The following is a 53823-nucleotide window of genomic DNA, read 5'->3' on the forward strand; positions in this document are numbered from 1 at the left end:
GTTGATGCCCGGCAGCTTGCGCAGCCGCAGCATGCTGAGCGCCATCAGCGCGCCGGTGTTGCCGCAGGAGACCGCACCGCCTGCCTCGCCGTTCTTGACCGCCTCCAGCGCGGACCACATCGAGGTGCCCTTGCCGTTGCGCATCACCTGCGAGGGCTTGTCCTCCATCGTCACCACATCGCGGACATCGCGAATTTCGACGCGGCCCTTAAGGGCGCGCTTTTTGGCGACAAGAGGTTGCAGCTGCTCGGCGGGGCCGTGCAGGATGAACCCGATATCCGGGTTTTTCTGTGCCGACATGTCAATGCCGGCCACTACAACAGCAGGGCCGGCGTCTCCGCCCATGGCGTCAACAGAAATGATGATGCGGCCGGCTTCTGCCTGATTTTTCGCGGGTTTACCCGTCATGCGAAAGCCTGCCTGGCATCAGGATCCGGTCCGTGGCTTACGCCGCGTCCTCGTCGATCTCGATTTCGTCAGCTGCCGCGACGATTTCCTTGTCGTCGTAATGGCCGCAGGACGGGCACACGTGGTGCGGGCGCTTCAGCTCGCCGCAGTTGCCGCATTCGTTCGGGTTCGCAGCAACCAGTGCATCGTGCGCGCGGCGGTTGTTGCGGCGCGATTTGGATACTTTGTTCTGTTGGACGGCCATGTCTCAACCTTTGTCTGTTTGGGCCTTGGGGCCATCCCCGCGGCGCGATTGCATTCGTGTTCGATCGGTGTGACGTGCGTTTAGGCGGCTGCCTAAGCATTGTCCAACCAAAAATTCCGATGAGCGCGCGAAAATACTGCGAATCTCCGGCGGCGCAAGGTGTTTTTTAGGGCAGCGCCGCGCCCGGCGCCAGAAACAATTTCCGCATGTGCGAAAAAACTGCCTCTAGTCCTCATCTTTGAGCTGCCCGCGCAGCGCGGCAAGCCCGGCAAAGGGTTTGGCGTCCTCGTCCCGCATCGGCGCCACGCCGTCTTCGGCATAGACCGCCTCGCCCAGTTCGGCGCCGTCCTTGCGCGGGTAGGGCGGGATGTGCAGCGCCAGCGCCTCGGCCATCACCTGGCCCGGGTCGATATGGCTGCCCAGCGGCTCGATGCTGTCGTCGTCGGGCATTTCCACCTCGGCGCCTTCCGGCGTTTCGTAGCGGGCGGTATAGGTGAGGTTCACCTTTTCCTCGATCCGGCTTGTCACCGGTTCCAGCGTGACCACGCAGTCCTGCACCACGGTCGCGCCCAGGGCGCCGGTCAGCTGCCAGTCGCGCTTGCCCAGGGCCTTGATCTCTCCGGTGAAGCGGACCTTGCGCAGGGCATTCACCCCCAGCTCTGCGGCCAGGGCGGCCAGCTCCTCCTTGCCCGGGATGATTTCAAAGGCGGTCGGGGTGTTCTGCGGCAGGTCCGCCACCCGCAAAGCGGTGCTCTCAGACATGTTGGGGACTTTCGTTTCTTGAACCGGAAGCGGTCATTAGGTAATCGGGTTGAAAGACGTATTCAAGCCGCGCTGTGCGGCGAGGCTCGGGGGGCCCTCATGTTTCCAAAGGCGTTTCATTACAAGTCCGTTCTGCGCGGCGCGGTATTTGCGGCGGCCGGGCTGGCGCTGGCGGCCTGCGCGTCGGTCTACCGCAAGCATGGCTACGTGCCCACACCGGGCCAGCTGGCCGAGGTGGTGCCGGGGATCGATACAAGGGATTCGGTGGCCGAAACCATCGGGGTGCCGTCCTCGACCGGAGTGCTGAACGAAAGCGGCTACTATTATGTCGCGACCCGCTTCCGCCACTATGGCGCTGCCGCGCCGAAACCGGTGGCGCGGGACCTGGTGGCGATCAGCTTTGACGCGCAGGGCGTGGTGGAGGGCATCCGCCGCTACAGCCTGGAAGACGGCAAGGTGGTGCCGCTGGAACGCCGGGTGACCAGTTCCGGGGTGGAAGACAGCACCTTCCTGCGCCAGCTGCTGGGCAACCTGGGCAACTTCGGCCCCGGCCAGCTTCTGAATTCCGAGTAACCCGGTTTCACGGCTGTGCTGCCGCTTCTGCGCCCGGACATGCGCGCCGCGCCAGCGCGGGCCTGCAGCAAAGGGCAGCCATGGCAGAGCCGGATCTATTGCTGAGCAGAGGCCAGTACCGCGCCCGGCTGGCCGCCGGTGCGGCGGATGTGGCGGCGGCGCAGGCCCTGCGGACGCTGTGTTTCCGCACCCCTGGCACCGACTGCGACGCCTTTGACAGCCGCTGCGCCCATGTCCTGGTCGAGCACGCGGCGAGCGGCACCCTGGTCTGCTGTTTCCGGCTGCTGGTGCTGCCGAACGGCGGCGGGCTGGAGCACAGCTATGCGGCGCAATTCTATGAGCTGCCGGGCCTTCGCGGCTTTGCCGGCCCGATGGCGGAGCTGGGCCGCTTTTGCATCCATCCGGACTGGCACGACCCGGACATCCTGCGGCTCGCCTGGGGGGCAATGACGGGCCTGGTCGACGGGCAGGGGGTGCAGATGCTGTTCGGCTGCGCCTCCTTCGCGGGCACCTCTGCCGCGCCGTATCTGGACACGTTTGCGCTGCTGCGGCAGCGGCACCTGGCGCCGGCGCAGTGGCGGGTGGGGGAGAAGGCGTCCGAGGTGGTCCGCTATGCGGCTGAGCTGCAGCAGGTGCCGGATTTGAGGCGGGCGCTGCAGGCAATGCCGCCCCTGCTGCGGACCTATCTGGCGATGGGCGGCTGGGTCAGCGACCATGCGGTGGTGGACCGGCAGATGAACACGCTGCATGTGTTCACCGGTCTGGAGACCGGCGCGATCCCGGAGGCCCGCAAGCGGCTGCTGCGCGCGGTGGCCGGGGGATTTTGAGTATTTTTGGAAAGATGAACGGGGAGCGTTGACGCGATTTTGCCGCCGGGGTAGCTGGCTGGCATGGCACGTATTCCTCTTTTGCAGATGTCCGGCATTTCCCTCACCTTTGGGGGCGATCCGGTTTTTTCGAACCTCGATCTGGTGGTGCAGCCCGGCGACCGGGTGGCGCTGGTGGGCCGCAACGGCTCGGGAAAATCCACGCTGATGAAGGTGATGGCGGGGATTGTTGAAGCCGATCAGGGTGACATCGTGGTGCCGCCGGGCAAGTCGGTTGGCTACATGGAGCAGGACCCGAAGATGGAGGGTTTTGCTACCTTAGGCGATTTTGCCGCCAGCGAGCTGGACCCCGGCGAAATGTACAAGGTGGAGCGCGCGGGCGAAGGGCTGAAGTTTGATCCGGCAAGGCCCGTGGAAACCGCCTCCGGCGGGGAGCGCCGCCGCGCCGCGCTGGCCAAGCTGATGGCCGAAGCGCCGGACCTGATGCTGCTGGACGAGCCCACGAACCACTTGGATATCGAGGCGATCACCTGGCTGGAGAACGAACTCAAAGGCACCCGCGCGGCTTTTGTGCTGATTTCGCACGACCGGGCGTTTCTGCGGGCGCTGACCCGCGCCACCCAGTGGGTGGACCGCGGCGAGGTGCGGCGCCAGGAGAAGGGGTTTGAGGATTTCGAGGCCTGGCGCGACAAGGTCTGGGAAGACGAGGACATGCAGCGCCACAAGCTGAACCGGCTGATCAAGTCGGAAAGCCGCTGGGCGGTCGAAGGCATCTCGGCCCGGCGCAAGCGCAACATGGGCCGGGTGCGGGCACTGCAGGATCTGAAGGCGGAGCGCGCCGGCCAGATCAAGCGGCAGGGGGCGGCGGAGATGGCGCTGGAGGCCGGCCCCAAGTCCGGCCGCAAGGTGATCGAGGCCGAGGGGCTGAGCAAGGCGTTTGGCGGCAAGCAGATTGTCAGGGACTTCTCGCTGAAGGTGCAGCGCGGCGACCGGGTGGCTTTTGTCGGCCCGAATGGCGCGGGGAAGACCACTCTGCTGAAGATGCTTTTGGGCATGGAAGAGCCGGATGCAGGCAAGGTGCAGCTGGGCACCAATCTGGAAATCGCGCTGTTCGACCAGACCCGCGATCAGCTGGACGGCGATTCGACCCTGTGGGAGAACCTGACCGCCGATCCCTTGCTGGGGATATCCGGCAAGGCGGATCAGGTGATGGTGCGCGGCCAGCCCAAGCACGTTGTGGGCTACCTCAAGGAATTCCTGTTCGACGAGCGTCAGGCGCGGGCGCCCGTGCGGTCGCTGTCGGGCGGCGAGAAGGCGCGGCTGTTGCTGGCGCGGCTGATGGCGCGGTCCTCAAACCTTCTGGTGCTGGACGAGCCGACCAACGACCTGGATGTGGAAACGCTGGACCTGCTGCAGGAGCTTTTGGACAATTACGACGGCACCGTGCTGCTGGTGAGCCACGACCGGGATTTCCTGGACCGGGTGGCGACCACCACAATTGCGATGGAAGGCGACGGCAAGGCCACGGCCTATGCCGGCGGCTGGAGCGATTACATCGCGCAGCGCGGGCCGCTGGAGGTTGCGGAGCGGCCTGAGAAGGTGAAGCCTGCGAAGTCCAAGCCGAAGCAGGAGGCCCAGCCCAAGGACGGCCTCAGCTTCAAGGAAAAGCACCGGCTGGAGGCGCTGCCCGGCGAGATCGAGCGGCTGGAGGCGGAAATCGGCAAGCTGCAGGAGCTGATGAGCGACCCGGAGCTGTTCACCCGCGAGCCGGTCAAGTTCAAGAAGGCCACCGAGGCGCTGGTGGAGCGGCAGGAGAAGCTGGCCGCCGCCGAAGAGGAATGGCTGCTGCTGGAGGAAAAAGCCGGGGGCTGAAGCGGCTTTTTCGATTAGGGCAGCGAGGCTGACCAAATGTTTCGCGCGCGAAACATTTGGTCAAAGTTTCTGCCGTAAAACTTTGGAATTCATTGGGAAATGTTAAGCGCAGGTTAAGGTGGCGGTCGCTGCTTTGACCGTTTGATTACCTGCGCTGAGGGCGCGCGGGATTGCCCGTGACGGTCTCACCTGCGGCGACGTCTTTGGTCACTACTGCCCCGGCTCCGACAATGGCGCCGTCGCCAATGGCGACGCCGGGCAGGATGATCGCACCGCCGCCGATCCAGACATCTGCACCAAGGGTAACGGGATAGGCGATCTCAAGGCCCTTGGCCCGCAAGACCCTGTCCTTGTGGTGCTGTGCGCAATAGATCTGCACATTTGGCCCCAGCATGGTGCCATTGCCGACGGTGACTGGGGCGGTGTCCAAAATGGTGCAGCCCGCGTTCATGTAGACATTATTGCCCAGGGTGATGTTGAGGCCATAGGCGCAGTGAAACGGCGCCTCGATCAAGCAATTTTCGCCGTGGGCGGCAAAGAGCTTGGCGAGCGGCGGGCTGAGCTGTTCCGCAGGATCAGGGGGCGCCCCATTGTGCTGGTGCACCGCTACCCGGGCCTGATGGCGCAACGCTGACAGTTCGCTGTCCCGGCAACAGTACCACTCACCCGCCTGCATTTTCTGCCGTTCTGACTTGGTCATGGGGGGCCTCCTTGCCGCGAGTGAAGGGTGGGCGGCAGGGATTGTCAATTGCCCGGGGAGCTCCCGCGCCCGCAGGGGCCATGGCTGCGCCAAGGCGCCTTTGTGCGGCCTTGGGCCGCGCACCGCTGGCGCGGTGTGAAGGGGATTGGCTGAGAAGCGCTTCAGGGGCAGGTTTGCCCTGAAGACGCGTTTTCGAGTGTGTGATCCGCTGCTTGCGCGTCAAGGGTGAACCGTGCTGCGCACGGCGGCTGTGCCGCCCTTGACCCGCAACCAGCGGCGGGGCGTCAGCGCATGCGCAGAGCGCCGTCGATGCGGATGACCTCGCCGTTGAGGTAGCCCATTTCGACGATGAAACCTGCGAGGCGGCCGTATTCGCGCGGATCGCCCAGGCGGGCGGGGTTGGGGACGTCTGCCGCCAGCTGCTGCTGCACTTCTTCCGGCAGGCCCGCCAGCATCGGGGTCATGAAGATGCCCGGCGCGATGGTCATCACCCGGATGCCGGAAGACGCCAGATCGCGCGCCATCGGCAGGCACATGCCGGCAACCCCACCCTTGGAGGCGGCATAGGCGGCCTGGCCCTTTTGCCCGTCAAAGGCTGCGATGGAGGCGGTGTTGATGATCACGCCGCGGGCGTTGTCATCATCGGGCGTGTTCTTGGCGATTTCCACGGCGGCGAGGCGGGCGACGTTGAAGGTGCCGACCAGGTTGATGTCGATGGTGCGCTTGTAGGCATCGAGCGGGTGCGCGCCCTCCTTGCCCACGGTCTTGGCGCCGATGGCGATGCCCGCGCAGTTCACGCAAGCGGTGATCTTGCCCATCTTTTCCGCCGCATGGGCGATGGCGGCAGAGACCGACTCTTCGCTGGTCACATCGGTCTGGGCGAAATGCCCGCCGATTTCTTCTGCCACCTGGGGGCCGCGCTCCGCATCGCGGTCGAGGATGGTGACCTGGGCGCCTTGTTCGGCGAAATAGCGCGCGGTGGCCTCACCCAGGCCGGATGCGCCGCCGGTGATCACGGCTGCGGTATCTGTAAGTTTCATGAGCGGGGCTCCTCCCGATTATCTGAACGTGCGTTCATATAATGGGTTTGCCCCAGGCCTGTCCAGCGGGACGGGGCGTCGCGGCCGCGGCAGCGCGGATGTCAGCCTGCCATCAGGCGCCGGTCGAGCCGTGCCAGCGGGCGCAGCAGGCGGCCGAGCGGCGGCCAGAGGCCCCAGGTGCCGCCCAGCCGGTGCAGTCTGGCGCCGGTGCCGAGCTTGAACCGGGCCAGGCCGGGAGCGTCCTCGGTATTGATGAGGCCCAGATCCAGGCGGCAGATGCCTTTTGAGGCAAGCCAGCTGGCGGCCTCCCACAGCAGGAGCGTATGGGCGCTGAGCTGTTTGCCGCGCCGGGTGGTGTGGGCGATGTGGTAGGTGGCGGTGCTGCCGTGGGTGAGGATCAGGATGGCGGCGGCGGGGTCCTTGCCCTCAAAGGCCTGAAAGAGTTTCGCCTGCCCCTTGTTTTCGCGCGCATAGGCGAGGGTGAGGCCAATGGGCCAGCTGCGGTAACCGCGCATCGTTTGCTGTTGCGCGTCGGCCTGAAACAGCCAGTGGCGCACGTCGTGCGGCAGGTTCTGGCGGGTGAGGCGGAGGGTCTGCGCCTCGCCGTGTTTCAGCCGGTTGCGCCATTTCTGATGCAGGGCGGCGCGGCGCTGGTCCGGATCGCCGGTCAGATCCCAAAGCGCAGCATGGGCTGGCGTGGCCAGCGGCACCGCGCCGAGGCGGGCGAGATGCGGCGCCGGGGCCTCTGGCGACAGGATCAGAGGGGTGCGGCCCAGGCCCTGGCCGCGCAGCGCGGCCATCAGCGGGGCGGGGTTGCCGAGGTCCGCCCGGTTCACCATCGCCAGCCGCAGCCCGCCGGGCAGGCGGCGCTGCAGCACCAGCGTGCCGTCCAGCACCAGCGGCGCCTGGCCGCAGGCCATCAGCGCGCGGGCAAACTCCGGCGATTGCTGGAGGGCGCGAAGCTGCGGGCGGGCGGTTGCCGCGGCGGGCAAGTCGGGATCGGGGGCGCTGTCGAACATGGCCCCATTAACGCGCTGGAAACCTAAATCAGGGTTAATGAACGCATGAAAAAGGCAACACAGATCATGGGGCAGACGGCGGCGGCCCCGCGGATGACCAAGGCAGCGGCGCTGCTGATTGCGATCGGCCTGTCGGTGCCGGTGTTTCTGGTAATGACGGTGGTGGAGGCGGTGGTGTTCTGAGGCGGCCGGCCGGGCTCCCGCGCCCGCAGGTGCATTGGCTATGCCGCTGTGCCTTTGTGCGGCCTTGGGCATGGCGCCGCTGCGCGGCGCGCTGCTGCGCAGCAAATAGATTGCTGAGAGGCGCTTAAGGTCAAACCTGCCCTTAAGCGCCAGTTCCAGCCTATTCCGGCCAGCTCCGCCTCAAGGGTAAACCGTGCTGCGCACGGCCGCTGGCGTGGCCCTTGACCCGGGGATGGACTCGGTGCTGATCTGTTGCGGATCGAAGCCAGGGAAGCGCCGCCGCGCCGCGCGGCAGCGCGGCGCCATGCCCAACCATGAAGCTCCATCTTTGATGCAGCTGGAATGGGCGGGAGATCCTGCGGCCATGAAAAAAGGGAGCGCGGAGGCTCCCTTTTCCCGTTTCAAGCCGAATGGTTCAGCCGTCCAGCCGCACCAGGGCGTGGCGTTTTTTGCCCGCGCTCAGCTTGATCGGCGAGGCCAGCGCGCCCGCGTCGATCATCAGGCCTGCGTCGGTCAGCGGCTGGTCGTCGATCTTGGCGCCATGCTCCGCAATCAGGCGTTTGGCATCCTTGCCGGATTTGGCGAGGCCGGATTTCACGATCAGCTGCACGATCGAAATGCCGTCGCCCAGATCGGCGGGCGACAGGGTCAGGGTGGGAAGGTCATCGCCGACACCGCCCTTCTCGAACACCTCGCGCGCGGTGGCTTCCGCCGCTGCTGCCGCTTCGGCGCCGTGGCACAGGGTGGTCACCTCATTGGCGAGGATCACCTTGGCGGCGTTGATCTCCGATCCTGCCAGCGCGCCCAGACGCTCGCATTCCGCCACCGGCAGCTCAGTATAGAGCTTGAGGAACCGGCCCACGTCCGCATCGGTGGTGTTGCGCCAGAACTGCCAGAACTCATAAGGCGACCGCATCTCCGCATTGAGCCAGATCGCGCCTTCGGCGGTCTTGCCCATCTTCTTGCCGTCCGAGGTGGTCAAGAGCGGCGAGGTGAGGCCATAGACCTCATGGTCGATCACCCGGCGGGTCAGGTCGATGCCGTTGACGATATTGCCCCACTGGTCCGAGCCGCCCATCTGCAGGATGCAGCCGTAGCGGCGGTTCAGCTCCATGAAGTCGTAGGCCTGAAGGATCATGTAGTTGAATTCGAGGAAGCTGAGCGACTGCTCGCGGTCGAGACGCGATTTCACGCTTTCGAACGACAGCATCCGGTTCACCGAGAAATGGCGGCCGATGTCGCGCAGGAATTCCAGGTAGTTCAGGCCGTCCAGCCATTCGGCGTTGTTCAGCATCAGCGCCTTGTTCGGCGCGTCGGTGTCATAGTCGATGTAGGCAGAGAACACCTTCTTGATGCCCGCGATATTGTCGTCGATCTGCGTCTCGGTCAGCAGCGGCCGTTCGTCGGCGCGGAAGGAGGGGTCGCCCACCTTGGTGGTGCCGCCGCCCATCAGGGTGATCGGCTGGTGGCCGGTTTTCTGGAACCAGCGCAGCATCATGATCTGGATCAGCGAGCCGACATGCAGCGACTTCGCGGTGGCGTCAAAGCCGATATAGGCCGGGCGCACACCTTGCAGCAGGGCTTCGTCCAGCCCTTGATAATCGGTGCAGTCCGCGAGGAACCCGCGTTCCATCATGACTGCGACGAAATCCGATTTCGGTGTGTAGGTCATAACATGCCTCGGTCTATGGTTTTGCCCCATGCCCTATAAATCGCATTGACGTGGGTTGGAACCTGTTTTCCCGGCAAAATATGCGCTGTAGTATGCGGCGCGAACGGGCGGGACGGCCCGGATCCTAGAAAGGGGCAGGGGCCATGAGCAAGGCCATTGGGAAAACGGGCGCGGTCAGGGCGCTTGGCGCGATGAGCGGCACCTCGCTGGACGGGGTGGATGCGGCGGTGGTGGTCACCGACGGCGCGCGCATTCACGGGTTTGGCGAGAGCAGTTACCGGGAGTATTCGGCAGAGGAGCGCAGCGTCCTGCGCGCGGGGCTGGGCAAATGGACCGGGCCGGAGGTGGAGGCCGCGGCAGAGGTTTGCGATGCGGCCCATGCGGCGGCGCTGGCGGAGTTCGCGGATGTGGAGATCGTCGGCTTTCACGGCCAGACCCTGGCCCATGCGCCGCGGCTGCGGGGGACCCTGCAGGTGGGCGACGGCGCGGCGCTGGCCGAACATCTGGGCAAGCCGGTGGTCTGGGATTTCCGCTCTGACGATGTGGCGATGGGCGGCGAGGGCGCGCCGCTGGCGCCGTTCTTTCACTTTGCCTGCGCGAAATACATCGGTGCGGAACGGCCCTTGTGCTTCCTGAACCTCGGCGGGGTCGGCAACCTGACTTATGTGGATCCGCGGTTCGAGAGGCCGGAAGAACCGGGCGCGCTCTTGGCGTTTGACACCGGTCCGGCCAATGCGCCGGTCAATGATCTGGTGCAGGAGCGCTTGGGCATTCCCTGGGACGCGGACGGCAAGGTGGCGCGCTCCGGCACCGTGGAAACCGGCGCGCTGGAGCTGTTTCTGGCTGAGCCCTATTTCGCAAGGATGCCGCCCAAGTCGCTGGACCGGAACGATTTTGCCGAGATGGTCGGGCTGGTCAAGGAGCTGAGCGATGCGGATGCGGCGGCGACCTTGGTCGCCATGTGCGCAGCCGCTGTGGCACAGGGCATGGAGCATTGCCCGGAATCGCCGGAGGTCGTGCTGGTCACCGGCGGCGGGCGCCGCAATCCGGTGCTGATGGAGATGCTGCGGGTGTCGCTCGATTGCCCGGTTAAGCCGGTGGAGGATGCTGGGCTCGACGGCGACATGCTGGAGGCGCAGGCCTTTGCCCATCTGGCGGTGCGTGTGGCGCGCGGCCTGCCGACTTCGGCACCCGGCACCACAGGGGTGAGTGCCTGTGTCGGCGGCGGGGTGGTCAGCGTGCCGGAGGCGTGAGCGCTGCGGCCGGGCGCAAGAATTTTCTGAAAATTCTTGCCAAATTTCTTCAGAAGAAATTTGCGCTTAGCCGCGCGGAATGTCGAAGCCCGGAGCGGCGAGCTCAAACCCCTCGAACTCGAACCCCGGCGACACCGTGCAGCTGACCAGCGTGTAGTCCCCGGTGCTGCGGGCGGCCTGCCAGTGGCCTTCCGGCACGATCAGCTGCGGCGCGCCCTTGGCCAGATCCGGGGTCAGCAGGTGGTCCTGCGCCGGGCCTTCGTCCGTTGCCGCCAGCGACAGCACCAGCGGCGCGCCGGCGTGGTAGAGCCAGATCTCAGCCGCATCGACGCGGTGCCAGTGGCTGGCCTCGCCGGTCTTCAAAAGGAAGTAAATACAGGTGCCTGCGGGGCGCCCTTCGTTCCCGGCCCGCCAGGTCTCTCTGTACCAGCCGCCCTCCGGGTGCTGCTGCAGGCCAAGGTGTTCGATGATCTGATCCGCGTCCATGCCTGCTCTCTCCGCTTTCATGCTGGTAAATCTCAATCCCGATCATATGTTTGGGCCATGACACTCAGGATCCCTTTTGACAACACCTACGCCGCTCTGCCAGGGCAGTTCCACTCCAAACTGCCTCCGCAGGCGGTGAAGGCGCCCCGGCTGGTGGCGTTCAACGAGGATCTGGCGCGGACCCTGGGGATCACGCCCGGAGATTCGGCGGAGATGGCGGAGATGTTCGGCGGCAACCGGGTGCCGGACGGCGCCGATCCGCTGGCGCAGCTCTATTCCGGGCATCAGTTCGGCACGTACAACCCGCAGCTGGGCGACGGGCGCGCGATCCTGCTGGGAGAGACCGTCGGCACCGACGGCAAGCGCCGCGACATCCAGCTGAAAGGGTCGGGGCGGACGCCCTATTCCCGGGGCGGCGACGGGCGCGCGTGGCTGGGGCCGGTCCTGCGCGAATATGTGGTGAGCGAGGCGATGCACGCGCTTGGCATTCCGACCACCCGGGCGCTGGCGGCGGCGGAGACCGGCGAGACCGTCTGGCGCGAGGGCGGCTTGCCCGGTGCGGTGCTGACGCGGGTGGCGGCAAGCCATCTGCGGGTCGGGACGTTCCAGGTGTTCGCCGCCCGCGGCGACAAGGCGAGCCTGCGGCAGCTGACGGACTATGCCGTTGCCCGCCATTACCCGGGGGCGGAGGGGCCGATGGGGCTGCTCAGCGCGGTACGCGATGCGCAGGCCGAGCTGATTGCGGCGTGGATGGCGGTGGGCTTCATCCACGGGGTGATGAACACCGACAATTTCTCGATCTCGGGGGAGACCATCGACTACGGGCCGTGCGCCTTCATGGATGTCTACCACCCGCACACGGTGTTCTCCTCGATCGACCGCGGGCGGCGCTATGCCTATGCCAACCAGCCCTCGATTGCGGTGTGGAACCTGGCGCAGCTGGCGACCGCGCTGATCCAGCAGCTGGACGACCCGCAGGACGGTGTCGCGCAAGCCACTGAAATCGTGCACGCGATGCCGGACCGCACGGAGGCAGCCTGGCTGGCCCGCTTCCGCGCCAAACTGGGGATCACCTCGGCCCGGGAGGGCGATCTGGAGCTGGTCACCGCCCTGTTGCAGCTGATGGCGGAAAACCAGTGCGATTTCACCAATACCTTCCGGGCTCTGGCAGAGGGCACGGCACGGGATCAGTTCACCGGTCCGGCGGCCTTTGACGCCTGGGCGGAGGGCTGGCAGGCGCGGCTGGAGGGGGAGCCGGACCCGCAAGCGGTGATGCGCCGCGCCAACCCGGCCTTCATCCCGCGCAACCACCGGATCGAGGACATGATCGCAGGCGCGGTGGCAGGGGATTACACCCTGTTCCACCGGCTGAACGATGTGCTGGCCCGCCCTTACGACGACCAGCCGGAGCACGCCGATCTGCAGCGCGCGCCGCTGCCCGAGGAAGTGGTGCAGGCGACCTTCTGCGGCACCTGAGCCCTTGTTCTTCTGGCTGGAAATATCCTCGGGGGTGAATTGAGCCGCAGGCTCAAGAGGGGGCAGACAGCCCCCTGCGCCCCCCCTGCGGCCGGATGCCGGTTGTGCTAGGGCCGCATTGTGCGCCACACTTTCGCAAAGCCCCGGAGAGAGAGCAGATGCCGAAGAAACCGCCGCCGGATACCCTGCGGATTGCCACCTACAACATCCAGAAATGCGTCGGCATGGACCTGCGCCGGCGGCCGGAGCGCACCTTGCAGGTGCTGTCCGGGCTGGGCGCCGATGTGGCGGTTCTGCAGGAGGCCGACAAGCGGCTGCCGCCGCGGCCTGCGGCGCTGCCGCATTTCCTGGTCGAGGAGACCGGCTGGCAGGCGGTGGACCTGGGCGGGGCGGGGTCACTGGGGTGGCATGGCAATGCGGTGCTGTTCCGCGACAGCGTGCGGCTGCGGGCCGAGGGCCATATCGCGCTGCCGGGGCTGGAGCCGCGCGGTGCGGTCTGGGCGCTGTTTGAAACAGAGGCGGGGCTGGTCCGGGTGATCGGTGCGCATCTGGGGCTGCCGGGGCGCGCCCGGCGCGGGCAGATGCATGCGCTGGCCCGGGCGGCGGAGGCGGATAACGCCGCAGTGGTGCTGGCCGGGGATTTCAACGAATGGTCGCGCTCGCCGGTGCTGGAGCATATCGCCCCGGCGCTGACCTTTCTGCCGCCGAAAGCCAGCTTTCCGGCGCTGCGGCCGCTGGGGGCGCTGGACCGGATCGCCCATTGCCGGCGGCTGGAGGCGGTTGCGCATGGGGTGCATGGCGCGCGGCCGGCGCATATCGCCTCCGACCATTTGCCGGTCTGGGCGGATTTGCGCGCGGTCTGACTGTCAGACTGGCTGATTGTCTCGGAAGGGGAGGTCTCCCGCGCCCGCAGGCGCTTCAGGCTGCGCCTGAAACCCCCTGGCGGCCTTGGGCCGGGCGCTGCTGCGCAGCGCAGAGTGTTTTCTGCTGAGAGGCGCTTAAGGGCAGGATTGCCCTTAAGCGCCATTTCAAGTGTGTGATGTGCTGATCCGCGTCAAGGATGAACAGCGCTGACGCGCTGCGGCTTTGCCGTCCTTGACCCAGATCAGCACGGGGATCGGTCAGCGCGCGCGCTGTTTCTGGCCGCGGCGCTGGGCGTTTGCGGGTGCTCCGCCCTGCGGTTTGCCCTGGCCGCTGCTGCTGCCGGCGCCGCCACGGCGGCGCTGGCCGCCGGGCTTGCTGCCGCCGCGGCGTCCACCGGGACGTCCGCCCGGTTTGCCGACGGGCGCTGCCGGGTCAGGCATCGCTTCCCAGGCGCGGCCGGAGGCGACGGGGATGGTGATCTTCATCACCTTCTGGATCGCCTTCAGCTCTTCCATCTCATCCGGAGAGCAGAACGCGATGGCGGAGCCATCCTTGCCCGCGCGCGCGGTGCGGCCGATGCGGTGCACATAAGCGTCGGGCACATTCGGCAGCTCGTAATTGTAGACGTGCTTGACGTCCGGGATATCCAGGCCGCGGGCGGCCACGTCGGTGGCAACCAGCACCTTGATGTCGCCGGATTTGAATGCGGCGAGGGCGCGTTCGCGCTGGCCCTGGCTTTTGTTGCCGTGGATCGCGGCGGCGGCAAAGCCTGCCTTGTCCAGCACCTTCATCAGCTTTTCCATGCCGTGTTTGGTGCGCCCGAACACCAGCGCGCGCTCGTGCTTGTGCTCTGCCAGCAATTCCTTCAGCAGGCTCAGCTTTTCGGCCTTGGCGATGAAGTGCACCGACTGGGTGACCTTGTCGGCAGCCTTGCCCGGAGGCGAGACTTCGATGCGGACCGGGCTTTGCAGGTAGGAGTTGGCGATCTCGTTCATCTGCTTGGGCATGGTGGCCGAGAACAGCATGGTCTGGCGTTCGGCGGGCAGCAGCGCCGCAATCTTGCGCAGGGTGTGGATGAAGCCGAGGTCCAGCATCTGGTCGGCCTCATCGAGCACCAGGAAGTCGCAGGAGCCAAGGTCGAGCGCGCCGCGGTCGAGGATGTCGATCAGGCGGCCCGGGGTGGCGACCAGGATGTCGGTGCCCTTGGCAATGCGGGAGATCTGCGGGTTGATGGAGACGCCGCCCACCACCAGGCCGACCTTCATCGGGGTGCCTTCGGTCAGGCCCTTCAGGGTGTCGGCGATCTGGTTGGCCAGCTCGCGGGTGGGGGCCAGCACCAGGCCGCGCACGGTATTGGCGGCGGGTTTACGGCCGTATTGCATCATCTGCGCGATCAGCGGCACGCCAAAAGCGGCGGTCTTGCCGGTGCCGGTCTGCGCCAGGCCCAGAACGTCCTTGCCGTTCAAGGCATGCGGAATGGCGCGGGCCTGGATCGGGGTGGGGTCATTGAGGCCCATGTCCTGGAGACGGGCAAAGAGCTTTTCAGGAAGCCCCATGGTCGAAAATTCAGTCACGTATCGTCCTTTCACGGCCCTGCGCTCAGCACGGGCCGGATCCGCTGCAGCACAGCGGTGTCTTGCGGGGCAGGGACCTCGGGCGCGCGCTGGCCGGATGCCAGGCCGCTGGCCTCTGCAATCCCCACGCGTGATTTTGGGAATGGCGGCATATCACTAGACCCCGGGTGTTCTGTCACGCACATGCGGTACGGCCGGTATTGGTCTCTGCTCACGCGGCAGGGAGGGATGCCTGTGAGCCAAATGGCTGTGGATAAGCGGTTTGTCAACTGTTGATGCGTGTGAAAAGCCGGTTTTCGGCGCAGGTTGCATCCGTTAAAGAGGAAGCCCAGAAAACCGCGAGGACGTAAATGGCAAAGACGATTATCGCCCGCTGCGAGCGCAAGGGCCTGCGCATGACCGGCCAGCGCCGGGTGATTGCCCAGGTGCTGCAGGACAGCGATGATCACCCGGACGTCGAGGAGCTGTACGCCCGCGCCAGCGCGATGGACGCCGGCATTTCGATCGCCACCGTGTACCGGACGGTGAAGCTATTTGAGGAGGCGGGCATTCTGGAGCGGCTGGAGTTCGGCGATGGCCGCGCGCGCTATGAGGATGCCGAGCGCGAGCATCACGACCATCTGATCGACATGAACACCGGTGAGGTAATCGAGTTCTGCGATCCGGAGATCGAGGAGCTGCAGGAGCGGATCGCCCGCAAGCTGGGCTATGAGCTGCGCGGCCACAAGCTGGAGCTTTACGGGGTGCCGCGCAAGACGGATTGAGGCGGCGCTGGCGGCCTGCGATGCATGTCGTATCACAAAAGGTGATATGTCTGCTAACGTCTTGTCATGCAGCGGCGCCGGAAACGGAGTTGCCGGGGCGCGGGCGCTGATGTTTTTTGTCCGGACGGTCCGGCACGCAGCCGGTCCGCAAGACAGGACGCGCCTTCATGAACAATCTGCACGGCATTCTTCTGGTCATTGCCTCGATGGCTTTCTTCACGCTTGAGGACATGTTCATCAAGCAGCTGTCGGGCACCTTGCCGGTCGGGCAGATCCTGATCTGCCTGGGGGTTGGCAGCGGGCTGGTCTTTGCGGTGATGGCGCGGATGCAGGGGCACAGCCTGTTTGCGCCGCGCTGCTGGCGGCTGCGGCCTGTCCTGCGGGCATCGACTGAGGCGGTGTCGGCGATGAGCTTTGCCTCGGCGCTGGCGCTGGTGGATATTTCGGTGGTGGCGGCGGTGTTTCAGGCAACGCCGCTGGTGATCACCATGGGGGCGGCGCTGTTTCTGGGCGAGCAGGTCGGCTGGCGGCGCTGGCTGGCGATCTGCGTCGGCTTTGCCGGGGTCTTGCTGATCATCCGGCCGGGGCTGGACAGTTTCGAGCCTGCGGCGCTGCTGGTTGTGATCGCGGTGCTGGGGGTTGCGATGCGGGACCTGATGACGCGGGTGATGGACAGTGCGGTGCCTTCCACCGTTGTCAGTTTTCAGGCGTTCCTGGCGGTGATCCCTGCGGGTCTGCTGCTGCTGGCCTTCACGCCCGGCGAAGTGCAGGCGATGGAGCAGAGCGAATACCTGATGATGGCAGGCGGGGTGCTGTTCGGGGTGTTGGGGTATTACGGGATTGTCACCGCGACGCGGGTGGGGGACGCCTCGGCGGTGACGCCGTTCCGCTATACCCGGCTGCTGTTCTCGATCCTGGCGGGCGTGCTGGTCTTTGGCGAGCGGCCCGATGCGCTGACCCTGGCGGGGGCTGCGCTGATTATCGGGTCGGGGCTTTACACCTTTGTGCGCGAGCAGCGGCTGGCACGGCGGGCGCGCCGTGCGGCAGCGGCTGCGGCCTGACGTCCCGGCTGGCAGAAATCCTCCGCCCTGTTGGCGCAAACAGCGGTTTGTTAGCCCTAACCTGCCGGATTTAGGCGTGTTAGCGATAACGAGTGTGGTTTACATTTCCGCCGCGGCTGGTATGACGCTGGCAGCAAAACGCGCCGCTTTCAGGCACCACACAAGGATGGACAGATGAGCACCATTATCGACATTCACGCCCGCGAGATCCTCGACAGCCGGGGCAACCCGACGGTTGAGGTCGACGTGATCCTGGAAGACGGCACCATGGGCCGTGCTGCCGTGCCCTCGGGCGCTTCGACCGGCGCCTATGAGGCGGTGGAGAAGCGCGACGGCGACAAGTCCCGCTACATGGGCAAAGGCGTGCTGGAAGCGGTTGCCGCCGTAAACGGCGAGATTGCCGAGGAACTGGTCGGCTTTGACGCCACCGAGCAGGTCGCCGTTGACCAGGCGATGATCGAGCTGGACGGCACCGAGAACAAGGGCCGCCTGGGCGCCGATGCGATCCTGGGCGTGTCGATGGCGGTGGCCAAGGCCGCGGCCGATTTCACCACCCAGCCGCTCTACCGCTATATCGGCGGCACCTCCGCCCGCGTGCTGCCGGTGCCGATGATGAACATCATCAACGGCGGTGAACATGCCGACAACCCGATCGACATCCAGGAATTCATGATCATGCCGGTGGCCGCGGACAACATCCGCGACGCGGTGCGCATGGGCTCGGAAGTGTTCCACACCCTGAAGAAAGAGCTGTCGGCGGCGGGTCTGTCGACCGGGATCGGCGACGAGGGCGGCTTTGCCCCGAACATCGCCTCTACCCGCGAAGCGCTGGATTTTGTGCTGAAGTCCATCGAGAAGGCCGGTTACAAGCCGGGCGAGGAAATCTACCTGGCGCTGGATTGCGCGGCGACCGAATATTACAAGGACGGCAAATACGTGCTGTCCGGCGAGGGCAAGACCCTGTCGTCGGAAGAGAACGTGGCCTATCTGGCGGCGCTGGTGAAGGACTACCCGATCATCTCGATCGAAGACGGCATGTCCGAGGATGACTGGGACGGCTGGAAGGCCCTGACCGACGAACTGGGCGGCAAGGTGCAGCTGGTCGGCGACGACCTGTTCGTGACCAACCCGGCGCGTCTGGCCGAGGGCATTGAGCGCGGCTGCGCCAACTCGATGCTGGTGAAGGTGAACCAGATCGGTTCCCTGACCGAGACCCTGAAAGCCGTCGATATGGCGCATCGCGCGCGCTACACCAACGTGATGTCACACCGCTCCGGCGAGACCGAGGATGCGACCATTGCCGATCTGGCGGTGGCCACCAACTGCGGCCAGATCAAGACCGGCTCGCTGGCGCGCTCTGACCGGCTGGCGAAGTACAACCAGCTGATCCGCATAGAGGAAGCGCTGGGCGAAGTGGCCGAATACGCGGGCCGCTCGATCCTGAAGTAAGAGCGTTCCGTTTGGACGCTGAAAAGCGCCTCGAACGTTTGTTCGGGGCGCTTTTTTATGGCAGGGAAGCCGAATGTGTTTGACGGCGGTCTTGCGCAAGGCTGGCTTTGGAACGCCGCAAGCGCCGCGGTGCCGAGGGCAGCGGGGGCGCCGAAGTCATGACGGGACATTAACACGCATCAAGGACCGCGTTGCCGGAAACAGGCATTCTGGACCCGCACCACCCTTAGCGCAGGAGCCTGATATGACCCCCGTTCGCCTCATTTTGCTTGCTCTGATAAATCTGCCGCTGCTGCTTGCAGCGTGTACTGAGCCCGGCGCTTATCCCGTCAGCGGTGAGGAGTGCGGGCCGGATGATCCGGTGCTGGAGCTTGATGCAGCCGATTGCCCGGCGGGGTCGGCAATCTGATCCGCTTGCCGCGGCAGCTGCCCGCGTCCGGGCCTGAACGGTACAAAGCCGGGAGGGGCGGAAACCCTTCAAAAGCGCGCGTTTTCTGGCTTTTACCTTCCGGAAGCTGCATGTGTGGCCCGGATCACAGACGCTCACGCAGGCGTTACGGTATGGTGATCCTGCGCAGCGCAAGGGCGGTGCGGGAAAGGGGAACAGGCCATGAGGACGCGAATTCTGCGCACAGTGGCGATCTGTGCAATTCTTTCGGCAATAATCGGGTGCAGCGGGCCGGGGACTTATCCGTTCACCGGGCAGACCGCCTCGGCGGACGATCCGGTCAAACGGGTGAACCTCGGCGCGGAATTGCGCTGAAACCGGATGCGCGGCCAGACGTCAGGCCGCGTCCGGAGATCTGGCGCCCTGGCGGGGGAGGGCGCCAGATCAAGTTCACTTAACCAGGTTCACTTAACACGGGGCAGTGTAATAGGTGCCGTCGCCGCGGGAATAGGCGCATTGCTTGGTCTGGTTGTTCTGGGCAACCATAGTGCCTGCCGCTGCGCCGCCGAGGGCAGCGATCAGGCGCCAGTCGTCGTCGGCCTTGAGCGCGTCAGCCGCGATCAGGCCGGCTGCGGCGCCGCCTGCCACTCCGGCAACGGTGCGCTGTTCCGGGGTCAGGTTGGTGCAGGCGCCCAGGCCCAGTACGGCGCTGCTTGCGAGAGCAGGAATCCAGCGGAAAGTCATATTCTTCCTCCATTTTCATTGGTCCGGCCGGCCAGTTTAAGGGCCGCAGGTGGCACTATAACTCCCGCGGCTTCCATATGGTTCCGCAGTGTTGCGTGATTTTCCGGCTGCGGCGCTAATCCGCCCGCAAGGGGCTGCGGCGGCAGGCTTTTGCCGCAGCCACGGGCGCACCGGAGGCAGGCGCGCCAAACGGCGGCCGGGTGCAGCGCTACAGGGTTTTCGTCATCAGGATGCAGTTCCTGCGCGGCTGGAAGCGGGTGCGCAGATAGAGCCTCTGGGCGGTCTCGTTTTCGCGGTCGACCTCCAGATGCAGGGCGCGCACGCCCGCTGCTGCCAGTGATTTCGGCAGCTCGGTCAGGACCTCGGTGGCGATGCCGCGGCCGCGCACGGCGGGGCGGATGTAGAGTTCATCGACAAACCCGTCCATGCCGCCGAACTCCACCGACCAGCCGAAGGTGATCACGATGTAGCCGATCGGCGCGCGGGTGGGGCCGATCAGGTAGACCGCGCCGTAAGGGTGGCCGTTCAGGAGCGGATCAATCCCGGCGCGGCGGTGCGTGTCGCTGCTCTCCAGCCCGGATTCGGCGTGGAAGGCGGCAACCAGCGCCAGCACCGTGTCGAGGTGTTCGGGCTTGGCGAGGTGCAGGGCGGCGCTCATAGGCGGGCCAGCCTTTCGGTCAGGAGTGTGAAAAAGCCGTCGGCGTCGGCATCGCCGATGAACAGGGCATTGGGTGTGCGGTCCGTGACGCCCCACCAGTCGGCCACCGTCATGCCGAGGGTCAGGCTGGAGGATGTTTCGATTTCGACGTTCACATGGCGGCCGGAGAACAGCTCAGGCTTGAGCAGCCAGGCGATGACGCAGGGGTCATGCAGCGGGCCGCCCTCGGAGCCGTATTTCTCCATGTCGAAGCGCTCGAAGAAGTCGAGCATCTCGGCGGTGAAGCGGCCAACGCGGGTATTGAGGGCGCGGATCGCCTCGACACGCGGTTTGGTGGCCAGCACCTTATGCGTCACATCCAGCGGCATCACGGTGATCGGGGCGCCGGATCTGAACACGATTTCAGCGGCTTCGGGGTCGGCGTAGATGTTGAATTCTGCCGCCGGGGTGATGTTTCCGACTTCGAAATAGGCGCCGCCCATCATCACGATTTCCTGCACCCGCTCGATGATGTCGGGGGCGGTGTTGAAGGCGGCGGCGATGTTGGTGAGCGGGCCCAGGGTGCACAGCGTGACGGTGCCCGGCTCCTGCGCGCGCAGGGTGGCGATGATGAAATCCACCCCGTGACCCTCTGCCAGCGGCATCTGCGGCTCCCACAGCTTTGGCCCGTCAAGGCCGGTCTGGCCGTGCACATGCTCAGCCGTGATCAGCGGCCGGGCAAGCGGCGCCTTGCTGCCTGCGTAGACGGGCACATCGGTGCGGCTCGCGGCCTCGCAGGTGATGCGGGCGTTCTTGCTGGTGAGTGGCAGCGGCACATTGCCGGCAACGCAGGTGATACCGAGCAAATCCAGATCCTCTGGACTGGCCAGCGCCAGCAGGATGGCGACCGCATCATCCTGGCCGGGATCTGTGTCGATGATGATTTTCCTGGCGCTCATTGCGGTCTCCGTAAATCGTGAGCCACGAGACTACGCGCAGTTCGGACGGGATTGAACCGCCGACTGGCGGGGCCGCGCAAATTTCCGGAGATTTCCCGCGACGGAAACGTGCGGTCCGCCCGGCGGCAGGGCGCCGGAATTTGAGTATTTATAGAAAGATGAAGCAGAAGGCGCGCGCTCAGGCGCGCTCGTCTGCCTTCACCGCGTCCCAAAGCGCATCCATTTCGGCCAAGTCGCTGTCTTCGGGGCGTTTGCCGCGGGCGGCGAGCTTGGCCTCGACGCCCTCGAACCGGCGGGTGAACTTGGCGTTGGCGGCGCGCAGGGCGGCTTCGGGCTCGACCCCCAGGTGGCGGCCCAGGTTGGCCATCACGAACAAAAGGTCGCCGAATTCCTCCTCGACCTCGGCGTGGGAGAGGGTGTCGCGGGCTTCCACCAGTTCGGCGCATTCTTCGGTGATCTTGGCGATGACATTGGCTGCTGACGGCCAGTCGAAACCGACACGGGCGGCGCGTTTCTGCAGCTTGTAGGCGCGCAGCAGGGCGGGCAGGCCGATGGCGACCCCGTCCAGCGTGCCTTTCTGCTCCTTGCCTGCGCGCTCCGCGGCCTTGATCGCTTCCCAGTCGAGGGTCTGCTGTTCGGCGGATTTATCGCGGCTTTCCTCCCCGAACACATGCGGGTGGCGGGAGACCATCTTGTCCGACATCGTCCGCACCACGTCCTGAAAGGTGAAGTGGCCGGCCTCCTCGGCCATCCGGGCGTGGAAGACGGACTGGAACAAGAGGTCGCCCAGTTCCCCCTTCAGCTCATCCCAGGCTTCGCGCTCAATCGCGTCGGCAACTTCATACGCTTCTTCAATGGTATAGGGGGCGATGCTGGCAAAATCCTGTTCGATGTCCCAGGGGCAGCCGGTTTGCGGATCACGGAGCCGCGCCATGATTTCCAGGAGGCGCTCGATGCCCGCGGACTGGTCGTGGATCAGGTCTGTTTCTTGCATTGCGGCTGCTCTTTTTCCGGTGTCAGATGCATCATCCCGAGTCTGGAGCAGGAGTCCACCCCAATGCCCGTTGTGAACCGTATTGCCGATTACGCCGAGGAGATGAAGGCCTGGCGGCGGTATCTGCACCAGATCCCGGAGCTGGCACTGGACCTGCCCAAGACGGCCGCCTTTGTGGCGGAGCGGCTGCGGGAGTTCGGGGTGGATGAACTGCACGAAGGCATCGCGCAGACCGGCATGGTGGCGATCATCAACGGGCAGGGGGAAGGACCAACGATAGGGCTGCGTGCTGACATGGACGCGCTGCCGATCCCGGAAGAGACCGGGGCGGACTACGCCTCAGGCCATGCGGGCAACATGCATGCCTGCGGCCATGACGGCCATACCGCGATGCTGATGGGGGCGGCGAAGTACCTGGCGGAGACGCGGAACTTCAGGGGCCGGGTGGCGCTGATCTTTCAGCCTGCGGAGGAAGCCATCGGCGGCGCCCGCATCATGGTCGAGGAAGGCATCATGGAGCGGTTCGATATCGGCGAGGTCTATGCGCTGCACAATGCGCCGGGCCTGCCGGAGGGGCATTTCCTGACCACGCCGGGGGCGCTGATGGCGGCAACGGATGAGTTCCGTATTCATATCAAGGGCGCGGGCGGCCATGCGGCGATGCCGCATGAGACCCGCGATCCGGTGATGGCGGCCTGCGGCATGGCGCAGGCGATCCAGACCATTGTCAGCCGCAACCATCACGCGCTGCAGGATCTGGTGGTCTCTGTCACCCAGATCCACACCGGCACCACCGACAACGTGGTGCCCGATACCGCCTATATCAACGGCACGGTGCGCAGCTTTGACCCTGCCGTGCAGAAGATGGTGATGCGGCGGATGAAGGAGATCGTTGCGGGGCAGGCGGCGAGCTATGGGGTGGAGGCGGAACTGGACTATGAAACCGGCTACCCGGCGACCTACAACGATGCGGAAAAGACTGCCTTTGCGGTGGAGGTCGCCAGGGAGATCTCCGGCGCGGGCAATGTCGAGGCCGAGGGCGGCCGCGAGATGGGGGCGGAGGATTTTGCCTATATGCTGCAGGTGCGCCCGGGCTCCTACCTGTTTCTGGGGCAGGGCGACAGTGCCGGGCTGCATCATCCGAAGTACGATTTCAACGATGACATCGCGCCGGTGGGGGCATCCTTCTTTGCCCGGCTGGTGGAGCGTGCGCAGCCGCTTGGCGGGTAAGGCCCGCCGCAGGTGACAGCGGCCGGCGCAGCCGGTATCTGATCAGAAACGGAAGCCGTATCAAAGGGACGCAGAGCCATGGCACTGGAAGACGCGAAACATATGATCGACCACGCCTTCACCCGCGAGGATCTTAAGGGGCTGAGTTTCGAGATCACCTTTGGCGGCGCCACGTCTTTCCTGCGCCGCAAGTATACCAAGGATCTGACCGGCGTGGACATTGCCGTCACCGGCGTGCCCTTTGACCAGGCGGTGACCAACCGGCCCGGCACGCGGCTGGGGCCGCGGGCGATCCGCGAGGCCTCTGCCCTGCAAAGCCCGGATGAGCCCTATGGCTGGCCGCATAAGCCGCTGAGCACGCTGGCGATTGCGGATTACGGCGATCTGGCCTTTGACCATGCCAATGTGCCGGAATTCCCGGCAGCGCTGACGGAGCATATCCGGGGCATTCTGGCCGCGGATACGTCCTCGGTCGTGCTGGGCGGCGATCACTATATCAGCTTTCCGGTCCTGAAGGCCTATGCCGAGAAGTACGGCCCGATCTCGCTGTTGCAGTTCGACGCCCACACCGACACCTGGCCGGATGACAACATGGAGCGGGTGGATCATGGCACCATGTTCTATAAGGCCGTGAAAACGGGGATTGTGGATCCCAAAACCTCGGTTCAGGTGGGGATCCGCACCACCAATGAGGACACGCTGGGCGTCAATATCATCGACGCCCCCACCGTGCATGAAATCGGCCCGGTGGAGACCGCGCGGCGGATCAAGGAGATCCTGGGGGACAGGCCAACTTATCTGACCTTTGACATCGACTGCCTGGACCCCGCCTATGCGCCCGGCACCGGCACGCCGGTCTGGGGCGGGTTGAGCTCGGCGCAGGTGGCGCGCATCCTGCGCGGGATTGCCGGCATCAATATCAAGGGCGGTGACGTGGTGGAGGTCTCTCCCCCCTTTGACACAACCGGTGCAACTGCTATTGCCGGGGCACATGTGGCGACGGAGATCATCTGCCTTCTGGGCTGGAACATGAGAGACAATGACTGACTTCAATCAACCGATCAGCGGAAATGACCTGGCCCGGTTCTCGGGACCGAACACCTTTATGCGGCTGCCGCAGGCCACCTCGCTGGACGGCTTGGATGTTGCGGTTCTGGGGGTTCCGATGGATATCGGCACCTCCTGGCGGTCCGGAACCCGGTTCGGCCCCAAGCAGATCCGCGCCGAAAGCGCGATGCTGCGGCCCTATAACATGGCCACCGGCGCGGCGCCGTTCGACAGTCTGAACATAGCCGATATAGGCGATCTGGCGATCAACACCTTCTCGCTGCCGGATTCGCTCAGAATCATCCAGGACAGCTATGAGGCGATCCTGTCGGGCGCGGTGATCCCGGTGGCGATGGGCGGCGATCATTCGATCACGCTGCCGATCCTGCGCGCCATTGCCAAGAAATACGGTCCCGTGGCGCTGGTGCATGTGGATGCCCATGCCGATGTGAACGACGAGATGTTCGGCGAGCGCGAGACCCATGGCACCGTGTTCCGCCGCGCCTATGAGGAAGGGCTGATTGTTCCGGACAAGACCTATCAGATCGGTATCCGCGGCACCGGCTATGCCGCCACCGATTTTTCCGAGGCGCAGAGCTGGGGCTTCCAGCATTTCCCGGCGCAGGAATTGTGGAACCGGCCGCTGCACCAGATGGGTGCGGAAATTCGCCGCGATATCGGCAATAGGCCGGTCTATGTGAGCTATGATATTGATAGCCTTGACCCGGCCTATGCGCCGGGCACCGGCACGCCGGAAATCGGCGGGCTGACAACGCCGCAGGCGCTGGAACTGATCCGGGCGCTGAAGGGGGTCAATATCGTCGGCTGCGACATGGTAGAGGTGTCGCCGCCTTACGATCCCTCTGGCAACACCGCTTTGGTGGCCGCAAACCTGCTCTATGAGCTGTTGTGCGTGCTGCCGGGCGTGGCAACGAGATAAGCGGTCCGGCCTCACGGAACAGGCCGGGGGAGGGCCGCGCAGGGAGGAGGCAAGGCTTGACCTTGAAACCGCATTGAGGCGGCTGATGCTGCTGGGCTGGCTGCTGCTGGCCGCCGTTGTCGCCGGGCTGGGGTTCATCCGCCTGGCGCCAAGCGATCCGCTGGACTGGAACACCCAGCCGGAGTTCACCGAGGACAAGGAGTTCCGCGGCGGCGTGTTCCGGGTGGTCAGAACCGGGCCGGACGGGCTGGAGCGGTTCCACCGCATCGCCAGCCATGCCCCGCGCACCAGCGTGCTGGCGGGCGGCCCGGACGACGGCATGGTGACCTATATCACCCGCACCCAGGTGCTGGGATTTCCCGATTACACCACCGCGGCGCAGGACGGCGATCTGTTGAAGGTCTACGCCCGGCTGCGGTTCGGCCGCTCCGATCTGGGCGCCAACAGGGAGCGGATCAACGGCTGGCTGGCGGAGATGGACGGGGCCTCGCAGGAAGCCTCCGCCGGGCAATAGCGGCGCGGGGCGCTCCCGCCTGCTCGCGGGCTTTTGAAAAAGCCCCTCGCAGTTGGGCCGGGCGCCGCGCTGGGCGCGGCGCGGGCTCTTCCGCCTCTGGCGGCAGAGCCTGTGGGTTTTGCTGAGAGGCGCTTCAGGGGTGGGCTGCGCGTAAAGACGCCATACAGGTTGTGTTAGTTTCTGCCGCGTCAAGGGCAAGCCGCGCTGAAGTGCGGTGGCTGCGCCACCCTTGACCAGTCGTGGTGTCTGTAGAATGTGATGCGTGGCATCTTCTGAGTTGGATGCTTGCCGAATGCGCTGACCAACAACGCTATTTTTGATCAAGGAAGTCATTTATGACCGTGAATTTCACCAAGTCTGTTCTGTCACTGATGTGCTGTGCGCTTCTCGCAGCCTGCGGCGGCGCGCCCGCCAGCAATGAAATGCAATTCGACAATGATGGGAATGGCCGGTTCAGTGGCAGTGCCGGTGCCGACTGGACAGCTCAGGAGATCAGAACACACGCCTCTGGTGCGGTATGCGGCAATGGACCTGTTGCGGAATTCAATGTGAGGGCGTTGCCGACTGCACCGGGTTACAAAATTTTCTCCGGTTCTTGCGCAAACGGCGGGGGGAGCTTCCCCGTGGCAGGCGGAGGGCAGGATTACATCGTCACCGCGCAGCCCGTCCAGGCGGCGCCGGTGGTGGCGACGGCGCGGAACAGTCCGGCTTGGGACGGCTCCACCCCGTTTGTGGATTGATGGCGCAGGCATCCCTTCCGTGTGCCAGAGCGCGAGGGCGGTCATGAGGCCCTCCCTCGTGATTTCAACAAAGATGACCTGCCGCGCTGTTATTTGTTCAAGCGTGGCTGCGGCCCCGGGTGAGGGAAAAAGAATGCCCGGGCTGCCAAGCTCAACGAAGGCGTCTTTGCTGGACATCTGCATGCACGTTCGAGGGGCTGCGAAACAGTCGACGGGGCGGCTTAGAGGTGAGGCAGCTCTGACGGGGCTGCTGAAGAACCGGCGGTTGCCCCCAGCGACGCCGACAGGCAACTGCTTTGCACCTCGCGCCACATCGGCACGTTCAGCGACATCTGGCATTGCGCCATGAACATGCGGCCGTCGACTTGCAGGCAGCGCAGCTCTCCCAGCTCAACCCGGGCGCCGGATTTGTCGGTGCAATAGCAGTCTATGGTCTTGCCGCCTGGCGCCTTCACGTCCGCCAGTCCCAGCTCAGGCAGGGTGAGGAGGATTGTGGCAATAAGGACTCTGGCATGTCGCATGGCTCTAGCATATCACATGGGGGTCACTTGGCCAAAACATGAACAACAATAGGCGCGCCCATGGTTCCCGAAGAACGGCTGGAACAGATCCTGCAGCGGTTTCAGTATCTTGAAGCCGCAATGGCAGATGGCGCCGGCGGCGGGGACATTGCGGCACTTGCCAAGGAATATTCCGACCTGCGCCCGGTGGCGGAGCAGGTGACGGCCTACCGCAAGCTGCAAAGCGATCTGCAGGAGGCCGAGCTGATGCTGGCGGATCCGGATATGAAGGATCTGGCAGCGGAAGAGATTCCGGCGCTGAAGGCGGCGATCCCGGAGGCCGAGCATGCGCTGCAGCTGGCCTTGCTGCCCAAGGACGCCGCCGACAGCCGTCCGGCGATGCTGGAGATCCGTCCCGGCACGGGGGGCGATGAGGCGGCCTTGTTCGCAGGCGATTTGCTGCGCATGTACCAGCGCTATGCCGAAGGGCAGGGCTGGAAATTCGACATCATCGAAGAGCAGATGACCGAACTGGGCGGCATCAAGGAAGTGGTCGCGCATATCAAGGGCGAAAATGTTTTTGCCCGGCTGAAGTACGAATCCGGTGTGCACCGGGTGCAGCGGGTGCCCGCGACCGAGAGCGGCGGGCGCATCCATACGTCGGCGGCGACAGTGGCGGTGCTGCCGGAGGCGGAGGATGTGGACATTCACATCGACGCCAACGACATCCGCATCGACACCATGCGGGCCTCGGGCGCAGGCGGGCAGCATGTGAACACCACCGACTCGGCGGTGCGGATCACCCACCTGCCGACGGGGCTTATCGTGACCTCGTCTGAAAAGTCCCAGCACCGCAACCGCGAGATAGCCATGCAAGTGCTGAAGACCCGGCTGTATGACCTGGAACGGCAGCGGATCGACAGCGAACGCTCGGCGGACCGGGCGAGCCAGGTGGGCTCGGGCGACCGCTCGGAGCGGATCCGCACCTACAACTTTCCGCAAGGCAGGATGACCGACCACCGCATCAACCTGACGCTTTACAAGCTGGATCAGGTGATGGGCGGCGATCTGGATGAGATTATCGACGCGCTGACGGCGGACAATCAGGCCCGGCTCTTGGCCGAGATGGGGCAGTGAGCATGGCAGAGACCGCGGCACAGGCGATGGCGGCTGCAACGGCGCGGCTGCGGGCGGCAGGGGTGCCGGATCCGGCGCGGGATGCACGGGTGCTGCTGGCCCATGCGGCCCGCATCGAGGCCAGCCGGGTGACGCTGATCGCGCCGGAGGAGCTGGCGCCGGAGGTGGCCGAGCGCTATGAGCAGCTGATTGCGCTGCGGGCGGTGCGGGTGCCGGTCTCGCATCTGATCGGCGAGCGGGAGTTTTACGGCCGCCGCTTCAAGGTGTCGCGCGATGTTCTGGACCCGCGGCCCGAGACCGAGATACTGGTCGAGGCGGCGCTGGCAGAGCCTTACAGCCGGGTTCTGGACCTTGGCGTCGGCTCCGGCTGCATTCTGGTGACGCTTCTGGCCGAGCGGCAGGAGGCGACTGGGCTGGGGGTGGATATCAGCGAGGCGGCCTGCCTGCAGGCCAGCGCCAACGCGGTGCTGCACCGGGTTCAGGCGCGGGCCGATATCCGGCAATCCGACTGGTTTGAGGCGGTTGAAGGACAGTTCGACCTGATCGTCTCGAACCCGCCCTATATCGCGCTGGACGAGATGGAAGGCCTGTCGGCGGAGGTACGCGGGCATGAGCCCGGTATTGCGCTGACCGATGGCGGCGACGGGCTGGGGGCCTACCGGCGGATCGCCGCGCAAGTGGCCGGGCATCTGGCGCCAGGCGGGCGGGTGCTGCTGGAAATCGGGCCGTCGCAAGGCCAGGCGGTCAGCGCGCTGCTGGAAGAGGCCGGTCTGAGCGGCATTGCCGTGCTGCAGGATCTGGACGGGCGCGACCGGGTGGTGCGGGCGCATTCCAGCGTAAAGAGCGGCGTTTGACACGGAAATTCGCGAATTCGAAAGAAAAAACACAGAAAATACCATTGTGCCCCTTGTCTGGGGCTGCGGAAAATGGTTACTCAGAAGGAGCCGCTTTAGGAGAAAGCTCTCGAAGCCTTCCCGCGGCATCAAGCCCAAAAAAGCTTATGATCCGGCGTTGAGGCGCGCACGATATGGGTCTACGGCGCATTAACTCAAGGCTTACGTTAGGCATATGAGATCGTCCAAATCACGTTCACGTTCCAAGTCGAACCGGAACCGTCCCAATGGCGCCAATGTTGTCAACCGCGTGTTCGACAGCTCCGGTCCCGAAGGCAAGGTGCGCGGAACGCCCCAGCAGATCATCGACAAATACAATCAACTGGCCCGCGATGCGCAGCTGAGCAATGACCGGGTTGCCGCTGAGAACTTTCAGCAGCACGCCGAGCATTACCTGCGCATGCTGAATGAAGCACAGCGCGAGATCGAGGCGCGCCGCGAGGAGCAGGAGCGGCAGAACCGTGAACGCCAGGCCGAGCGCGACCGCGAGCGGGCCGAACGGCTGGAGCGCCAGGAGCGTGAGGCCGCATCGGCTGCTCCGTCGGCAGACCCGGCCGGCAGCCCGCAGCCCGAGGTGATCGACCCGCGCGGCGATAACGGCAACGGCGCTGACAGCGGTCTTGTCGAGACACCGGAAAGCCAGTCGGCACCTTCGGATGCTGCGGCTGAGGCCGCGCCGAAAAAGGCCCCGGCCCGCAAGCCGCGGACCCGCAAGCCGGCATCCAAAGGGGATGACACGGCAGAGGCCAGCGACGGCGGCGGCGATGCGGAGGCAAAACCCGCGCCGAAGAAAACCAGCCGCCCGCGCGCGAAGCCGAAGCCCAAGACCGAAGACGGCCCGGCTGAAGCTGCTGAATAAGCGGCGCAAAACCAGAACAGCGAAGGACCCCCGGTGCCGATGGCGCCAGGGGTCTTTGTTTTGGTGAGCGGCTGTTGCGGGAGAAATCCCAGTTTTGCAGCTTGGGCTACCAGTAGTCCGGGTTGTTAAGGGCCTCGATGCAGGATGACGGGCCGCGCAGGGGCGCAAGCTCTGCGCCGCTGAGCGGTTGCGCCAGCCATCCCTCCGGGAAGCGCAGCGGCAAGGGGGCCGCGGCCTGCGCCTCGGTTATCTGGCGGAACCCGGTCTTGCCGTAATAGGCGGGATCGCCGTAGGTGACGGCAACGTCCACGCCGTGTTCGCGGATCCTGCTCAGCCCGTGTTTGAGCAGCGCTTGCCCGATCCCCTGCCTTTGCCGGCTGGGCGATACGGCAACCGGCGACAGGAGGAAGACCGTGCGGCTGTCCTGATCATAGCGCAGCCGCGAGAACATGATGCAGCCGGTAAGCGTGCTGCCGTCCCAGGCCGAAAAGACAAACAGGTCCTGATCCGGCGTTTTGGCGAAGATATCGCGGACCAGGCCCGCGATCAGGCCGCCTTCGGCTTCGCCCTCCGATGCGGTAAAGGCCGCACGGAAAAGACCGATGATTTCGCGGGTGTGGCCGCGGTATTCTGATAAAAACTCCATCCGCCGCTCCTGCATTTGCTGGCTGGCTGTTGCAGGCAGCATAAGGCAGCCGGGGGGCGTGCCGTCAAGATCCGCACCGGCTTGGACCGCCGGGCGGTTACGCCGCCTGGCCCAGCACCCGCAGGTAGCGGCGGACCGCCTCCGGAAAGCCCAGCATGAGCGCATCTGCGGTGATTGCGTGGCCGATGGAGACTTCGGCCAGATCCGGGATGGCCTGGCGCAGGGCGGGCAGGTTGTCCATGGTCAGGTCGTGGCCGGCATTCATCATCAGCGCAGGGCTGGCGCCCGCCGTGCCAAGCTGGCGGGCGGCGTCGGCGGTGGCCTTGATCCTGGCCAGTTCCCGGCCGGTGGCGTCCGGGCTGGTCTGATTGGCGTAAGGCCCGGTGTAGAATTCGATCCGGTCCGCGCCTGCCTGCTGCGCCAGCGCGGGGTCCGCCGGGTTGGCGTCCACGAAATAGGAGACCCGGATGCCCGCGGCCTTGAACTCCTGCGCGACGGGCAAAAGCATCCCGCCATCGGCAGCAAAGTCCCAGCCGTGGTCGGAAGTGGACTGTTCGGGCGTGTCGGGCACCAGCGTCACCTGATGCGGTTTGTTCTCCAGCACCAGGTCGATGAAATGGCGGGTCGGGTAGCCTTCGATGTTGAACTCCGCCTGCGGGAACTCCTCTGCGATCAGGCGGGAAAGGTTCGGCAGGTCCGAAAACCGGATATGGCGCTCATCCGGGCGCGGATGCACGGTGATGCCATGGGCGCCGGCCTGCAGGATGGCGCGGGCGATGTCGGTCAGGTTGGGCCAGGGCACCTCGCGCCGGTTGCGCAGATAGGCAACCGCGTTGACGTTCACGGACAGCAGGGTCGGGCGGGAGGAAACCGGTTGGGTCATCGGGGAATCTGGCTCCGGCAAAGACTTCGGGGATAGGGCTCAGGCCTTGGCCAGCTCGCGGGCCAGCGCGCAGAAGGCCTCAAGGCTGACCTGTTCCGCGCGCTCGGTCGGCGGGATGCCGGCGGCGGTCAGATGCGCCTCTATGTCGGGGGAGATCCCCTTGAGCGAGGCGCGCAGCATCTTGCGGCGCTGGTTGAAGGCGGCAGCCACCACCCGCGACAGGATCGCGGCATCGGCCGGGAAGCGCGGCTCGGGCAGGGCGTCGAGATGCACCACCGCGCTGGAGACCTTGGGCGGCGGTGTGAACGCGCCGGGCGGCAGCGACAGCACGATGCGGGCTTCGGCGCGCCATTGGGCCAGAATCGCCAGGCGGCCATAGGCCTTGGAGCCGGGCTGAGCCACGATGCGCTCGGCCACCTCGCGCTGGAACATCAGGGTGAGGCTTTCCCAGAAGGGCGGCCATTCCTTGGGCGTCAGCCAGCGCACCAGGAGTTCGGTGCCGACGTTGTAGGGCAGGTTGGCCGCGATGCGGATCGGCGGCGTCAGATATTCGAGCGGGTCGATCTCCAGCGCGTCGCCGTTGATCACTTCGAACCGGCCCGGGTAGGCGTCCGCGATTTCCTGCAGCGCCGGCAGGCAGCGGCTGTCCTTCTCCACCGCCAGCACCCGGCGGGCGCCCTCGGCCAGCAGTCCGCGGGTGAGGCCGCCGGGGCCGGGGCCGATCTCCAGCACGTCGCAGCCGGTGAGGTCGCCGGCCTGGCGGGCGATCTTGGCGGTCAGGTTCAGATCGAGCAGGAAGTTCTGGCCCAATGACTTGCGCGCGGACAGCTGATGCGTCGCGATCACCTCGCGCAAGGGGGGAAGGCTGTCGATAGCGCTCATGTCATCTGGACCTTGGGACAGGGCGCGGGCGGCGCGCCGGAACTTTCATGCCTCCGGCGGGGATATTTCCCGCCAGAAGAAGAATCAAGGGCTGGCGGCCATGCGCTGCGCCAGCTTTAGGGCTTCGATCAGGCTGGCCGGGCTGGCCTGGCCGGTGCCTGCGATGTCGAAGGCGGTGCCGTGGTCGGGCGAGGTGCGAATGAAGGGCAGGCCTAGGGTCACGTTGACGCCGCGGTCGAAGTCGAGCGTCTTGATCGGGATCAGCGCCTGGTCGTGGTACATGCAGACCGCCGCGTCATAGCGGGCGCGGGCGGCGGCGTGGAACAAGGTGTCGGCCGGGTGCGGGCCGGTGACCGCCAGCCCCTCGTCCTGCATCCCGCTGATCAGGCCGTTGATCCAGTCCAGCTCCTCGGTCCCCATGGCGCCGCCTTCGCCCGCGTGCGGGTTCAGTCCCGCGACGGCGATGCGGGGGGACGCGATGCCGAATTGATCGCGCAGCCCGGCGGCGGTGATTTCGATGGTTTCGCGCAGCAGGCCCGGGGTCAGCACCTTGGGCACGTCCGCAAGCGCGATGTGGATGGTGGCAGGCACCACCCGCAGCTGTTCGCTGGCCAGCATCATCACCACGCGGTCGCGGCCTGCGAGGGCGGCAAGAAATTCGGTATGTCCGGGGTAGGCAAAGCCTGCGCCGTCGATCAGCGCCTTCTTGTGGATGGGAGCGGTGCAGACCGCGGAGGCCTCACCCTGCTGGACCAGCCGGACGGCGGTTTCGATGGACTGGATCACACCGGCCGCGTTGGCCGGGTCGGCGGTGCCCTTCACGGTATTGCCGCCAAAGGCGAGGGGCAGCACCGGAAAGCGGTCTGCGCAGGCGGCTGCGGCCTCTGCCGGGGCGGTAATTTCCCGGATCGGAGTGCCGGCGGGCAGGTGGCGCGGGTCGCCGATCCAGAAGAACGGGCAGGCGGCGCGCAGGGCGTCCCAGGCCTTGACGGCGATCTCCGGGCCGATGCCTGCGGGCTCGCCGCAGCTGAGCGCAATGGGCCCGGGCCGGTTCATTTGATGTCGATCCGCGCATCCGCGCGCAGCTGCTCCAGGTAGCTGTCGACCAGCGAAGTCAACCGCTGCCCCGTAAGCGCATTCGCCACGGTTTCGCGGTTTGCGCCCTCGCCAAGGTCGGCGGTGCGGCCGCAGAGCATCAGTACCATCAGGGTCTGGCCGTTGTTGCGGGTCAGCGCGGTGGAGGTCTCGCCCGGGTCCAGCTTGGCCAGCTCCAGCGCGATATCGCTGGGGATCTCCGCGGGCGGCAGGCTTTCGACCGCCAGAACAGACGGATCCTGCCCTTGCGCCAGGCCATAGAAGTCCTCGCAGGTGTCGACGCTGTTCACCACCTGCTGCGCGGCGGCCAGAGCTTCGGGCGTGCGCCCGCCGGGCAGGAAATAGGTGGCATATTCAATGGCGGAGAAGCGCGGGGCCGCGCCCTCCACCTCGCGCAGGCCGCGCATCTGGAACAGCGCCACCGCGCCCTGCAGCGGCAGCGGCTCGGACACTTCGCCCGGCTGCAGCGCCAGCACAACCTCTTGCAACTGCGGCGGCAGCTTGGTCAGCGGCATCCAGGGCAGGCGGCCGCCATCGCCGCGGCTGCCTGCCGCCGAATACTGGGCGGCGGCGGCTGAGAAGCTGTCATAGCCCTTGAGCTTGGCGACCTGCTCCACCAGTTCTTCGACCTGGGCGGCGTTCTGGTCGTTGAGCGGCACGATGAATTCGCTCAGCAGAACCTGGACGCTGCCGGTGCCGGCGGTGCCCATGGCGCGGTCGATTTCCTCTGGTGTGGGCCGGGCGCGGGAGAGGAAGCGGGCGCGCGTGTATTCGCGCCAGCCAAGCCCGACCTTGGTGAAATCGCGCAGCGTCTGCGGCGCAACGCCCTGCTGCTGCAATACGGTCAGAAACTCGTTGAGCGACAGGTTGGCGCGCCCGGCCAGTTCTTCCATGCCCGCGGTGATGTCTTCTTCGCTCAGCTCAATTCCGGCCTGCTTCAGCACCATCAGCTTGAGCCGGTCATTGATCAGCTCCTCGCGGGCGGTTTCCAGCGGATCGCCCGGAACCCGCAGCGCGGCCTGGAAGCGTGCGCGCTGGTCCAGCTCATACCGGGTGATGACCTGATCATTCACGGTGATGGCCGGAGCAAAAAGGTTCTGTGCGCCCGCGGGCAGGCCGCTCCAGGCGAGCCCTGCGGCCAGCGCCAGCGCGGCCGCAGTTCTGAGAGCACGGGAAAGGAAGGGAGCCGGGAACCGGGTATTCACGTCTTGCTGCATGACCGCCTGTACTGTTTGCTGCCGCTTTTTACGGAAAATCCGCTCAGCGAGATGGTAAAGCCGAAATCCGTTGTCGGCTCAACACTTGTTGTTGAGGTATAGCGGCGGTTGACCGAAACGTCGACCGTCACGCATTCGTTGCTGTAGGCCACGCCAAGGCCCGCGCGGGTGGCCTGGGCGCCGGCGATGTCATAACGCAGCCGGGCACTGGCAGACCAGTTGGGGTTGATGTCGTAGCGTCCGTCCACCCACAGTTCCGAGCTTTCCTCGTCCCGGTCTTCATCCGGGTCGGTGCCCAGCCACAGGTAGGTGCCGGCAAGGCTGGAGCGGCTGGTGTGCCATTCACCGCGGAGCTCCGCCTTGGAGAAGTTGAGCGAACCGTTCAGCAGGCCGCGGGTGGAGATCGCCAGGCTGTCGCCGTATTTGATCTGGCCCGCCAGCAGGATATCCGATGTGCTGCCGCCCAGGCCCGAGCTTTTGGTGAAGCGGTCGTCACCGTCGCTGCGCAGCACTTGGCCCGCGGTGGCGTAGGCCTGCCAGCCGGTGGGCGCATAGCGGGCCCAGTTGGCGCCGTAGACCAGGGTCAGCCCGTCTTCGCGGGCGTCGTTTGCAGGGAAGCGCGACAGTGACAGCAGGTTGCCCTGATCGAATTCGACAAAGCGGCTTTCCTCGCTGACCACGTTGCCGCCGCCCTCGTCGCGCCAGCCCAGCTGCAGGATCGGCTCCAGGTACTGGCTGGCGCCGCCGGCTTCGCGGCGGATCATCGGCAGGCGCAGGGTAAGCGCGCTGCGCGGGGTGAGGCGGGTGACTTCTTCGGTGAAGACAGCGTCGTCGTAGGCGCGGAAGGCGTCGCCGGCGGCACCGATCTCCCATTCCGCGAGGATGCCGTAGCCCAGGCGCCAGCTGCGGCGCCAGTCGAGGTCAGCGGTCAGCCGGGACAGGTCGCGGCCGTTACTGAATTCTTCATCACCTTCGATGCTGGAGCTGCGGTGGTGGCCGTGGCCCTGCAGCGTCAGCCGCAGCTCGCCGCCGGTGAGGGCCGGGAAATAGCGGGTCTGGTAAAAGGCTTCGGCGATGCCGGAGGGGATATCGCTCTGCTCCTCGCTGTCGCGCAGGGTCTTGTAATGGGTGAACGAGGTGCGGAACAGGCTGTCGCGCTTGGACCGGGTCAGTACCGCCTCGGACCGCAGGCGGTCCAGATCGGGCAGGCCGTAGTCCGCGACATAGGCGTCGTCCGAGACCGCCTTAACGTCGAAGGTGAAGCGGAAATCGCGCGGCAGGTCGAACTGGCCCTCGCCGAAGACATAACCGCGGTCCTCACCGGAGAACAGGTCGTCGCGGGTATAGGCGGCATTGAATTCGATCCTGCCGCGGCGGAACGCCTGGCGGTAGCGTATATCCAGCGTCTGGGTGCTGGAGGAGATATAAGGGGCCAGCGTCAAATCGCGGTGGGGACCCAGCGTGAAGAAATACGGCACCTTGATCCCGGTGCCCAGGTTCGAGGTGGAGCGCACCGAGGGCACCAGGAACCCGCTGGCGCGTTCCAGCGAGGGATCCGGCAGGCGGATCGCCGGGAAGTAGAACACCGGCACATCCAGCACCCTGAGCTGGGCGCTTTCGAAATACAGCTGGCGTTCCTGCTGGTCGTGGATCACCCGCTCAGCCCGGATCTGCCAGAGCGGCGGGCGGCCGTCGTCGCAGACATGGCAGGAGGTGACGGCGGTTTTGTAGAGCTGGGTGTAGCGGCCGCTGACCCGGGTCATCTGCAGCGAAGCCAGCTGCAGCTGCTGCTGGAACACCATGCGGGCGCCGGTCAGCAGGCCGTTGCGCAGGTCGCGGTCCAGCTCGGCAGCATTGGCCAGGATGGTGATGCCGCCATTCTGGTCGATCCGGATCGGGCCTTCGATCTGCAGCGTGCCGTTGGTTTGGTCAAAGGTGATCTTGCGGGCGCGCAGCCGGATATTGCCTTGAAATGCCTCGACGTTGCCTTCGGCGACCAGGGTGCGGTCCGGGGTGATGAAGACCTGATCTGCCACCAGCATCGCAGGCTGCGCCGGATCGGGCGGCGCCGCGGTCTGCGCCTGCAGGGCAGGGGCTGTCAGCGCCAGCCACGGCAGCACGGCGGAAAGAAGCAGCGCCCGGCGCAGGTTACCCGTCTTCGGCATGGAGAAGCAGTCCCAAGGTCAACAATATTGCAGCAGCGGGCGGCGCCCAGGCGGCCAGGGCCACCGGGATTTGCCCGTTCTCGCCAAGGATTTGCGCGAAATTGCGGATGAAATAAAGCCCAAAACCCAGCAGCACCGCCATCAGCACCGCCAGGCCGGTGCCGCCAAAGCGGGCGTGCCGCATGGTGAAGGAGGCGCCGACCAGCACCATGGCGATCAGGAACAGCGGCCGGGCCAGTTCTGCCTGATAGCGCACTTCATAGCGCTTGGTGGTGAAGCCCGCGGCAGACAGCTCGCGGATGGTGGCGGGCAGGTCGTAGATCGAAATACCGCTGGCGGTGCCCAGCGTGTCGCGGATGCGGTCGGTGGTCAGCGTCGTGGGCAGCTGCAGCTCGTCATGCGAAGCGGCGCCGGCTTCCGGGTTAATGCCGGCCGTTAGCGGCCAGGATTTGGCATTGGTCAGGATCCAGTTGCTGCCGTCCAGCCGGGCGCTTTTGGCGATGATGCGGCGCACCGGTCCGCCGGCGGTGCTGTAGGCATGGATCGACACGTCATGAAGGGTGATGTCGGCGGCATCACCGCTGTAGCCCTTGGCGTGAATGACCGACTGGCCGCGGGCGCCGCCCTGGCGCAGCCACAGGCCCTCGCCGCTGAGCGACAGCGCAGAGGGGCCGCCATTGTGATAGGTTTCGGCCAGATCCTGGTAACGGTTGGCAGTGGCCGCCGCGATCGGGTTCAGCATGGTGACAGCCAGAACTCCGATCCCTGCCGCCGCCAGCACCGGCGCCGCCAGCGCCCGGATGCCGGAGCGGCCAATGGCGCGGGTCACCACCAGTTCGCTGCTGCGGGCCAGGCCGACAAACAGCACGATGGTGGTCAGGATCATGATCAGCGGCAGGAACTCACTGAGCGCGGCCGGGATGTTCAGCAGGCTGAGGCCAACCAGCTGCGGCAGGCCGAGGCTGGCCCCTTCGAAGCGGCGGATCTGCTCGTTCAGGTCGATCAGAATGACCAGCGTCATCAGAACCGCGCAGATCACCAGGAACCATTGCAGGAAGCGGCGCGCGTAATAGAGATCCAGCTTCATGCGGAGACCTCCTGCCGGATGCGCTTGGGCCGCGAGGCCAGGATCAGAAAGATCAGCGCCACGCCCAGACCCAGCAGGGTGGGCAGGTAGATCAGCGGCCACAGGCCGGGGTTGTCCAGCACCGGTTCCGACACCACGCCGCGCAGGCCTTCGACAAAGATCAACACGACAAAGGCAAGGAAGGCCTGCCGCCAGACGCCGAAGCGGGAGAACGTGCCCAGCATCAGCGCCGAAAATCCGATCAGGGCCACGGCCACGCACACCAGCGCGCGGGCAAAGCGCAGGTGCAGCTCCTCCGCCTGGGCACCGGCGGAATAGCCGTCAGTGCGGGTCACAGTCTCTGTGCCGGTCATCAGCTCCAGGCTGGGGATGGAGCGGATGTTGCGGGCCGGGTTCTCAGCTTTGCGCGCCAGGGCGCTGATATCGTATGAGAAATCAGAAAAGAACGTGGTCGACATCCGCTGCGTCTTGTGGTCCAGCCGCTGCGCCATGCCCTCTACCATGATCAGATGCGCGCTGCCTTCGTCGCGCACCAGAAAGGCGCGGGCGCCGGTATAGGTGACGGTTACCGCCGGGTCGCGGCGGTCCGACAGGAACACGTCGTTCAGGGTGCCGTCGGGGTCAATCTGGCGGATGTAGAAGGTGACGCCTTCGGCGGGATGCAGGAAGTCCCCCTCGCTCAGCAGCTTGGCGGTGATGTTGCGGGACACCTCGCTCTCGCGCTCTTCCAGCTGGTTGATCGAGGCGGGCAGCAGGTAATGGGTCAGCGCCGACATCATCAGCGCTGTGATGATGCCAAAGGCCAGCGCAGGCCTGGCCATCTGCCAGGGGCTGGTGCCGGTGGCGCGCAGCACGGTCAGCTCGCTCTCGCTGTTCAGCCTGTTGGTGACCCAGACCGCGGCGCCGAAGGTGGCGATCGGCAGCACCATGCGGATCAGGTTCGGCAGGGTGAGCGCGGTGAATTCCAGGAACACCAGGGCCGACTGCCCGTTGCCGATCAGCGTGTCAAACAGCACAACCGCCCGGTTGACCCAGAACACGGCCACCAGAATCAGGGCAAAGAAGCCGAAGAAGAGCAGATACTGTGACAGCACATATCTGTCGTAGCGTGACACCCGATCCCCCCAGACCTTGCCGTTGTTATTTTCCCGGACCTTAGTGGATTTGATTGGCGGGGAAAACTGCATTCTCGCAAGGCAGCAGGATCGGCGGCGGATTGCAGATAACCGGACTGAACGGCCAGGTCTGGCCAAGCGCCGCTGCGCAGGATACCTCTTGAGCCAACAATCAGGTGATACCAGCAGGAGTTCGCAACAAATGAGCAGTCTTACCCCGATCCGTTTTGCCGAATACGACCCCAAAGCGCTGGCAGAGATGACCGGCCGCGTGGCGGTGATGGTCACGCTGGAGGGCAGCATGGATCAGGCGGCGCGCAGCGCCAACCGGCTCAGCAAAGGCGCCATTGCCCGGCTGATCGGGTCCGAGGGGTTCAAGAAGGCGAAGTCCGGCGACGTGATCTCTGTGAGCTGGCCTGCGGGGATGCAGGCGGAGGCGCTGGACGTGCTGGTGCTGCCGCGCAAGCTGACGCCGGTGGAGGCGCGCAAGGCAGGCGCCAATCTGGCCAAAGGGGCCGCGGGCAAGCGTCTGACGGTGATGGCTGGCGGCATGAACAAGGCCGCCGATCTGACCCAGGGCATTGCGCTGCGGGACTATGAGTTCGACAATCACAAATCGCCGAAAGACGACAAGCCAAAGGGCGAGGTGGTGATCGCCTGCAAGGCGCCTTCGGAGCTGGAAGCCGCCTGCGCGCCGCTGCTGGCGGTGGCCGAGGGCGTTCATATGACCCGCGATTTGATCAATGAGCCGGCCAATGTGCTGACCACCACGGAATTCGCCCGCCGCATCGAGGAAATGAAGGGGATCGGCCTGGAGGTCGAGATCCTGGAAGAAGCGGATCTGGAGAAGCTGGGCATGCGCACGCTGTTGAGTGTCGGGCAGGGGTCCGACAGCCCCTCCAAGGTGGCGGTGATGCACTGGAAGGGCGGCGCCAAGGATGCCGCGCTGCTGGCGCTGGTCGGCAAGGGCGTTGTGTTCGACACTGGCGGCATTTCCCTGAAGCCCGCGGCCGGCATGGAAGAGATGACCATGGACATGGGCGGCGCGGGTGTCGTGACCGGGACCATGAAGGCGCTGGCGCTGCGCAAGGCCAAGGCCAATGTGGTGGGCCTCGTCGGGCTGGTGGAGAACATGCCGTCGGGCAACGCCATCCGCCCGGGCGATGTGGTGAAGTCGATGAAGGGCGACACGGTGGAGATCATCAACACCGACGCCGAAGGCCGTTTGGTGCTGTGTGATGTGCTGTGGTACGCGCAGGAGCGGTTCAAGCCAGCGGGCGTCATTGACCTGGCAACGCTGACCGGTGCCATCATCATCGGTTTGGGGCATGAGAATGCCGGCGTGTTCTCCAACGACGACGGCCTTTGCAATGCCTTTCTCAAGGCCGCCGGCGCCGAGGATGAGGGCGCTTGGCGGATGCCCTTGGGCAAGGCCTATGACGAGCAGCTGAAATCGCGCATCGCCGACATGAAGAACGTGGGCGGGCGGCCCGCGGGCTCAATCACCGCGGCGCAGTTCCTTCAGCGCTTCATCAAGGACGGCATGCCCTGGATTCATCTGGACATTGCGGGCGTCGCCTCGGTGAAGACGGATACCGCTTACGCGCCCAAAGGCGCCACCGGCTGGGGCGTGATGGCGCTGAACCGCTTGGTCGCGGATAAGTTCGAGGCGGAATAAACACTTATGGGGGCTGCCTATTTCTATCATCTGACCCGCAGGCCGCTGGAGGAGACCTTGCCGGTCCTTCTGGACAAGGCGCGCGGGGCGGGCTGGCGCATTGCGGTGCGCGGGCGCGATCCCGAACGCATGGCCTGGCTGGATGACCGTTTGTGGCAGGGGCCGGAGGAAAGCTTCCCTGCCCACGGCCTGGCGGGCGGCCCCCATGATGCGCTGCAGCCGGTCCTGCTGACGGCAGGGCCGGAGGCCGCCAATTCACCCGATTGCGTGATGGCTGTGGATGGCGCCGCCGTCACCGCGGAAGAGGTGCAGGCGCTGCAGCGGGTCTGCATCCTGTTTGACGGCACCGATCCGGAGGCCGTGCAGCACGCCCGCACCCAGTGGAAAAGCCTGACAGACGCCGGCTGCTCTGCCCAGTACTGGTCCGAGGAAAGCGGGCGCTGGGAAAAGAAGGCAGAAAAATAGGCTGCCCCGCCCCGCAGATCGGCAGGTTTCCGCCAGTTCCCGTCAGTTTTATTTCAATTGTGCAGGAAATGCTCGCGCGACTGCGGTTCGCGCATTAATCCTCCCCGTCAAAAGATCCAGACATTGGGGGGACAGATGATTTCGAAGCGTGTGTTTCTGCGGCCGCGGCTGCTGCCTGTTGTTGGGGCGGCACTGCTGGTGCTGGCAAATTGCGGCGCTCCCCAGGGCGGGTCTGTCGGCCGGGCCGAGGTCGACGCCGAGCGTCTGGACTTTGCGGTTCAGGAAGTCCGCTCCCTGCGGTCCAAGGGCAAGCGGGTGTGGTGCGTGCCGTTTGCGCGCAACGCCAGCGGCATCGAGATTTACGGCAATGCCAAGACCTGGTGGTCACAGGCCAATGGTCAGTTCAGCCGCGGGAAGCAGCCGCTGCCCGGCGCGGTGATGGCCTTTCAGGCGACCCGCTCAAACCCGCTGGGCCATGTTGCGGTGGTGTCCAAGGTCGAAGATTCCCGCCGGATCGAGGTCAATCATGCCAATTGGCACCGCAACAAGGTGTCGCTGGGCATGGCGGTGATAGATGTGTCGGCCGCCAATGACTGGTCCGTTGTGCGGCTGGAAAGCAATCCGGGCGCATTCGGGCGCGTGTACCCCATCCTTGGCTTCATCTCGCCGCAGCCCGGCGCCGGGTGAGGCATGAGGCGAGCAGTTGTCAGCTGTTCTGAATGCCGCCGCGCTGGATCATCCGGGCGGAAATCTCCTCAAAGGCCCTGCGCCACAGCGCTTCGAGCTCGGGGGTGAACTCTTCTCCCAGCGCGTTGCGCAGGGAGTCGACCAGTGCTTCCTCCATGGGGGCAAAATGAGAGGTGTGGACGCCGAGGCTTGCGTGTCTTTTGCCGAGTTCCTGAAAGTGCGGGTCGACGGCGGATTCATCGTCAAGCTTGGCAAGAATGACGCCCAGCGTTGTCATGAACTTCATGCCCTGGCCTTCCAGATCCTCCCGGAAAAGCTGCCGCAGCTCAGGCGCGTGCCGGAACAGCGCGTCATAGAAAAACGCGGGATCCCTGACGGCCTCGTCCTTCAGCTTGCTGTAGCTTTCTGTCAGTTGTTTCAGTTCTGCATCTGTCACGGGGATATCAAGCTCCTTTCTGGTGTGTCAGTCGCCATCCAGCTTAGGAGCGATTGAGCCGGAATTCCTTGATCCGGCTCAATAACCTGAATTGAGGAGCTGTGCCGCCAGCAGCGGTTACCGCGTCAGGACCAGGGCGCCATTGCGGATCTCGATGCTGGACCAGCGCTGCAAGTAGCCCATCCCAAGCAGCGACTGGTCAAGCGCCCCCTTGTTGACCCAGACACGCACGCCGGTGTCGGTTATGCCGCCCAGCGACATTTCATCAATCCAGACAGAGGCGGTGCGCACTTCGCCATTGGCGGTTTGGGCGCGGCCGAGATAGGCGAGGTTTCCGGTATCAATCCCGGCCCGCCGGGCGTCGCTTTCGTTCAGCACGACCTGGCTGGCGCCGGTGTCCACCAGAAACTCGATCGGGGTGCCGTTCACGTCCAGTGTCAGGTAGTAGTGCCCGTCGCGCGCGCGCGGCACCTCGACCCGGCCGCCATCCACCGCCACGTTCTGCTGCGGGCGCACGGTCTGGCGGATGTCCTGCCACAGCCCGTAAGAGGCGATGACGCCGAGGAAAATGAAGCCCCAGACGGCAAACATCTGCAGCGTTTTGCCCAGGCTTTCGCGGTTTTGCACGAAGACCCAAGAGCCAACCGCCACCAGCAGGATCGCCAGATAGATGAACCGCCCGATCTCATAGTCGCCCATTTACGCACCTCCTGAACAGAATGTAGGCGGGCCAGGGCGGTATGCTAGCCGGCAAAGCCGAAGGCACGCAGGCCGTCGAGCACAAACTGCACCGACAGGGCCGCCAGCAGCATTCCCAGCAGACGGGTCACGACGGTGATGCCGGTCTTGCCCAGAAGCCGCTCAAACAGGCCGGAAAACAAGCACATCACCAGAAGGATTGCCAGCACCGCCAGCACCGTGGCCATGACCATGGCAAAGCCGGTAAAGCCGGGCTGCTGGCCGGTCAGCAGGATCACCGTGGCAATCGAGCCGGGCCCGGCCATCAGCGGGATTGCCAGCGGAAAGACCGACGGGTCGTCAAACTCATCCTCTTCGCTGCGGTCCTCGCGCCGTTTATTGCGGCGTTCGAACAGCATGTCCAGCGCCGTCAGGAACAACAGCACGCCGCCCGCGATGCGGAAGGCGGGCATGGAGATGCCGATGAAGCCCAGCACCGCCTCCCCCAGCGCGGCAAACAGCGCCAGCAGGATTGCCGCGACGATCGTAGCGCGGATCGCGATGGTACGCCGCTGCGCGGTGGACATGCCTTGGGTCAGGGCCAGGAACACAGGCGTCAGGCCGATCGGGTCGACAATGACAAACAGGGTCACAAAGGCGGTAATCAGGAATGCGGTGTCGATCATTGCGCTTCGGCTTGCTCCAGTTTCTCCAGCGCGTCCATCCACAGGCCTTCGGCCCGCTCCAGCGCCTCGATGCATTCAGCGTGTTTTTTCTGCCAGACCGCCATATCCGCAGCCTTGCCCGGTTCGTACAGGGTTGGGTCGGCGAGCCTTTCATCAAGCTTTTCGCGCATTTCGCTGAGCTTTTCCACCCGCGCCTCGGACTTGCGCACGTCCGCCCGCAGCGCAATCAGCACATCGCGGGAGGTGCGCTTGGGCTTGGCGGGCTTTGGCGCACCGGTTTTGGCAGCGGGCTTTTCCCGCGCCAGCAGCAGCGCGCGGTAGCTTTCCAGGTCGCCGTTATAGGGGTTCACCGTGCCGTCCGACACCAGCCACAGACGGTCCGCGACCAGGCTGAGCAGATGCATGTCGTGGCTGACCAGGATCACGGCACCGGAATAAGCGGTGAGCGCCTCGACCAGCGCCTCGCGGCTTTCGATGTCGAGGTGGTTGGTCGGCTCGTCGAGGATCAGCATATGCGGCGCGTCGATGGTTGCGATCAGCAGGCTGAGCCGCGCTTTCTGGCCGCCGGACAGCCGCCCGACCTCCGTCTCTGCCTGGGCCGCGGCGAGGCCGAACCCCGCCAGCCGGGCGCGCCATTTCGCAGGCGCCTCATCCGGGCGCAGGCGGCGCAGGTGGTCCAACGGGGTCTCATCGACATAAAGCTCATCCACCTGGTGCTGGGCGAAATAGCCGATCCGCAGCTTGGAGGAGCGGGTCATCTTGCCGGCCATCAACGGCAGCCGGTCCGCCAGCAGTTTTGACAGTGTCGACTTGCCTTGGCCATTTTTGCCCAACAGCGCGATGCGGTCGTCTTGGTCGATGCGCAGGTTCAGCCGCTTCAGCACTTCCGTGCCGCCATAACCGGTGACGCCGCCCTCGATCTGGATGATCGGCGGGGACATTTCCTCGGGCTCGGGGAAGGTGAAGGCGCGCAGGGCTGCCTCTTGCGGGGAGGTGATCGGCTTCATCTTGGCGATCATCTTGAGCCGCGACTGCGCTTGCACCGCCTTCGATGCTTTATAGCGGAAGCGGTCGACGAAGCTTTGCAGATGGGCGCGGCGGGCTTCCTGTTTCTTGGCCTCGGCTTCGGCGACCGCCAGACGGGCCGCGCGGGTCTCTGCAAAGGTGTCGTAGTTGCCCTGATACAGGGTGAGCTTCTTGTCCTCCAGATGCAGGATGGCGCCCACCGCCCGGTTCAGCAGTCCGCGGTCGTGGCTGACGATCAGAACGGTGTGGGGGTATTTCGCCAGGTAGCTTTCCAGCCACAGCGCACCTTCGAGGTCGAGATAGTTGGTCGGCTCGTCCAAGAGCAGCAGATCGGGCTGGGCAAACAGCACCGCCGCCAGCGCCACGCGCATCCGCCATCCGCCGGAGAAGTCGGAGCAGGGGCGTTTCTGGTCCGCGTCGTCAAAACCCAGACCCTTGAGGATCGAGGCCGCGCGCGCCTCTGCCGACCAGGCGTCGATGTCGGTCAGGCGCGTCTGGATTTCGGCAATCCGCGCAGGGTCGCTGGCGCTGTCAGCCTCTGCCAGCAGAGCGGCGCGTTCGGTGTCGGCGGCCAGCACCGTGTCGGTCAGCGACACGTTGGACGAGGGCACCTCCTGCGCGACACCGCCGATACGGGCCTTGGAGGGCAGGGAGATACTGCCGCCCTCCAGCGCCAGTTCGCCCCGGATCAGCCGGAAAAGGGTGGTCTTGCCGGTGCCGTTGCGCCCGACCAGGCCGACCTTATGCCCGGTGGGAATGGTGGCGGATGCGCTGTCAATCAGCGGGCGGCCTTCGACCGAATAGGTGATGTCCTGAATACGTAACATGATCAGCGGTGTGGCGCAGGTGCCGGGGGCTGTCAATCGGCCTGCCGCGATCCTCTGGCTGAAATTATCGCTGCGGGGGGCGCACGCGCCTGCGCGCGGTCTGAAAACGTCTTTCCAAGCGCCTCCAGCCATGTTACGCGGCGCGCGGAGTTTCCGGCCCGGGGATACGCCCTGCGGCCCATCAATCAGGAGAATGCCAAATGGCTCTGGAACGCACTTTCTCGATCATCAAGCCCGATGCAACCCGCCGCAACCTGACCGGCAAGATTAACGCCAAGTTTGAAGAAGCCGGCCTGCGCATCGTGGCGCAGAAGCGCATCCACATGACCAAGGAACAGGCAGGCAAATTCTACGAAGTGCACGCCGAGCGTCCGTTCTACGACGAACTGTGCGAGTTCATGTCCTCCGCTCCGGTGGTTGTGCAGGTCCTGGAAGGCGAAAACGCCATTGCCAAGAACCGCGAAGTGATGGGCGCCACCAACCCGGCAGACGCAGCCGCCGGCACCATCCGCGCCGAGTTCGCTGAATCGGTTGGCGAGAACTCCGTGCACGGCTCCGATGCTCCGGAAACCGCAGCTGTGGAAATCGCCTACTTCTTCTCCGGCATCGAGCTGGTCGGCTGATCATCCGGTTCACCGGATTGAAATCTGAAGGGGCTGCAGCTTAAAGGCTTGCAGCCCTTTTTTCATGGGTCAAGGAACCGGTTCAGCGGATGCTGCCGTATGCCGGGCTGTTTCTGCTGCGGGCCGGGTCTGTTCCTGGCGTAAGACAGCGAGCGGCCGAACTCGCGCGGCGCGGTCAGTTTCGAGAACGCCCGGCACCCCAGCCGCTTGGGCAGGGGCTCACCCCGTGAGGCGGTATCCTCCAGGTGGCGGCGCAGCAGCTCTGTGTTGCGGGTGTTGGATTTCCAGGCAATGTCGAACAGGTCGCCCACCAGCGGCACGGAGCCGATGAGGGCGTCGATGCCCGTGTTTGCCGCCATCCGGGCCAGCGTGCCGGCGGAGGCGCCCAGCTGGTAGCCCGAGTACAGTATGTAACCGGCGGGCGCCAGCGACAGGGCGTCGCCGATACCGGGCACAAGGCCCGCGATGCTGTCCCAGCCGACCCTCAGGCCGATGCCCGGAATGCGGAAGGCCCGGTCCATGCGCTGCGCCAGACGCTCCAGCGATTGCAGCTTTTGCTCATGGTGTTGCGGCAGATCAGGCATGGCTCGGCGTCCTTGCGATGACCCACACCGCGTGCACGATGCCGGGGATGTAGCCCAGCAGGGTCAGCAGAATGTTCAGCCAGAAGTGCTTGCCAAGACCGACCTGGAGAAAAACGCCAAGCGGGGGCAGCAGTACTGCGAAAATGATGCGGATCAGGTCCATGCCGGTACTCCTTCTGTTGCACTCGTTTCTGCATGGTTAACGGCTGAACCCGGGAAAAAGTTGCATGAGGGGCCAGAACGGCGGACCGGTGGCGCCGCTTTGACCGCTGGTGCGGACGGGCGGCGGTGCTTACAGGGGCTTCAGATCCGCGGGCGCAGCGCGCACGCCGATCGCGTCCAGTTCTGCCAGCAGTTTCGTGCTGTGCTGCGGCCGGGCGTCGGCCTTGATCGCGTCAAAGCGCTGGCGCAGCTCCTCCTTTTCCTTGCCCTTGCAATCATTCCAGGGGCGCCCCTGCAGTGCCATCACCAGAACGTAATAGCCGATGAAATGCGGCCGGGTGCCGGTCTGCAGCAGCCGGGCATAGGCCGCGTCGGCACCGATGGCGCGCAAGTCTTCGGCTGAGGTGATACCGGCCCGGCGGCAGGCTTCCTCATAAGCGGGACCAAGGTTGCGGATGGAAGAAATGGCTGTGTTCATGATTTGTTTCTATCCCCTAAGGGCGCCGGTGTCACGCTGGAAACGGCGTGTTCGTTAACCGCCCAAGCGCGGCCTGACGCTGGGTCTTTTGCCGCACTGCCGGATTGACAGTCGCATATCCGGCGGAAAGCCTTGCGGGCAGGGCAATCGGAACCGGCGGGAGAGCGGCGATGAAGGAACGGCAGCAAATATCTGTGAATGCGGAGGGTTTTGATCTGGCGAACCCGCCGGACGGATTTACGGACGATCCGTTTCCCTTTTACGATGCCTTGCTGCGCGACGCTCCGGTTCTGCCGCAGCCGGACGGCTCGCTGCTGATCTGCCGGCATGCCGACCTTGACCGGATTTACCGCGACACCACGTTGTTCTCCTCGGACAAGACAAAGGTGTTTGCCCCGAAGTACGGCGCAGGCTCGCCGCTGTTTGAGCATCACACAACCTCACTGGTGTTCTCCGACCCGCCACTGCACACGCGGGTGCGCAAGATCATGACCTCGGCGCTGACGCCGCGGGCGATTTCGCAGATGGAGCCGGGGCTGATCGCAACGGTGGATCACCTGCTGCACACGATGGCGGACCTGGATGAGGCGGACCTGATCGAGGATTTCGCCGCGTCGATCCCGATCCAGATCATCGGCAACCTGCTGGATGTGCCGATGGCGGAGCGCGGCCCGCTTCGCGACTGGTCGCTGGCCATTCTGGGCGCGCTGGAGCCTGTGCTGAGTGCCGAACAGTTGGCCGCAGGGCACCGGGCGGTGGAGGAGTTTAAGGCGTACCTCAGCGGCCTGATTGCCCGGCGCCGGGCCAGCCCCGGCGATATCGAAACGGATGTGCTGACGCGGCTGATCCGCGGCGAGGGGGCCGAGGGCAGCTTGAGTGAGGTCGAGCTGATCCAGAACTGCATCTTCATCCTGAACGCAGGCCATGAAACCACCACCAACCTGATCGGCAACGGGCTGGCGCTGCTGCATGATTATCCTGAGCAGAAGCGGCGGCTGCTGGAGGCGCCGGAGCTGATCAAACCCGCGATTGAGGAAATGCTGCGGTTCCGCTCTCCCAATCAGCTGGGCAACCGCGAGACCACAGCGGAGGTGGAGATCGGCGGCTGCCGGGTGCCTGCGGGCACCAATCTGCATCTGGTGATCGGCGCTGCCAACCGGGACCCTGAGGTGTTTGAGAACCCTGAAGTGTTCGATATTTCCAGAAGTCCCAACCGGCATCTTGCCTTTGCCGGCGGGCCGCATGTCTGCGTCGGGCTGACGCTGGCGCGGCTGGAGGGGAGGATCGCAATCGAACGGTTCCTGCGCCGCTTCCCGGACTACCGCTTGCTGCCCGGTCGGGTGCCCGGCGGGCGGATCCGGTTCCGGGGCTATGCGGCGCTGCCTGCCAGATTGCGCTGACGAACCGGCCCGGGGCCGGGGGCTTCGCTCAGAACAGTCCGGCCTCCTTGGCGCAGAGCGCTGCCTGGGTGCGGTTCTTGGCGTCCAGCTTGCGGCACAGGGTGCGCACATGCAGCTTGATGGTGACCTCCTGCAGGTCCAGATCGCGGGCGATTTCCTTGTTCGACAACCCTTTAGACAGGCCGTTCAGCACTTCCAGCTCCCGCGGGCTGAGCTTTTTGGCGAGGGGGTGGGTGCTGGCCGCGGCCTCCTCGCGCATCAGGTCGACCGGCACGTAGATTTCGCCGGCGCTCATGAAACGCACCGCGTTCAGCAGCGATTGCGCGCCCATCGTCTTGGGGATGAAGCCGATGGCGCCGGCATCCAGCGCCTCCTGCGCAGTGCGGGCGGGCGCGCTGCCGGACAGAATGGCCACGCCCTTGCCGCCGTTGGCCGCCAGCGCCTTGGCCAGCCCGTCTAGTCCCATCATTCCCGGCATGTTGTAGTCGAGCAGCACCAGATCAAACGGCCCCTCGCCGGAAATCTGCTCAATCGCGCCGGGCAGATCGGTGGCCAACGCCACCTCGGCACCGCCCTCGGATCTGAGGTAGGCGGAGATCGTTTCCCGCACCATGTCGTGATCGTCTGCCAGCAAAATACGCATGATGCCCCTGGACCTGTTCTGCAACTCACGGTCCCAATCTACAGCCACAAGTGTTTCGAAATTGTCAACCTGGGATTGCGTGCCTGCGTGGTAATAGGACATCTGCTGCCGCTCCTGTGCGATTGCCGGAATATTATTGATAGTAACCCGGCCCGGCGGCGGCTGGTAAGGCAACATTAGGGTGCTCGCGCTATGCTTGCGTCTGGGCACCCTATACGGAAGGTCAGGACCCTATCCTCTGGTGCCGGTTTCCGGGCCGCGCCGGTGTGGCATGTTTCCGGGCAGTATGTTGCTGAACTGAGGAGAGCTGGAAATGAGAGGGATGATGTCACGGGCCGCGGCGCTGGCTGCGATGGTGGTCATAACCTGTGCCGCCGCCGTTTTTGCGGGCGAAGAGCCGAAGGTGCTGCTGTCGGTGCGCATGGATGGCGCGGCTGAGCCTTCGGCGCAGTACACGATCGCGGATCTGCGCGCGCTTGATCCCGTCACCTTTGAGACGGAGACCATCTGGACCACCGGTCCGCAGCAGTTCACCGGCGTGCCGCTGGCTGTTCTGATGGAGCGGATGGGGGTCAGCGGCGGCCAGCTGGTGGCGCATGCGGTGAACAACTACTCGGTGGAAATCCCGGTGTCCGACGCGATTGAGGGCGGCCCGATTGTCGCCTTTGAACGCAATGGCGCGGAAATGTCGCTGCGCAACAAGGGGCCGCTTTGGGTGGTTTACCCCTACGACAGTAATCCCGACTACCGGACGGAGGAGGTCTATTCGCGCAGCATCTGGCAGCTGGACCGCATCGTGATCCGGCCGTGACCGGCGGGCAGGGGGCCTGCAGCTGATGCTTCACGGGTTTCCCTCCGTGCCGCGCTGGGTCCTGGCCTTGGTGCTGGCCGTCGCTGCTGTGCTGGCGGCGCAGTCGGTGCGGCTGGGCCATCAGGTTCTGCAGGAGCTGAACAAGCTGTCGACCGCGGCCACCGACAACATGCAATGGAACCTGTCCCAAGCCGAGGTGGAGCATCTGAAGCTGCAGACCGCGGTGCTGACGGCGCGCAAGGCTGAGGATCTGCCCCGGCTGCGGCGCCAGTTTGACATCTACTACAGCCGGATCGCGACCTTCCGCGAAAGCCCGCTGTTCGAGGACCTGCGCAGCAGCCAGGGCGGGGCGGGCCTGTTGCAGCAGATGCAGGACCGTCTGGACCGGATGGCGGCCGTAGTGGACAGCGGCGATCAGGCGCTCTTGAACGGTTTGCTGGAACTGGCGGCGGAGTTGAACGCAAACAGCAAGGACGTGCGCGAGCTGGCGTTGTTCGGGGTTGTCCTGCAGGTGGACGATACCAAGGACAAGCGGTTGCAGCTTTTCACCATCCTGTACCGGCTGGGCTGGGTGGTCCTGGCTTTGGTGCTGGCGCTGGCGCTGGCGGCGCTGCTGCTTGGGCGGCTGTACCGCAAGGGGCGTGAGATGGCGATCGAACGCAGCCGGGCTGCGGCGCAGATGGAGGCGATGATTGCTTCCTCGCTGGACGCGATCCTGGTGGTCGGCGCCGACGGGCGGATCCAGGCCTTTAACGGTGCGGCGGAATCGGTCTTTGGCTACAGCCGCGAGGAGGCGGTCGGCCAGCCGATGGTTAACCTGATCGTGCCGGACCATTTGCAGGAGGCGCATAAGGCCGGCATGAAGCGCTTTTTGCGAACTGGTGAGACGCGGGTTGCAGGCAAGGGGCGGCTGCAGCTGGAGGCGCGGCGCAAATCCGGCGAGCTGTTCCCGGTGGAGCTGTCCGTTTCGGTCAGCCAGTCCGGTTCCGAAATGGTGTTTGTCAGCTTCCTGCGCGACATATCGGAGCGGATCGAGGTGGAAGAAGAACTGCGGCGGGCGCGGGATGACGCCTTGGCGGGCGAGCGGGCCAAGCACAACCTTTTGACAGTCATGAGCCATGAAATGCGCACGCCGCTGACCGGGGTTCTGGGGGCCATCGACCTGATTGAGGGCACCGGGCTGACACAGGAGCAGCGCCGCTACCTGCGGGCCATGCGGGTTTCGGGCGAATTGCTGCTGCATCATGTCAATGACGTGCTGGAGCTGTCGCGGCTGGAGTCCGGTGCCGATTCTGAAAAACTGCGGATATTCGATCTGGATGAGCTGGTGAGCGGCCTGGTCGAGAGCCAGCAGGCCAGCGCCAAGGGCCAGGGAATCGACCTGTCGCTGCATTGCAGCCTGGGTGGAAAACCGGTGGTCGCCGGCCGTCCCCGCGCCGTTCAGCAGGTGCTGTTGAACCTGATCGGCAACGCCCTGAAATTCACCAGAGAGGGTGCTGTCAGTGTTGACGTGATGCGTCTGCCCGACGGTGAAACGGTGGAATTCAGCGTCGCAGACACTGGCCAGGGTATCGCGCCGGAGGATCTGGACCGGATCTTTGAGGACTTTATCACTCTGGACGCCAGCTATGGCCGCGGCAGTGAGGGCACCGGACTGGGGCTGGCGATCACCAAGCGCCTGGTGGAGGCGATGGGCGGCACCATAACCTGCGAGAGCGAGCCGGGCGAGGGCAGCCTGTTCACCATTTCGCTGGCGCTGCCCCCCGCCAAGGCGCCGCCGCGGCAGGCCGAACAGGACAAGCCGCGGAACAAGGGCGCCTGCCGTCTGCTGATCGCGGAGGACAATGACATCAACCGCGAGCTGCTGGCGACGCTGCTGAGCCAGGAGGGCCATCAAGTCACTGCGGTGCCGGGCGGTGCCGAGGCGGTGGAGGCGGCCGAAGCGGGGCGCTTCGATCTAATTCTGATGGATATCAGCATGCCGGAGGTGGACGGGATTGAGGCCCTGCGCCGGATCCGCGCCGGGCAGTTTGCCGAAGGGACCGATATCGTCGCGCTGACGGCCCATGCTGCGGCCGAGGATCACGCCCGCATTCTGGAGGCTGGCTTTGCCGAAGTGCTGACTAAGCCGGTCAACAAGGCGGAGCTTGCCGATGTGATTGCGCGCCGGGCTGGAGGCGGGGTCAAGGCGTTGCCCAGAATCGAGTCCGACATCCACCAGTTCTTCGAGGCCCTGGGGGCGGAGCGGGCGCGCAGTTTCCTGGTGTTGTTCTGCGATGAGGTGACCCAGCTGCAGGACACGCTGCAGACCTCCACGGCGCTGGAGGACCCGCAGCGCAAGGAGGCGCACAGGCTGGCAGGTTCGGCTGCGGTGCTGGGGCTGTCGGATCTGCGCCGCGCAATGCTGGCCATCGAAAAGGCAGAGCTGGGAGAGGATCCGCCGCTGGCACTCTTCCAGCAGGCCTGGGCCAGTGCCGAAATGATCCTGGCACCGCACCTGCCCTCGTGACAGGGGGGGGCGGCAAACCCTGGCGGGGCACTGGGAAAGGGCAAGGGCAGAAAAGCCGAAGCGGCCGCGCTAAACCAAAAGGGGTCAAAGCATCGCTGCTTTGACCCCTGGAAATCTGGCTCCGGCGGTAGGGATCGAACCTACGACCAATTGATTAACAGTCAACTGCTCTACCGCTGAGCTACGCCGGAATGTGAGGCGTCGTATAAGAGTTCCAACCTGGGGCGTCCAGAGGAAAATTTGCTTTTGGGGCGATTTTTTTGTGCCCGCTTTCCGGCTGGGTATGCAGGCCTTCGCGAGGCGGAAATCCGGACGCTTCGGGACGGCAGAAGGGGCAGGGGCGGCGGCAGAGCTGGCGATTGGACTCTGCGGCAAGCCGGCCGTGGCGGGCCGGAATACACTGGCAGAAAGCACAGGCAAGAACCAGCGCTGCACAGCCTAAAGGCCTGTTTTCAGGTGTTTTTGAAAATGGCTCCGGCGGTAGGGATCGAACCTACGACCAATTGATTAACAGTCAACTGCTCTACCGCTGAGCTACGCCGGAACGGTTCGTGCCGTATAGCGGTCCGCGGATTGGGCGTCCAGAGGGCGGAGGGATTTTTTTGAAAAAAATCAGCCGCCGCGCCGCGCAAAGACGGCTGCGGCGGACAGGGTTTCCTGCGGTGCTGCCAAGCCGCGGCCGCTGAGGTCCACGAGATGGGCAAAGACGTTGCGCTCCGCCGCCTTCAGCAGGGCAGGCGGGGTTTCGGTGTAGATCTGCTCCGCCAGGGCGCGCGCGGTGGCGGGGGCTTGCCCCAGCGCCTGCAGAATCGCAGCCTCGCGCGATTGGCGGTGGGCAATCAGCCAGTCGAGCCGCCCGGCGGGGTCTGTAACCGGCGCGCCGTGGCCGGGGTGGAACACCCGCCAGCTGCGCAGGCGCAGGCGGCGGCAGGAGGCCATGAAGTCGGTAAGGTCGCCATCCGGCGGCGACACCAGCGAACTGGCCCAGCCCATCACGTGATCCGCAGTGAAGCAGGCATCATTCCAGGCCAGCGCAATATGGTTGCCAAGGTGGCCGGGCGTGTGAATCACCTCCAGTTCCCAGCCATCGCCGCCGATCACGTCGCTGTCGCGGACGGTGATGTCCGGGGCAAACTCTGTGTCGATGCCTTCGCCGCCTTCGGCCAGCCCGCTGGCGGCCAGCCTGGACATAACGGCGCTGCGGCCCGCGCCCGCGCCGCCAAAGGCATAG

Annotated in this window: 57 protein-coding genes and 2 tRNA genes (2 of these 59 cut by a window edge); 26 read left to right on the forward strand and 33 right to left on the reverse strand. The window is 65.3% G+C overall.

What is annotated here, in order from left to right:
* The 3 genes from plsX to PHA8399_RS21205 form a co-directional block, all read right to left on the reverse strand.
* On the reverse strand, positions 1-408 hold the start of the coding sequence (gene plsX, locus PHA8399_RS21195) for a phosphate acyltransferase PlsX (RefSeq protein WP_058288059.1). 705 nt of this gene lie to the left of the window's left edge; 408 of the gene's 1113 nt are visible here — the first part of the coding sequence; its start codon is at positions 406-408; its stop codon lies beyond the left edge, outside the window.
* 37 nt (positions 409-445) lie between these two features.
* Positions 446-652 carry a 50S ribosomal protein L32 gene (rpmF, locus tag PHA8399_RS21200; protein ID WP_008558107.1) on the reverse strand — a complete coding sequence of 69 codons (207 nt, stop codon included), beginning with the start codon at positions 650-652 and terminating at the stop codon, positions 446-448.
* Between the two features lie 225 nt (positions 653-877).
* Positions 878-1414 carry a YceD family protein gene (locus PHA8399_RS21205; protein ID WP_058288060.1) on the reverse strand — a complete coding sequence of 179 codons (537 nt, stop codon included), beginning with the start codon at positions 1412-1414 and terminating at the stop codon, positions 878-880.
* Between the two features lie 99 nt (positions 1415-1513).
* On the opposite strand from PHA8399_RS21205, the gene PHA8399_RS21210 reads away from it, so the two are divergent.
* The 3 genes from PHA8399_RS21210 (at position 1514) to PHA8399_RS21220 (ending at position 4686) form a co-directional block, all read left to right on the forward strand.
* The gene (locus PHA8399_RS21210) at positions 1514-1987 is read left to right on the forward strand and encodes an outer membrane protein assembly factor BamE (RefSeq protein ID WP_058288061.1); all 474 of its coding nucleotides are present in this window, start codon (positions 1514-1516) and stop codon (positions 1985-1987) included.
* An 80-nt stretch (positions 1988-2067) separates the two neighbouring features.
* A complete protein-coding gene (locus PHA8399_RS21215) occupies positions 2068-2814 on the forward strand; it encodes a GNAT family N-acetyltransferase (protein ID WP_058288062.1) in 747 nt (248 codons plus the stop codon).
* A gap of 63 nt (positions 2815-2877) precedes the next feature.
* Positions 2878-4686 carry an ABC-F family ATP-binding cassette domain-containing protein gene (locus tag PHA8399_RS21220; protein ID WP_082649602.1) on the forward strand — a complete coding sequence of 603 codons (1809 nt, stop codon included), beginning with the start codon at positions 2878-2880 and terminating at the stop codon, positions 4684-4686.
* Between the two features lie 145 nt (positions 4687-4831).
* Here PHA8399_RS21220 and PHA8399_RS21225 read toward each other — a convergent pair whose 3' ends face one another.
* The 3 genes from PHA8399_RS21225 to PHA8399_RS21235 form a co-directional block, all read right to left on the reverse strand.
* Positions 4832-5386 carry a sugar O-acetyltransferase gene (locus PHA8399_RS21225; RefSeq protein ID WP_058288064.1) on the reverse strand — a complete coding sequence of 185 codons (555 nt, stop codon included), beginning with the start codon at positions 5384-5386 and terminating at the stop codon, positions 4832-4834.
* A gap of 284 nt (positions 5387-5670) precedes the next feature.
* Positions 5671-6426: an SDR family NAD(P)-dependent oxidoreductase gene (locus PHA8399_RS21230; RefSeq protein WP_058288065.1), complete on the reverse strand. Its 756-nt coding sequence runs from the start codon at positions 6424-6426 to the stop codon at positions 5671-5673.
* A 101-nt stretch (positions 6427-6527) separates the two neighbouring features.
* Complete coding sequence (locus PHA8399_RS21235) at positions 6528-7445, reverse strand: GNAT family N-acetyltransferase (RefSeq protein WP_058288066.1); 918 nt, start codon at positions 7443-7445, stop codon at positions 6528-6530.
* 45 nt (positions 7446-7490) lie between these two features.
* Here PHA8399_RS21235 and PHA8399_RS22690 point away from each other — a divergent pair, with 45 nt between their 5' ends.
* Complete coding sequence (locus PHA8399_RS22690) at positions 7491-7628, forward strand: hypothetical protein (RefSeq protein ID WP_167592843.1); 138 nt, start codon at positions 7491-7493, stop codon at positions 7626-7628.
* Between the two features lie 415 nt (positions 7629-8043).
* Here the strand turns inward: PHA8399_RS22690 and tyrS are convergent, their stop codons facing one another.
* Positions 8044-9300 (reverse strand): tyrosine--tRNA ligase, encoded by a 1257-nt coding sequence (gene tyrS / locus PHA8399_RS21240; protein ID WP_058288067.1) that lies wholly within the window; start codon positions 9298-9300, stop codon positions 8044-8046.
* A 143-nt stretch (positions 9301-9443) separates the two neighbouring features.
* Between tyrS and PHA8399_RS21245 the strand changes: the two genes are divergently transcribed.
* Positions 9444-10553, forward strand: a complete 1110-nt coding sequence (locus PHA8399_RS21245) for an anhydro-N-acetylmuramic acid kinase (RefSeq protein ID WP_058288068.1) — start codon at positions 9444-9446, stop codon at positions 10551-10553.
* 66 nt (positions 10554-10619) lie between these two features.
* Here PHA8399_RS21245 and PHA8399_RS21250 read toward each other — a convergent pair whose 3' ends face one another.
* Positions 10620-11039, reverse strand: a complete 420-nt coding sequence (locus tag PHA8399_RS21250; RefSeq protein WP_058288069.1) for a cupin domain-containing protein — start codon at positions 11037-11039, stop codon at positions 10620-10622.
* A gap of 57 nt (positions 11040-11096) precedes the next feature.
* Here PHA8399_RS21250 and PHA8399_RS21255 point away from each other — a divergent pair, with 57 nt between their 5' ends.
* Together PHA8399_RS21255 and PHA8399_RS21260 are read left to right on the forward strand one after the other, a co-directional pair.
* Positions 11097-12515, forward strand: coding sequence for a protein adenylyltransferase SelO (locus PHA8399_RS21255; protein WP_058288070.1), 1419 nt, complete (start codon positions 11097-11099; stop codon positions 12513-12515).
* A gap of 158 nt (positions 12516-12673) precedes the next feature.
* Positions 12674-13378 carry an endonuclease/exonuclease/phosphatase family protein gene (locus PHA8399_RS21260; protein WP_058288071.1) on the forward strand — a complete coding sequence of 235 codons (705 nt, stop codon included), beginning with the start codon at positions 12674-12676 and terminating at the stop codon, positions 13376-13378.
* Positions 13379-13636: 258 nt separating this feature from the next.
* On the opposite strand, the gene PHA8399_RS21265 is transcribed toward PHA8399_RS21260, so the two are convergent.
* The gene (locus tag PHA8399_RS21265; RefSeq protein WP_058288072.1) at positions 13637-14953 is read right to left on the reverse strand and encodes a DEAD/DEAH box helicase; all 1317 of its coding nucleotides are present in this window, start codon (positions 14951-14953) and stop codon (positions 13637-13639) included.
* Between the two features lie 350 nt (positions 14954-15303).
* Between PHA8399_RS21265 and PHA8399_RS21270 the strand changes: the two genes are divergently transcribed.
* From PHA8399_RS21270 to PHA8399_RS22695, 4 genes are all read left to right on the forward strand, one after another.
* Entirely contained in the window at positions 15304-15717 is a 414-nt protein-coding gene (locus PHA8399_RS21270) for a Fur family transcriptional regulator (protein WP_058288073.1), read from the forward strand.
* A gap of 167 nt (positions 15718-15884) precedes the next feature.
* Positions 15885-16778, forward strand: a complete 894-nt coding sequence (locus PHA8399_RS21275; RefSeq protein ID WP_058288074.1) for a DMT family transporter — start codon at positions 15885-15887, stop codon at positions 16776-16778.
* A gap of 174 nt (positions 16779-16952) precedes the next feature.
* On the forward strand, positions 16953-18227 hold the full coding sequence (gene eno, locus PHA8399_RS21280) for a phosphopyruvate hydratase (protein ID WP_058288075.1): 1275 nt from the start codon (positions 16953-16955) through the stop codon (positions 18225-18227).
* 244 nt (positions 18228-18471) lie between these two features.
* Positions 18472-18636 carry a hypothetical protein gene (locus tag PHA8399_RS22695; RefSeq protein WP_167510246.1) on the forward strand — a complete coding sequence of 55 codons (165 nt, stop codon included), beginning with the start codon at positions 18472-18474 and terminating at the stop codon, positions 18634-18636.
* Between the two features lie 447 nt (positions 18637-19083).
* Here the strand turns inward: PHA8399_RS22695 and PHA8399_RS21285 are convergent, their stop codons facing one another.
* The 4 genes from PHA8399_RS21285 to mazG form a co-directional block, all read right to left on the reverse strand.
* On the reverse strand, positions 19084-19359 hold the full coding sequence (locus PHA8399_RS21285) for a glycine zipper 2TM domain-containing protein (protein WP_058288076.1): 276 nt from the start codon (positions 19357-19359) through the stop codon (positions 19084-19086).
* Positions 19360-19567: 208 nt separating this feature from the next.
* Complete coding sequence (locus PHA8399_RS21290) at positions 19568-20017, reverse strand: GNAT family N-acetyltransferase (RefSeq protein ID WP_058288077.1); 450 nt, start codon at positions 20015-20017, stop codon at positions 19568-19570.
* Entirely contained in the window at positions 20014-20955 is a 942-nt protein-coding gene (locus tag PHA8399_RS21295) for a nucleoside hydrolase (RefSeq protein WP_058288078.1), read from the reverse strand. The genes PHA8399_RS21290 and PHA8399_RS21295 overlap by 4 nt, the downstream gene beginning before the upstream one ends.
* 178 nt (positions 20956-21133) lie before the next feature.
* Positions 21134-21949: a nucleoside triphosphate pyrophosphohydrolase gene (gene mazG, locus PHA8399_RS21300; RefSeq protein WP_058288079.1), complete on the reverse strand. Its 816-nt coding sequence runs from the start codon at positions 21947-21949 to the stop codon at positions 21134-21136.
* Between the two features lie 63 nt (positions 21950-22012).
* Here mazG and PHA8399_RS21305 point away from each other — a divergent pair, with 63 nt between their 5' ends.
* The 5 genes from PHA8399_RS21305 to PHA8399_RS22490 all read left to right on the forward strand — a co-directional run bounded on the left by PHA8399_RS21305 (position 22013) and on the right by PHA8399_RS22490 (position 26420).
* A complete protein-coding gene (locus PHA8399_RS21305) occupies positions 22013-23179 on the forward strand; it encodes a M20 aminoacylase family protein (RefSeq protein ID WP_058288080.1) in 1167 nt (388 codons plus the stop codon).
* 78 nt (positions 23180-23257) lie between these two features.
* Entirely contained in the window at positions 23258-24226 is a 969-nt protein-coding gene (gene speB, locus PHA8399_RS21310) for an agmatinase (protein WP_058288081.1), read from the forward strand.
* Positions 24219-25166 carry an agmatinase gene (speB, locus tag PHA8399_RS21315; protein WP_058288082.1) on the forward strand — a complete coding sequence of 316 codons (948 nt, stop codon included), beginning with the start codon at positions 24219-24221 and terminating at the stop codon, positions 25164-25166. The genes speB (PHA8399_RS21310) and speB (PHA8399_RS21315) overlap by 8 nt, the downstream gene beginning before the upstream one ends.
* 85 nt (positions 25167-25251) lie before the next feature.
* Positions 25252-25680, forward strand: a complete 429-nt coding sequence (locus tag PHA8399_RS21320) for a DUF1499 domain-containing protein (RefSeq protein WP_411352931.1) — start codon at positions 25252-25254, stop codon at positions 25678-25680.
* Positions 25681-26015: 335 nt separating this feature from the next.
* Positions 26016-26420 carry a hypothetical protein gene (locus PHA8399_RS22490; RefSeq protein ID WP_145977105.1) on the forward strand — a complete coding sequence of 135 codons (405 nt, stop codon included), beginning with the start codon at positions 26016-26018 and terminating at the stop codon, positions 26418-26420.
* Positions 26421-26641: 221 nt separating this feature from the next.
* On the opposite strand, the gene PHA8399_RS21325 is transcribed toward PHA8399_RS22490, so the two are convergent.
* Positions 26642-26941 (reverse strand): hypothetical protein, encoded by a 300-nt coding sequence (locus PHA8399_RS21325; protein ID WP_058288084.1) that lies wholly within the window; start codon positions 26939-26941, stop codon positions 26642-26644.
* Positions 26942-27001: 60 nt separating this feature from the next.
* On the opposite strand from PHA8399_RS21325, the gene prfA reads away from it, so the two are divergent.
* From prfA to PHA8399_RS21340, 3 genes are all read left to right on the forward strand, one after another.
* Entirely contained in the window at positions 27002-28057 is a 1056-nt protein-coding gene (prfA, locus tag PHA8399_RS21330; RefSeq protein ID WP_058288085.1) for a peptide chain release factor 1, read from the forward strand.
* Positions 28058-28059: 2 nt separating this feature from the next.
* Positions 28060-28911: a peptide chain release factor N(5)-glutamine methyltransferase gene (gene prmC / locus PHA8399_RS21335; RefSeq protein ID WP_208764530.1), complete on the forward strand. Its 852-nt coding sequence runs from the start codon at positions 28060-28062 to the stop codon at positions 28909-28911.
* Positions 28912-29125: 214 nt separating this feature from the next.
* A complete protein-coding gene (locus tag PHA8399_RS21340; protein ID WP_058288087.1) occupies positions 29126-29809 on the forward strand; it encodes a DUF4167 domain-containing protein in 684 nt (227 codons plus the stop codon).
* A 106-nt stretch (positions 29810-29915) separates the two neighbouring features.
* Here PHA8399_RS21340 and PHA8399_RS21345 read toward each other — a convergent pair whose 3' ends face one another.
* The 8 genes from PHA8399_RS21345 to lptF form a co-directional block, all read right to left on the reverse strand.
* Positions 29916-30455 carry a GNAT family N-acetyltransferase gene (locus PHA8399_RS21345; protein ID WP_058288173.1) on the reverse strand — a complete coding sequence of 180 codons (540 nt, stop codon included), beginning with the start codon at positions 30453-30455 and terminating at the stop codon, positions 29916-29918.
* Between the two features lie 97 nt (positions 30456-30552).
* Entirely contained in the window at positions 30553-31338 is a 786-nt protein-coding gene (locus PHA8399_RS21350; RefSeq protein WP_058288088.1) for a pyridoxine 5'-phosphate synthase, read from the reverse strand.
* Between the two features lie 39 nt (positions 31339-31377).
* The gene (rsmA, locus tag PHA8399_RS21355) at positions 31378-32220 is read right to left on the reverse strand and encodes a 16S rRNA (adenine(1518)-N(6)/adenine(1519)-N(6))-dimethyltransferase RsmA (RefSeq protein WP_058288089.1); all 843 of its coding nucleotides are present in this window, start codon (positions 32218-32220) and stop codon (positions 31378-31380) included.
* Between the two features lie 84 nt (positions 32221-32304).
* Positions 32305-33276 (reverse strand): 4-hydroxythreonine-4-phosphate dehydrogenase PdxA, encoded by a 972-nt coding sequence (gene pdxA, locus PHA8399_RS21360; RefSeq protein WP_058288090.1) that lies wholly within the window; start codon positions 33274-33276, stop codon positions 32305-32307.
* The gene (locus tag PHA8399_RS21365; RefSeq protein ID WP_058288091.1) at positions 33273-34532 is read right to left on the reverse strand and encodes a peptidylprolyl isomerase; all 1260 of its coding nucleotides are present in this window, start codon (positions 34530-34532) and stop codon (positions 33273-33275) included. The genes pdxA and PHA8399_RS21365 overlap by 4 nt, the downstream gene beginning before the upstream one ends.
* Positions 34517-36697, reverse strand: a complete 2181-nt coding sequence (locus PHA8399_RS21370) for an LPS-assembly protein LptD (protein WP_208856358.1) — start codon at positions 36695-36697, stop codon at positions 34517-34519. The genes PHA8399_RS21365 and PHA8399_RS21370 overlap by 16 nt, the downstream gene beginning before the upstream one ends.
* Positions 36681-37784: an LPS export ABC transporter permease LptG gene (gene lptG / locus PHA8399_RS21375; protein WP_058288092.1), complete on the reverse strand. Its 1104-nt coding sequence runs from the start codon at positions 37782-37784 to the stop codon at positions 36681-36683. The genes PHA8399_RS21370 and lptG overlap by 17 nt, the downstream gene beginning before the upstream one ends.
* Positions 37781-38899, reverse strand: coding sequence for an LPS export ABC transporter permease LptF (lptF, locus tag PHA8399_RS21380; RefSeq protein ID WP_058288093.1), 1119 nt, complete (start codon positions 38897-38899; stop codon positions 37781-37783). The genes lptG and lptF overlap by 4 nt, the downstream gene beginning before the upstream one ends.
* Before the next feature lie 202 nt (positions 38900-39101).
* On the opposite strand from lptF, the gene PHA8399_RS21385 reads away from it, so the two are divergent.
* From PHA8399_RS21385 to PHA8399_RS21395, 3 genes are all read left to right on the forward strand, one after another.
* The gene (locus PHA8399_RS21385; RefSeq protein WP_058288094.1) at positions 39102-40577 is read left to right on the forward strand and encodes a leucyl aminopeptidase; all 1476 of its coding nucleotides are present in this window, start codon (positions 39102-39104) and stop codon (positions 40575-40577) included.
* Positions 40578-40583: 6 nt separating this feature from the next.
* Complete coding sequence (locus PHA8399_RS21390; protein ID WP_058288095.1) at positions 40584-41042, forward strand: DNA polymerase III subunit chi; 459 nt, start codon at positions 40584-40586, stop codon at positions 41040-41042.
* Between the two features lie 135 nt (positions 41043-41177).
* A complete protein-coding gene (locus PHA8399_RS21395) occupies positions 41178-41729 on the forward strand; it encodes a CHAP domain-containing protein (protein ID WP_058288096.1) in 552 nt (183 codons plus the stop codon).
* A gap of 19 nt (positions 41730-41748) precedes the next feature.
* On the opposite strand, the gene PHA8399_RS21400 is transcribed toward PHA8399_RS21395, so the two are convergent.
* The 4 genes from PHA8399_RS21400 to PHA8399_RS21415 form a co-directional block, all read right to left on the reverse strand.
* Complete coding sequence (locus tag PHA8399_RS21400; protein ID WP_058288097.1) at positions 41749-42165, reverse strand: globin domain-containing protein; 417 nt, start codon at positions 42163-42165, stop codon at positions 41749-41751.
* 117 nt (positions 42166-42282) lie between these two features.
* Positions 42283-42864 (reverse strand): retropepsin-like aspartic protease family protein, encoded by a 582-nt coding sequence (locus PHA8399_RS21405; RefSeq protein ID WP_058288098.1) that lies wholly within the window; start codon positions 42862-42864, stop codon positions 42283-42285.
* Between the two features lie 44 nt (positions 42865-42908).
* On the reverse strand, positions 42909-43529 hold the full coding sequence (locus PHA8399_RS21410) for a MarC family protein (RefSeq protein WP_058288099.1): 621 nt from the start codon (positions 43527-43529) through the stop codon (positions 42909-42911).
* Positions 43526-45382: an ABC-F family ATP-binding cassette domain-containing protein gene (locus tag PHA8399_RS21415; protein ID WP_058288175.1), complete on the reverse strand. Its 1857-nt coding sequence runs from the start codon at positions 45380-45382 to the stop codon at positions 43526-43528. Before PHA8399_RS21415 ends, PHA8399_RS21410 begins: the two co-directional genes overlap by 4 nt.
* Positions 45383-45582: 200 nt before the next feature.
* Here PHA8399_RS21415 and ndk point away from each other — a divergent pair, with 200 nt between their 5' ends.
* Complete coding sequence (gene ndk, locus PHA8399_RS21420; protein ID WP_008556653.1) at positions 45583-46005, forward strand: nucleoside-diphosphate kinase; 423 nt, start codon at positions 45583-45585, stop codon at positions 46003-46005.
* Between the two features lie 62 nt (positions 46006-46067).
* On the opposite strand, the gene PHA8399_RS21425 is transcribed toward ndk, so the two are convergent.
* The 3 genes from PHA8399_RS21425 to PHA8399_RS21430 form a co-directional block, all read right to left on the reverse strand.
* Positions 46068-46589, reverse strand: coding sequence for a DUF4112 domain-containing protein (locus tag PHA8399_RS21425; protein ID WP_058288100.1), 522 nt, complete (start codon positions 46587-46589; stop codon positions 46068-46070).
* Entirely contained in the window at positions 46582-46752 is a 171-nt protein-coding gene (locus tag PHA8399_RS22125; RefSeq protein ID WP_008553983.1) for a YqaE/Pmp3 family membrane protein, read from the reverse strand. Before PHA8399_RS22125 ends, PHA8399_RS21425 begins: the two co-directional genes overlap by 8 nt.
* A gap of 129 nt (positions 46753-46881) precedes the next feature.
* Positions 46882-47229 (reverse strand): TfoX/Sxy family protein, encoded by a 348-nt coding sequence (locus PHA8399_RS21430; protein ID WP_058288101.1) that lies wholly within the window; start codon positions 47227-47229, stop codon positions 46882-46884.
* Positions 47230-47399: 170 nt separating this feature from the next.
* Between PHA8399_RS21430 and PHA8399_RS21435 the strand changes: the two genes are divergently transcribed.
* Positions 47400-48629 carry a cytochrome P450 gene (locus tag PHA8399_RS21435; RefSeq protein ID WP_058288102.1) on the forward strand — a complete coding sequence of 410 codons (1230 nt, stop codon included), beginning with the start codon at positions 47400-47402 and terminating at the stop codon, positions 48627-48629.
* Between the two features lie 28 nt (positions 48630-48657).
* On the opposite strand, the gene PHA8399_RS21440 is transcribed toward PHA8399_RS21435, so the two are convergent.
* Positions 48658-49272 (reverse strand): response regulator, encoded by a 615-nt coding sequence (locus PHA8399_RS21440; protein WP_058288103.1) that lies wholly within the window; start codon positions 49270-49272, stop codon positions 48658-48660.
* Between the two features lie 322 nt (positions 49273-49594).
* Here PHA8399_RS21440 and PHA8399_RS21445 point away from each other — a divergent pair, with 322 nt between their 5' ends.
* Entirely contained in the window at positions 49595-50083 is a 489-nt protein-coding gene (locus PHA8399_RS21445) for a putative pterin-binding protein (RefSeq protein WP_058288104.1), read from the forward strand.
* Positions 50084-50108: 25 nt separating this feature from the next.
* Positions 50109-52592: a PAS domain-containing hybrid sensor histidine kinase/response regulator gene (locus PHA8399_RS21450; protein WP_058288105.1), complete on the forward strand. Its 2484-nt coding sequence runs from the start codon at positions 50109-50111 to the stop codon at positions 52590-52592.
* Positions 52593-52708: 116 nt separating this feature from the next.
* On the opposite strand, the gene PHA8399_RS21455 is transcribed toward PHA8399_RS21450, so the two are convergent.
* From PHA8399_RS21455 to PHA8399_RS21465, 3 genes are all read right to left on the reverse strand, one after another.
* Positions 52709-52783 (reverse strand) — tRNA-Asn (locus PHA8399_RS21455).
* A gap of 278 nt (positions 52784-53061) precedes the next feature.
* Positions 53062-53136, reverse strand: a tRNA-Asn gene (locus PHA8399_RS21460).
* Positions 53137-53204: 68 nt separating this feature from the next.
* Positions 53205-53823 carry the 3' portion of an MBL fold metallo-hydrolase gene (locus PHA8399_RS21465; protein WP_058288106.1) on the reverse strand. Its footprint extends 299 nt past the window's final position, so only the last 619 of its 918 coding nucleotides appear in the window; its start codon lies off the right edge, out of view — the gene reads right to left on this strand; it ends in the stop codon at positions 53205-53207.

Source organism: Leisingera aquaemixtae (assembly GCF_001458395.1).
Classification (GTDB): Bacteria; Pseudomonadota; Alphaproteobacteria; order Rhodobacterales; family Rhodobacteraceae; genus Leisingera; species Leisingera aquaemixtae.

Excerpts from the sequence above, each read along its gene's own strand:
- rpmF (WP_008558107.1), bottom strand. The coding sequence starts at position 652 with ATGGCCGTCCAACAGAACAAAGTATCCAAATCGCGCCGCAACAACCGC.
- PHA8399_RS21205 (WP_058288060.1), bottom strand. The coding sequence starts at position 1,414 with ATGTCTGAGAGCACCGCTTTGCGGGTGGCGGACCTGCCGCAGAACACC.
- PHA8399_RS21210 (WP_058288061.1), top strand. The coding sequence starts at position 1,514 with ATGTTTCCAAAGGCGTTTCATTACAAGTCCGTTCTGCGCGGCGCGGTA.
- PHA8399_RS21215 (WP_058288062.1), top strand. The coding sequence starts at position 2,068 with ATGGCAGAGCCGGATCTATTGCTGAGCAGAGGCCAGTACCGCGCCCGG.
- PHA8399_RS21220 (WP_082649602.1), top strand. The coding sequence starts at position 2,878 with ATGGCACGTATTCCTCTTTTGCAGATGTCCGGCATTTCCCTCACCTTT.
- PHA8399_RS21225 (WP_058288064.1), bottom strand. The coding sequence starts at position 5,386 with ATGACCAAGTCAGAACGGCAGAAAATGCAGGCGGGTGAGTGGTACTGT.
- PHA8399_RS21230 (WP_058288065.1), bottom strand. The coding sequence starts at position 6,426 with ATGAAACTTACAGATACCGCAGCCGTGATCACCGGCGGCGCATCCGGC.
- PHA8399_RS21235 (WP_058288066.1), bottom strand. The coding sequence starts at position 7,445 with ATGTTCGACAGCGCCCCCGATCCCGACTTGCCCGCCGCGGCAACCGCC.
- PHA8399_RS22690 (WP_167592843.1), top strand. The coding sequence starts at position 7,491 with ATGAAAAAGGCAACACAGATCATGGGGCAGACGGCGGCGGCCCCGCGG.
- tyrS (WP_058288067.1), bottom strand. The coding sequence starts at position 9,300 with ATGACCTACACACCGAAATCGGATTTCGTCGCAGTCATGATGGAACGC.
- PHA8399_RS21245 (WP_058288068.1), top strand. The coding sequence starts at position 9,444 with ATGAGCAAGGCCATTGGGAAAACGGGCGCGGTCAGGGCGCTTGGCGCG.
- PHA8399_RS21250 (WP_058288069.1), bottom strand. The coding sequence starts at position 11,039 with ATGGACGCGGATCAGATCATCGAACACCTTGGCCTGCAGCAGCACCCG.
- PHA8399_RS21255 (WP_058288070.1), top strand. The coding sequence starts at position 11,097 with ATGACACTCAGGATCCCTTTTGACAACACCTACGCCGCTCTGCCAGGG.
- PHA8399_RS21260 (WP_058288071.1), top strand. The coding sequence starts at position 12,674 with ATGCCGAAGAAACCGCCGCCGGATACCCTGCGGATTGCCACCTACAAC.
- PHA8399_RS21270 (WP_058288073.1), top strand. The coding sequence starts at position 15,304 with ATGGCAAAGACGATTATCGCCCGCTGCGAGCGCAAGGGCCTGCGCATG.
- PHA8399_RS21275 (WP_058288074.1), top strand. The coding sequence starts at position 15,885 with ATGAACAATCTGCACGGCATTCTTCTGGTCATTGCCTCGATGGCTTTC.
- eno (WP_058288075.1), top strand. The coding sequence starts at position 16,953 with ATGAGCACCATTATCGACATTCACGCCCGCGAGATCCTCGACAGCCGG.
- PHA8399_RS22695 (WP_167510246.1), top strand. The coding sequence starts at position 18,472 with ATGACCCCCGTTCGCCTCATTTTGCTTGCTCTGATAAATCTGCCGCTG.
- PHA8399_RS21285 (WP_058288076.1), bottom strand. The coding sequence starts at position 19,359 with ATGACTTTCCGCTGGATTCCTGCTCTCGCAAGCAGCGCCGTACTGGGC.
- PHA8399_RS21290 (WP_058288077.1), bottom strand. The coding sequence starts at position 20,017 with ATGAGCGCCGCCCTGCACCTCGCCAAGCCCGAACACCTCGACACGGTG.
- PHA8399_RS21295 (WP_058288078.1), bottom strand. The coding sequence starts at position 20,955 with ATGAGCGCCAGGAAAATCATCATCGACACAGATCCCGGCCAGGATGAT.
- mazG (WP_058288079.1), bottom strand. The coding sequence starts at position 21,949 with ATGCAAGAAACAGACCTGATCCACGACCAGTCCGCGGGCATCGAGCGC.
- PHA8399_RS21305 (WP_058288080.1), top strand. The coding sequence starts at position 22,013 with ATGCCCGTTGTGAACCGTATTGCCGATTACGCCGAGGAGATGAAGGCC.
- speB (WP_058288081.1), top strand. The coding sequence starts at position 23,258 with ATGGCACTGGAAGACGCGAAACATATGATCGACCACGCCTTCACCCGC.
- speB (WP_058288082.1), top strand. The coding sequence starts at position 24,219 with ATGACTGACTTCAATCAACCGATCAGCGGAAATGACCTGGCCCGGTTC.
- PHA8399_RS21320 (WP_411352931.1), top strand. The coding sequence starts at position 25,252 with ATGCTGCTGGGCTGGCTGCTGCTGGCCGCCGTTGTCGCCGGGCTGGGG.
- PHA8399_RS22490 (WP_145977105.1), top strand. The coding sequence starts at position 26,016 with ATGACCGTGAATTTCACCAAGTCTGTTCTGTCACTGATGTGCTGTGCG.
- PHA8399_RS21325 (WP_058288084.1), bottom strand. The coding sequence starts at position 26,941 with ATGCGACATGCCAGAGTCCTTATTGCCACAATCCTCCTCACCCTGCCT.
- prfA (WP_058288085.1), top strand. The coding sequence starts at position 27,002 with ATGGTTCCCGAAGAACGGCTGGAACAGATCCTGCAGCGGTTTCAGTAT.
- prmC (WP_208764530.1), top strand. The coding sequence starts at position 28,060 with ATGGCAGAGACCGCGGCACAGGCGATGGCGGCTGCAACGGCGCGGCTG.
- PHA8399_RS21340 (WP_058288087.1), top strand. The coding sequence starts at position 29,126 with ATGAGATCGTCCAAATCACGTTCACGTTCCAAGTCGAACCGGAACCGT.
- PHA8399_RS21345 (WP_058288173.1), bottom strand. The coding sequence starts at position 30,455 with ATGGAGTTTTTATCAGAATACCGCGGCCACACCCGCGAAATCATCGGT.
- PHA8399_RS21350 (WP_058288088.1), bottom strand. The coding sequence starts at position 31,338 with ATGACCCAACCGGTTTCCTCCCGCCCGACCCTGCTGTCCGTGAACGTC.
- rsmA (WP_058288089.1), bottom strand. The coding sequence starts at position 32,220 with ATGAGCGCTATCGACAGCCTTCCCCCCTTGCGCGAGGTGATCGCGACG.
- pdxA (WP_058288090.1), bottom strand. The coding sequence starts at position 33,276 with ATGAACCGGCCCGGGCCCATTGCGCTCAGCTGCGGCGAGCCCGCAGGC.
- PHA8399_RS21365 (WP_058288091.1), bottom strand. The coding sequence starts at position 34,532 with ATGCAGCAAGACGTGAATACCCGGTTCCCGGCTCCCTTCCTTTCCCGT.
- PHA8399_RS21370 (WP_208856358.1), bottom strand. The coding sequence starts at position 36,697 with ATGCCGAAGACGGGTAACCTGCGCCGGGCGCTGCTTCTTTCCGCCGTG.
- lptG (WP_058288092.1), bottom strand. The coding sequence starts at position 37,784 with ATGAAGCTGGATCTCTATTACGCGCGCCGCTTCCTGCAATGGTTCCTG.
- PHA8399_RS21385 (WP_058288094.1), top strand. The coding sequence starts at position 39,102 with ATGAGCAGTCTTACCCCGATCCGTTTTGCCGAATACGACCCCAAAGCG.
- PHA8399_RS21390 (WP_058288095.1), top strand. The coding sequence starts at position 40,584 with ATGGGGGCTGCCTATTTCTATCATCTGACCCGCAGGCCGCTGGAGGAG.
- PHA8399_RS21395 (WP_058288096.1), top strand. The coding sequence starts at position 41,178 with ATGATTTCGAAGCGTGTGTTTCTGCGGCCGCGGCTGCTGCCTGTTGTT.
- PHA8399_RS21405 (WP_058288098.1), bottom strand. The coding sequence starts at position 42,864 with ATGGGCGACTATGAGATCGGGCGGTTCATCTATCTGGCGATCCTGCTG.
- PHA8399_RS21410 (WP_058288099.1), bottom strand. The coding sequence starts at position 43,529 with ATGATCGACACCGCATTCCTGATTACCGCCTTTGTGACCCTGTTTGTC.
- PHA8399_RS21415 (WP_058288175.1), bottom strand. The coding sequence starts at position 45,382 with ATGTTACGTATTCAGGACATCACCTATTCGGTCGAAGGCCGCCCGCTG.
- ndk (WP_008556653.1), top strand. The coding sequence starts at position 45,583 with ATGGCTCTGGAACGCACTTTCTCGATCATCAAGCCCGATGCAACCCGC.
- PHA8399_RS21425 (WP_058288100.1), bottom strand. The coding sequence starts at position 46,589 with ATGCCTGATCTGCCGCAACACCATGAGCAAAAGCTGCAATCGCTGGAG.
- PHA8399_RS22125 (WP_008553983.1), bottom strand. The coding sequence starts at position 46,752 with ATGGACCTGATCCGCATCATTTTCGCAGTACTGCTGCCCCCGCTTGGC.
- PHA8399_RS21430 (WP_058288101.1), bottom strand. The coding sequence starts at position 47,229 with ATGAACACAGCCATTTCTTCCATCCGCAACCTTGGTCCCGCTTATGAG.
- PHA8399_RS21435 (WP_058288102.1), top strand. The coding sequence starts at position 47,400 with ATGAAGGAACGGCAGCAAATATCTGTGAATGCGGAGGGTTTTGATCTG.
- PHA8399_RS21440 (WP_058288103.1), bottom strand. The coding sequence starts at position 49,272 with ATGCGTATTTTGCTGGCAGACGATCACGACATGGTGCGGGAAACGATC.
- PHA8399_RS21445 (WP_058288104.1), top strand. The coding sequence starts at position 49,595 with ATGATGTCACGGGCCGCGGCGCTGGCTGCGATGGTGGTCATAACCTGT.
- PHA8399_RS21450 (WP_058288105.1), top strand. The coding sequence starts at position 50,109 with ATGCTTCACGGGTTTCCCTCCGTGCCGCGCTGGGTCCTGGCCTTGGTG.